Here is a 55,718-nt window from a genome sequence, read left to right as displayed (position 1 = left end):
TGAACCTCCCTTTGGTCCCGTTCCGGGTCCGGGAGGCCAGCGGCCGTCAGCCGCTCCTGCACTTGAGCGGCTGTTGCGGGGTCGCCGTCGACCCCTTGGTAGCCCCACGAGGCGTCCAGGTGCAGGTTGCAGCTGCTCAGCAGCTCGCCGTCGTGGAAGTACTCGAACTGGGGCGGGACCGGCTTGCCGTTCTCCTCCTCGTACTCCAGGAGGCAGACATGAGCGCCGCCGCGCGAAACCGGTGCCGGCGGGCCGAACTCGCCCTGCGACGATGACAGCCTTTTGGCGTGATCGGGCGGCTCTGCCGCCCCGCCCGAACAAGTGGTGAGGTGGTATTCGTGTCCCGTTCGCGGCGGTGAGGCGGTCACCTCTGCTCCGCTCAGGGCGAGGGCATGAAGCCGGTGGACAGGTCGAGATGGAAGGGCGAGCCTGGAGCCGTCGGGGTCCAACCCTCACGTAGGGCACGTTCGATCGCTGAGGCAACGTCGGAGGGCAGTACCGGTTTGGCCTCGCGGCCGATCCAGTTGCTCAGGTGCGGCTGATTGGTGGTAACCACGAGCGTTGTCCCCGAGCTGTCCACATGCTCAACCGCGAACGTGCACGGTGACCAGGCCAGACCCTGGAAGTAGGTCGGCCTGCGTCGCAGCCGCCAGCGAAAGGCCGTGCCGCCGACAACGATGCGCCGTGCGCCCTTACGCCCCAGTGCCATGGCTCCCCCCTCGACGTGCAGAATGCTAGCGGCTTCAGCTCTGCCGCCCGTGGGAATGAGACGTGCCACACCCGTGCCAGATCGTGCGGGGAGCCACGGGAAACACCGGGCACCAGCCCGACAAGCGATCGGACGCCGGCAGCGCTCCCGCCCAGGTCAGCCGAGCAACCGCCCGTGGCGCTCCGGCTCCTTCGTCGAGCGGTTCGCCGCCCGTACGACGGCGATGCGGCGTTGGGGAATCCGACCTCGCCAGGCTTGAGGGAGGAGACGCACCCATCTCCCCGACGGGCGGCTCCTGATCGCCCGCATCGACTCCACCGTCCCCGAGCAACGCAGCTCCTGCAGCGCGCACTCCGCACCGCCGACAGCACCTTCACCACAAGGGGCCGCTAGATGGAGACTCCGCACCGATGCCGACCGCCGCCCTCCGATCACCCCGGCACCCTCGCCCTCAAGGCCCCCGCCTCTACGACACCGCCGTCTGGCAGCAGGTCGCCACCCACTGGGTCACGACCACCCTCGGAACCACACTGCAGACAGCGACCGAAGCGACTGAACCCCAGGAGGAGCGGCGTCGGCAGACGCATGGGCCCACGGGCCCAATTCGCAACCATTAACGGCGACTTACCGCACTGGCCTGCGGGGCCTCACGCCGTAGCCGAAGCCGAAACCGCGCTGACCCCCGCATCCGTGAGCATGTACAGCATGCTGTCGGCGACCAGGGGGACTCCATCCGCACCCGGCTCGCCCTTCACGCGCCATAGTGCCGCTCCCGTACGGGCGTTGTAGGCCCACAACTCCGAGGTGTGGGCCACCAATACGGACTGACTGTTCGGCAACGCCGGTGCGGAGGTGCAGCCGTTGGACGGCGTACGCCACAGTTGCCTGCCATCGGATGCGGTTCTTGCGGTGACGTAGCCGCCGGGCTCCTTCTCCACGTCGGAGAAGGGGTTCTGGAAGCCGGAGTCGACGGAGTGCGCGCCCCGGTAACCGTCACTCGTAGCCAGGAAGATGGCGGACCCGCCCGACGCGGCCTCGGGAGTCACCGGCGAATCGACCGTGGCGCGCCAGCGCCGGTCGCCCGTCGCGGCGTCGTAGGAGTACACGGCCCCGGTCCCGCCCTCGCAGGCGTAGACCGTACGCCCGTCGGCGGAGAGGGTGATCCGCGCACCCGAGCCCTCTGCGCTCTCCTTCGGAGGCGCGGGAGACCTCCAGCGCCGCTCCCCGGTGGAAAGGTCGTACGCGGCCAGTTCATTGGCCTTCCCCGACCCGGTCGCGTACATCAGCTTCGTATCCGTCGCCAGCACCACGCTGTCCTGCTTCGGCAGTGACCAGCGCTCGTGCCCCGTATCCGCGTCGAGTGCGACGATCCGTTCGCCGCCCCGGGTCTCCGCGATCACCTGTCCGCGGGAGGGGTCTCCGAGCAGGAGCCGGTTCCCCTCGGTCCGCCACTTGATGCGCCCCGTGCCCGTAGCCAGCCCGCACAGCACACCCTCGACCAGGGTGCGGGTGGAACCGGCCTCGTCCGCCGTCTTCTCCGTCGACATCAGCACGCACACCGTGGAGCCGATCACCACAGGCGCGGCGGGGGAACCGCCGCCCAGCGGCCCACTCGCCCAGCGCCGGCTGCCGTCGCCGTCCGCGAAGGCGTTGACGTGCCCGCCCCTGGCCGCGGCATAGACGGTTCCGTCGGCGACGGTGACAGGCCCGAGCACCGCGTCCCCCTGCTTGCCGCCGGTCACCTCGGCCACCCACCGCACGCGTCCGCTCCCGGCGTTCACCGCGTGCACGGACATTGGGCCGTCCGAGGTGACGTAGAGAGAGCCGCCCGCAGTGCTCAGCCAAGTCACTCCGGCGGCAGCCCCCTTCATCGGGTACGTCCAGGCGGGCTGGCGCTCGGGCGGCGCCGCAATGCCCGCGTCCTCCTCGCCGCCGAAGACCTTCCACGCCGCAAAGGCCCCGACGCCCACGACCCCGGCCCCGAGCACTGCTCGGCGGCCGACGTGCCGCCTCTGTCGTCCGGCGTGACCCCGTGCGTTCATTGCTTCACCTTTCGCGTCCAGCTGCTTCCGGGCTTCCCCTCGCGGCCGACGGAGACCGGATCGCACCACGATCGACTGAGACAGCGTGAGCGGCCCCGAGGAAGCGAGAGGCACAAGATGTACGGCACGCGCAGCAACCAGGCCGTGCCGCCAGCACATCACATGCACGTACGGGGCAGGGCCGTGTCGAGGTAGTCCTTGCCCGGCTTGAACAGCCCGTACGGCACGTACTGCGGGATTTGTTCCTCGGCGACCCACGCGAGCTCCGTCAGCTCCTCGGTGTCCGCGACATGGGCGGTGCCGCCCACCACCTCGCAGGCCGCGTACGACACCAGCCGGCCCGTCTTCGGGTGGACTTGACGCTCAGGGGCGGTTGGTTGGTGTTTGGGGTGGTGGCTGACCTGGTGGGCTGCTGGTTGGTTGAGAAGGCGATGGTCCTTTCCGCGGCCCACGGCTTCGTGATCGTCCGACGAGCGGCTGGCCCCGTACGAGCAGCGCATGGGCGAGCCCGGCGCCGTTCGGCCCGACAAGCTGCGCGACCAGGCCGGCCGCCTCGGACTCCACCACGTCGCCGAGCTCGTCGCCCTCGGCGGCCGCGCCTACGTCGATCCCGTCGCCGCCCTCCGGCCGGACGGGCACCTTCTGTGCGGCCCCGGCCAACTAGAACGCCCAGGGGCCAAGTACAGCGCTCAGTCACATGTCTGTGTAGCCGAAGCAAGCTTGTTGGCACTGGGGCAGGCTTGTTGTCACCGACTGGGCGGCTGCGCAGTCGGTGCGACGTTTCCGTGACCGGCTACACCTGATCTTGGCGGTTGAGACCACCTGCGTGCCACACGACGCTAGCGTTTGTTCCATGATCGTATGGCTCAACGGCACCCACGGCGCAGGCAAGACGACGACCAGTGCACTCGTGCAGCAGCTGATCCCGGATTCGCGGGTGTTCGATGCCGAAAAGGTCGGTGAGACGCTCATGGACATCAAGCCGGGGCTGCCCTGGACGGGCAACTTCCAGGACTGGTCGCCCTGGCGGCCGCTCGTGGTCGAGACCGCCCGCCACGTACTCGATTACACCGGTGGCACTCTGGTGATGCCCATGACTGTCCTGGTCGAGCAGTACTGGCGCGAGATCAGCTCGGGCCTCGCCCAGCATGCGATTCCGGTACGGCACTTCGTTCTCCATGCTGACCAGGAAACCCTCCGCGGGCGTATCGAGGGGGACACGGACCTTGGTCCTTCCCCGTTCCGTCTCGCATACCTCGAGCCCTACGCCGAGGCGGCCCGCACGTGGCTGCACGGTGAGGCCGAGGTCGTCGACACCACGCACCTCACGCCCGCCCAGGCCGCCCTGCAGATCGCGGAGGCCGTCAAGAGCTGAGGTCCGCCGTCGATCATCGCTACTGGTGACACAAGGGCTGCTGTATGAGCATTTGTGACAAGCGGCGTGCCTCACTGGTGACAACCAGGCTGTTTCGGCCGGTCCCATTCGCCATGTCATCCGGCTCTGCCGGTGACAACTACTGAGCTTCGGCTCATCTGCGACCGCCGCGCCCCGTGTTCGGCGGCACCGACATCCCGTGGTTTTCTGGGCCTCGGTCCGGCGAGGTGTGGTCAGCCCAGGACAGCGCTTGGTTGCGCGGTGGCGTCCCGGGCGTTCAGCGGCGGCTTCTCAGCTCTCGCCGAGGGCACGGTTGAGGGCGTCCCTCACGACAGCGGCTGCTTCCAGCCTGGCGTCTGTTTCCTGACTACTGCCCTGGTGAGGTGTCAGCTTGTCGATCTCTGCCTGGGCAAAGTCCCGCCCAGCCTGGACGTTCGACGCATAGAGCGTACGGTCGCCAGCCAGTCCAGCCAGTCCAGCCAGTCCAGCCAGTCCAGCCAGTCCAGCCAGTCCCAGCCGCACCGCCCCGGGCCGCCCCTTTCGCTGGCGCGTTGACCTGCTTCTCCAGCTCACGGAGCACCCTCATCCGCTCCTCATTGTCCTCGCGCGTGCCCACTGTGGGCCTCCTTTCGCGTTGCGAACGTTTCAATGAGGTGTGGGCACTTATACGGGCTGGGCATCGCATCCGCAGCGCGCTGACTTATCGCTCGCATGGCCGCTCGCGTGCACCTCGACGGTCTTGGCGGGCGCCACCGGGCCACTCCGGGTCCCATCGGCTGACGATGCCTGGCACTCTCGTGTGCGCCACGATGTCCCGCACCGCACCCGTGTGCACCATTCGGCGATGCACAGCTCGCGCGCACCCGGTGCGCCGCACGCGATGCATCGGACCGTAGCTGGGCAGACCACCTGCCGCTCGACCTTCCGGGCTGCCTCGTGCACCCGACTTGATCGGGCACAAGATGTCGGGTCCGGCATGGTAGGCGCTGCCTAGCGTGGTGGTCATCAAGAGGAAGGAGACCGGGCATGCTGGAGCGGCTGAACCAGGCTATGGAGCACATCGAGCGCCATCTCGACCAGGACATCGAGGTGGAAGAGCTGGCACGCATCGCGGCCACCTCGGAGTACCACCTGCGCCGGATGTTCTCCGCGCTCGCGGGCATACCGCTGTCGGAGTACGTCCGGCGCCGTCGGCTCACCCTCGCGGGCGCCGAAGTACTCGTGGGGCGTGAGACGCTGCTGGAGATCGCGGTGCGTTATGGCTACAGCTCCGGCGAGGCGTTCGCGCGGGCGTTCCGTGCCATGCACGGCATCGGACCGGGCGACGCCCGGCGTACCGGTGCCGAGCTCAGCTCCCAGTCCCGGATGGCCTTCCGCCTCACCATTGAAGGGAGTAGCAGTATGCGATACCGCATTGTGGACAAGGCGGACTTCACCGTCGTCGGGCTCAAGACCCGGGTACCGCTGGTGCATGCGGGGCCGAACCAGGCGATCATGGACTTTGTCCGCAGGATCGACCCGGAGACCCTGGAGCGCCTGGAGAAGCTGTCCGACCAGGAGCCGCACGGCATCGTCGCGGTCTGCGACGACCTGGACCCCAGCCGCGCCGAGGGCACCGAACTCGACTATCACCACGGCGTGATCACCTCCGTGGCCGCTCCCGAGGGCACGACCACGTTGGCCGTCCCGGCCGGCACCTGGGCGGTCTTCACCACCTCCGGGCCGGCGCCGCAGGCCATCCAGGAGCTGTGGCGGGACGTCTTCACCGAGTGGTTCCCGTCGAACCCGTACCGCAGCCGCACCGGTCCTGAGATCCTTCGCACCCGCCTGTCGCCGGACAAGACCGAGGCCGACGCCGAACTGTGGCTCCCGGTGGAGCCCGAGCACGGCTGAACAAAGCAGGAAGCCCCCCGGGCAGGCGTGTGTAAGCGCTTCGGTTGGCCGCCTTTCGGGCCAACCGAAGCGCTCAGTCACAGTTGGGGTCACGTTCGCAGACCGCGCCCCTGCGGGGACCCGGTCTGCTGCTGTGGGCGTGTGAGGGCGGAGGCGGTGACCGCGTCGGACGTGTGCGGGCTGCAAGGTGGGTGACGCGTTGAAGTTCGCGGCCGCCCGGAAGGGCCGGCAGGCGGAGTACGTCGACTGTGGCCGTCAGATCCGCACGGCATGGCGCACGACAAGGCCACCCACGCGGTGACGCATCCGGCCATGGCGGTCCCGATGGTGAGATCTCGTTCGCGATCGTCACCAAGGTCTGGGTTCCGCCCGCCTGACAGTGTCGCGACCTGTGCCGCGAACGATTCCAACGTCGTGCCTCTCACCCCAGCTCACACCAGCCGCCGGGATGCCTCCCGGTATGCCGACCCCGCTCTCCCATCCCCAGTGGAGTCAGCGGCATACCTCGGGCGTAGAAGGTGCTCACCTGATGGGCGGAGGGAGCTCGGTCCAGCAGGTGATGTCGCGCCGCTGCGGTCGATGCGACGGTCGGTGCATGGTCGGTGCGACAGGGACGACGAGGGCGCCGTGGCGCATGTGGGGGCAGCGGTGGCGGCGTTGGGTGGGCCGGGCCTCGATGGTGTGGGCGGTGGTGTACGCCGGCTTCGGCCTGGCATGCGCGCTGAGCGGGACGCCGCTGCTCTACCTGGGCAGCGAGCCAGGACCCTCGGCGCTGGGCTGGGGGGTCGCGGGGGTGGGGGCACTGGCGGCCCTGGCCTGTGGCGCGGTGGCGCGGTACGGATTGCGGCCGGAGTTGCGGGTGTTGCTGTGGGTGGTCTGCGTGCTGGTCGTGATCGCGGCATTCGGCCTGTTGATGGACGTCATCACACTGGTATTCGGTCAGGGAGTGGACAGCGGGGTGGCCGCTGCGAACCACGCGCTGGCGGCGGCCGGGGCCCTGCTGCTCGCGGCCACTGCCCGGTCTGTCCGCCGCCCGCCCGCCGCGCCCGTCGTCCAGGCCCCTTCCGCCGCCTCCGGGGCGGTCCAGCTCGCCGCCTGCGCCGGTACGGTGGCTTTCCTGCCGTACGCGGCAATGAAGCTCATCTGGGCGTTCGGTGGCACCTTCGCCGGGATGACCGGTGAGGACATGCGCGCGATCTCCAAGCGCAACGGTGCGTCAGGAATCTGGCTCACCCTGGAGTCCTGGGGTCTGGACGGAACCGTGCTGCTGGCCGCGCTCGGCACCTTCCTGCTGTGGGGTCTGGTCCGGCCGTGGGGCCAGGTCTTCCCGCGCTGGACGCTGTGGCTGCGTGGCCGGCGCGTCCCCCGCTGGCTCCCTCTGGCCCCGGCCTTGACCGGCGCGGCGACGCTGGCTCCGTACGGGATGTTCGGCGTCGGCTACGCGGCGCTGGCCACGGCCGGCGTGGTGACGATGCGGCGAGGCGACTTCCACTCCTCGAGCGATGCACTGTTGGTCGCCTGGATCGGTATGGCTGCGTTCGCCGTCTACGGAGTCGCACTGATTGTCGCTGCCCGCTCGTACTGGCTCCGGACCCATTCCACCCGTCTGACGCGCCTTGACGCGCCTTGACGTGGAGTGACCGCTCGCGGCTGGTCAACTCCCCACCAGTTGGCTGCCCATGGGAGTTTCGCGCGCACGGCGGCGATGTCCGCCGCGCAGCGCACCCCGTGCCCCGTCGTCGTCCGCATCGGGCCGCCGCCGTGTCGTTGCGCCTGGGCAAGGAACTGGAGGGCCTCGTGTGCCCCGTTCCCTTTGTATGATCTTTCTCTGGTGTGACGGGGGAGGGTGGACAGTGGCGGGAAGCGGTGAGCGCCGCCGGAGGAAGAACGCGGACGGCGAGGAGGGCGAGGGCTGCTGTGCGACCACGCTCGACACGCTGACGCACCCGTGCTGTTGCGGCGGCGTGTGGACGCAGGCGGCCCTGCTGCTTGCCATTCTGAGCCCCTCGCTCACGTCTGCCGGCCACGGCGCGGACCCTGCTGCGCCCCCTCCGGGCGGACGGGTGGCCGCCGTGATGTACCGGTCCGTACGCCACTACCGTGTTGTGGTCAGCCCGACCCGGCCGGCGTGCTGCCCGTACACCCCGAGCTGCTCCACCTACGCGGTGCAGGCGCTCCACCGCCACGGCGCCCTCCGCGGCGGCCGGCTGATCCTGGGGCGCCTGCTTCGCTGCCGGCCAGGTGCGGCCCGCCGCCGGGGCTTTCGCGACCCGGTGCCGCCGGGCTGCGGCTGACCGCCCGCACTGCCGCCGCCCCGGCGCCTGCCGTGCCCTGGGGGCCGGCGCTGTCCGGGCCTGCCCGCTCGCGGCCAGCCGCGCGGCTGGTGGCGGCCGGGGACGCCGACGGCGGGCGGGCAGGAGTCGCCGGCTCTCGTGCGAGACCCGTCAATCCCTGACTGCGGGCGTGGAGTTGGCAGAATGATGGCCATGACCGCAAACCGAAGGACCGATGCCGCGTAGGCGGCCTGGCGCCGTGCGCGCCCAGCAACATGGTCCTCGCATTGGGAGGACCCGCCGCCGAGCCGGATCCACGGGCTCTCTGCCCGTACCAGCCTGGCGGTACATCGAGCGGAGCGCCTGTCGGGCGACTATTACGCCTTCCCGGGTGCCACGGCCGGCGCGCTGCGGCGCTACCAGTTCTTGCAACCGCCGGGGCGGCGCCCTTGTATCCCCAGGACGCCCACTGCTCGTGCAGGGGCTGTTCTCGTCCGGTGGGTGTTCGGGCCGCGGGCGGTCAGCCAGGCTGTCGGGGGTGAAGGTTTCCTGGCCGGTCGCTGCTTGCGACTGGTTGTTCAGACGAGCGCCGGTTCGGGAGCGGGCAGGTAGGGGGTGATGTTGCGCCAGGCGCGCTCGATGTATTCCTCCTTCTCGCCGACCGGGGCGACATAGTGCAGCGCGCTTTCGGCGGCGTCGTTGCCCTCGAGGCGGGCGATGATCCAGGCGGCGAGGTAGTGCGAGGCCAGGCAGCCGCCGGCGGTGGCGAGGTTGTCCTTGGCGTAGAAGGGCTGGTTGAGCACCTCAACGCCGGCGGCGACGACCCAGGGCTTCGTGATCAGGTCGGTGCAGGCGGGGACGTCGTTGAGCAGGCCGAGCTTGGCCAACACGAGCGCGCCGGAGCACTGCGCCGCGATGAGTTGGCGCGAGGGGTCCAGTCCGCGCAGGACCTTCATGATCGCCGGGTCTTCGACGACCTCGCGGGTAGCAATGCCACTGCCAACGATGACGGCGTCAGCGGCGCACGCCTCCTCAAGAGTCGACATCTGTTCGATGGTGACCCCGTTCATGGACGTCACCTTGGGGCTTGGGGTGGCGATGGTGACGCGCCAGCCGTCGGTCTTGATGCGGTTGAGCACACCGAGCGCGATCAGAGAGTCGAGCTCGTTGTAGCCCTCGAAGGTGAGGATGGCGATGTGCACGGCGGCTGTCCTTCCGGATGAGTGGGTCTTGACGGTAAGGACTCGCGAACATGACAGTCAAAGAATTGTCATGGATACAATTCGGCGCATGGCAGCCTCGCGGTACAAACAGCTGGTCGACGCGTTCGCATCCGACATCCGGACGGGGCGGCTCGCCGCAGGTGTGCGGTTGCCGACACATCGCGGGCTTGCCGCCCGCGAGGGCATCGCCGTGGTGACCGCAACTCGGGTGTACGCCGAGCTGGATGCGATGGGCCTGGTGAGCCGGGAACAGGGCCGCGGCACGTTCGTGCGTGACATTCAGGTGCCCGCTGGTCACGGCATCGATCAGCAGGTTGTCGCCAGGGATGCGGTCGACCTCAACTTCAACTATCCGTCGCTGCCCGGCCAGACTGATCTCCTGCGGCAGGCCCTGCGGGAGTTGGCCACCTCTGGTGATCTCGACTCGCTGCTGCGCTACCAACCGCATCGAGGGCGTCCCCAGGACAGAGCCTCGATCGCACGGCACCTGAGGTGTCGTGGAATCACCACGGACGCGGATCAGATCCTCATCGCCAACGGTGCCCAGCACGGCCTGGCCATCACCGTCATGGCCGCGCTCAACGCCGGCGACGTCGTCGCGGTCGACGCACTCACCTATCCGGGTTTCAAGGTGCTCGCGCATGCCTTTCATCTCGACCTGGAGCCCATACCCACAACCACCAACGGGCCGAATCTTGATGCTTTGGAGAAGCTGTGCGCGAGCCGCCCTGTGCGCGCGATCTACACCATGCCCACCTTGCACAACCCTCTGGGCTGGGTCATGCCGGCAACTGACCGCATCCGCCTGATCGAGATCGCTCGACAGCACGGTCCGCTCATCATCGAAGACGCCTCGTACGCCTACCTGGTCGAGGACCCTCCGCCGCCTCTGGCTGCAACCGCCCCGGACATCACCGTCTACGTCTCGGGACTCTCCAAGAGCATCGCCACCGGCCTCCGGGTCGGCCTCGTCGTCGCCCCGCCGTCCATGGTGCCGTCGCTCGAACGCGCGATCCGGGCGACTACCTGGAACACCCCGGCCCTCACCACCGCGGTCGCCTGCCGCTGGCTTGAAGACGGCACGGTGGACCACTTGGAAGCGCAGAAGCGAGACGACGCCAAGGCCCGCCAAGCACTCGCCAGACAAGAGCTGGCAGGCCTACCACTCATCAGCCACCCCTCGTCCTACTTCACATGGCTGCCGCTGCCCGACGACGCACGCGCCGATCGCCTGACCGCCACCCTCGCGCGTCAGCACATTTCGGTATCCACGGCGGAGCCGTTCACCACCTCGATGCACACACCACAGGCGCTCCGCCTCGCTCTGGGCTCGACCGACCTGGACCGGCTCCAGTCGGCGCTGCGTACAGTGCGACGAGTCACAATCGAGGACGCCTACGCCTGAACTCCTCTCGACCAGCCGACAGGCGCCGTCACCGGCCCGTCTGGAGAACCCGCGTCAGCGCGGTGACGACGGCGGCGCGCGGGAGGATGGCCCGGGGCATGGTCCGCCGAACAGAGTCGAAACACGGGGTGTGCTCTGAAGGGCCCCATGCCCCGCCTCCGGCGGTCCAGATCCGGCTGTGCAAATCCCTTCCGCGCAGCACCTGCACCCGCCACGGCTCTCGGCGAGCCAGCCGACGGGGCGGCCGTGCCCCCGCCCCCGCACGCCCTTGCCGGGTGCCGCTGACCCTTCTAGGCCACGTCGAACGCATGTGGCCTCAGCCTTGCCGGTCTGGACGTCGATGTGCCTCCGGTTCCTGGTGCGACAGTGACTGTCGGCTCCTCGTCAATGGCGATCATCGTGGACCCCGGGGACGACCCGGCGGTCAGCGGGGTGGAACGACGGCTGCGGCACCGGCCCCGGGGCCGTCTCGATGGCGGGCCGTTGTCGGTGGCGGATGCTCTATGTTCTTCGTCAAGCGTGTGGGCGGCTTCTGCCCGGGGTTCGATCTTCTCTGTGGGGCATGAGAGTGTCTGGTCGTGCCAGAGATGACGAGTGGGTTGGAGGAAGCCTTGGCTGAGGCGGCGTCTCCTTGGTGGGCGCGACGTGTTCGTGCCGGGCGCGACCTTGCTTCCTTCGCTGATGTTCCTGAGGCTGCGGAAACGCTGGTGGGACTGCTGCTGGACGTCGAGGACACGGCGGTGACCCGGCAGACGGCAGAGGCCCTGGCCCGGGTGGGGACGGTGGCCGCCACAAGGCTTATCGCTCTCGCGATTGCCGAGGCTGACGACAACCAGGCCGACTGGCTGCAGACCGGGGTGCATGACGCGCTCGTGGGACTGGGCGGTGTGCCGGACCTCGCAGCGGCCTGCGGGACGCTCGCCCGGGATCCGGAAGAGGCTGTCCGTCGGGGGGCCGCGGATATCTCGGCATGGGCAGACGACACAAGGTGTTGATCTGCATCGACCTGCCTGTGGGCTGGTTCATGCAGCCGTTGCCCGGGGGACGCGGGGTTCGAAGTTCAAAGAAGCGCGCATCAAACGCCCTTCAGAACACGATCAAGTGCCGCCCGGCCTGCAGTCCCCAGTTCGGCTTGCCGCCGGGAAGACCCCGATCTCCGTTCTGCCCCATGAGCATCAGGAAGAGGCTCTTCATCGCGGCCAAGCCGCGGGCGCGCCGGATCGCCGTCGTCTGCATGCACGTACATGTCGAGAACCGTGAGGCCGTCCCCGTGGGTAGCAGCACCCATGCTGCGGCGAGGTCCCACGCCGGATCGCCGGCGAACATGGCACTGAAGTCGACGATGCCCGAGAGCGTTCCGTCCGAGACGACGACGTTCGCGGGATGGAGTCGCCATGCACCCATACCGGCGGGCCCCTCCCACGCCTGGGCCGCAACCGCGTCGTCCCAGACGGCCCGGACGTCGGCAGCGATGTCGTCGGGGGCAACGGCCTGGAAGAAGTTCTCGAAGCCGTCCGTGCAGTCCCTGGGATGGGCACCGCGGTCCGTAGCGATCGGCGTTTCGGCGGGCGCCACCAGTTGGAGCGCCCAGAGAAAGCCCGCCCGCGTATCGGCGCTTGGGCGCCGCGGCTGATCGAGCCGTGGTCCAGCGGCTCGCCGGGAACCACGTCGTCACGGTCCAGTGCTTGAGAAAGTGCTCGGACAGTTCGCCGAACCGCACTGGAGTCGGCACAGGGAGCGGAAGGAGCGGAGCCAGCATGGTAGCCACCGACGCTCCTTGAGCTGGAGCTCCGGGGTGGGGTCCATGCGCTGCATGCGCACGGTCAACTCGTCCCGAGACGCCACATTCGGAGCGGCTCGCGCTCTCCAGAACATCTCGCTGTGATGCCTCTGGCATCACCGAGTCGGTTTCATGAGCTACAGATCAGAGGCCTTGGGACGGACCGGCCTCAAAGTTCAGAAAAGTGACCAGGCCAAAGCTGATGGCGCTGGACCAGATCGGACGAGGCATGCAGCCCTCCAGGAACCCCCTGAGCGGATGATGACCAGAGTAGGACGGCCATTGCGGGGCGGCAGCTCCGCTGAGCAATCAAGAAGCCCCCGTCCATCGTCCCGTCGCTGTCCATCCGAGCTGTACATGGGCGCCGGCATCACTCAGGTGAACCCCACCTGACCCGAGCGCCGCGCGCAGGAGGGCCGTTTCCACGGTAAACGGCCCTCCTACGTTGGTTCAGCGCTGGTGCGGAGGTGAGTTTTCCTGCAGGATCGCCGAAACAGTGAAGAACTTCACGCGCGGATTCGTTAATGCCCCACTCCGCTGCGGGACTTCGACGTGGGGTTACCGCCACATGGTGCCGAGCCATGGATACAACAGCAGCATGATTGCAAACACGGTCGCTCGAGGAAAGCAGAGCTTCGGCTTCTACTATACGAACCTGACCCAGTGCCCCCGATGGCGTTCAAGGTGGTTTTCAATAATGGCCCGCTTGGTGGAAGCGGCGTACGCCCGCAAGGGATTATCACTGCCTACTACCAGCCGGGGCACATTGGATCGGCGGCCCTGCGGCAAAATGAGGCGGCCTGCTAGAGTAGATCCATGAAGGACGAGAGCGGCACATCCGACGGGCTTAGTAGAATGCTCTCAGGGAAGTTCGGTGACCCGGGAGGGGTCGTATTCGAGATTTCCCGAGCCGCTCTCGCGCCAGAGGGTGACGGAGTTCGCCTCGTGGCCATAGTTGACGTAGCTCCAACTGGAATGCGCGAACAGCAGTGGAGTCTCACGCTGCACTTTCCGGTAGAAGATTCTTCCGCTTCGCTGCCCGACGCGTCGCCAGATGCGCACAGCTGGTTCGCATTGATGGTGAAAACCAATATCGTCGAATGGTGGCACACAAGGGTCGTCGGGCCGAACATGCCGCTAGCGCCTCGGCAACTCGAATAATTGCGTGAGGCTGTAATTCGTGAGAGTTCAAGAGCCTTTCTCCCCCGGCTGCCCGTCGGGAACGCTGGTGTCTGCCTTTTGAACAGTGAAAGCTCCTGACCGACGGGGAGCCTGTTCGCGCGCTCTTGCCCAGGCCGGAGCCGTGCGGGGTGCCGTGGCGGGCGATCTTTGGTGTGACCCCAAGGGCCGGGATGAGACGGCGGTATTTGTCGTAGTCGTAGCTGCGGTCGGCGAACAGCCGCCGGGGCCGGTGGCGTGGCGGGGTCGGTGTCCGTGTGCCGAGGGGAAATCGAATTGAATTCGCGCATACCAACGCGTTCGATCGGAACTCTCTGAAGTCGGTGCTGGCGGACGCGCGCTACTCCGCGCCGTCGGACGCCGCTGTCCTGGCTGTCCTGACTCATCCCCGCTGTCCCATTAGATCTCTGGTGCAACGAGGTCCCCGCCTTGCCGTTCGCGGACAAGCTCCGGATGGCCCGTGAATTGGAGCGGCACCTGGTGGCCTTCGTGGAGGTCTCCGGCGTCAAGTCTCTGACGCGTGTGTCAGAACACCGCTACACCCTCGTCCACTTCGACGACCGAGCATCACACGGCGCCCGCTCCGGCCTCGGCCTGAAGATGACCGACGCCTGGACAGGAAAGCACCGTGACACCGACACCCTCTCCGGAGGCGAATCCAGCGCCTTCCTCTTCACTCGGGCTCGGCCAGGCAGGGACACACTCACGACTCGGGACGGCACTGGATCTCCTATCCGGCCCTCTATCGGTTCGGGTTGCGGAAGAGCGCGAGCGTCTTCGTGAGGGTTTTCAGCGGTGAGGTGTCCTGCTGGGCCGCAGTGGGCGTGGGCGTCCGGGACGCGTCATTGCCGCTGGTTGCCTCGGCGAGTGCGGCGAGGGCCGACTCGGCCGCTTCACGGTACAGGTCACAGGATGCGGTCATGGCCTCGAGCGCCTTGGCGTACCTGGTGACCATGGCCCGTGCGTGGACAAGCTCCTCGTCCGGGGTGAGCAGGTGCCAGGCTTGGCGCAGTCGTGTGAGGACCTGTTCGGCGTCGGCCGGCAGCGGTCGCGGCAGTGAGGCGAATTCCGCGATCGTCTGGAGGAGTTCGGTTGGTTCCGTGCCGTTCAGGAAGACATCGCGTACGGTGAAGCGCTCCGCGTCGTAGCCCGGGACCTGCGGCGTCGGGGGCAGGACGACGGCCCCGCCGCGCGGTAGCCCCACGCCCAGCTCACGCTTCATCGCGAAGTCGGCGATCAGCGCCTGCTCCGGCGTGGCCCGGTGCTCGACCACCCGGTGCCGCAGGCTCGGTGGCAGGAACGCGGTGATCGGCTGCCGCCCCCGCGCGTCCGGCGTCATCGCCTCGTGCACGACGACATGGATCAACCAGCTCTGCTGGGTGCAGCCCCGCAGCAGACGCCGCAACTCGCCGTCGTCCTTCGGCAGGTGGTTCGTCGTCCGCAGACGCACGCCCGGCACCCTCTCATGATCCCAGGCGACCTGGTCGCTGTCGGGCCAGAACACGGTGGCGGGTGAGGGCCAGCTCGCTTCCCACGCCCGCTCTGCCTCGGCGGCGAGCACCCAGGTGACGCCCTCGCTCTCGATGCGGCGGGACTCCGGCTCGCACGTGGTCAGTTGAGCGCGCACTGTGACACCGTCGGCCACGCGCCAGCGGGCCTCGAAGAGCCGGCGGGCGGACGGGCCGGCGTCGGCGGATTCGTCCCGAGGGAACAGATCGGTCGAGCGGGCCGCCTCGATCGGGTCGAGGTCCAGGAAATCGTCGATCACTCCGGCAGCCCTGAGGGCGGTCAGGTTGCGCCGGACGTCCCGCTCGGCATCGGGCCCGAGGTGACGCCCACGCCCGAGCCACACGGTGTCGGGGACAGTGGTCGATGAAGAGCTGCTCTTAGCCATGGAACCGTCCAGTGGGTGATCAGGGCTCGACCAGTATGGTCCGCGGCCCGAGCGGTGGAGTCCATCAGGCCGTAATGGCCCGGTCGGGCACGCTTCCTGGCGGCGGCGGACCACCCGGGTTCAGCAGATGAGGGCAGGCGACCGAAGCGCGCGGGATAACCCGTCGCCCGATGACTCCCTCACCAGGCAAGATGCCACCATGAAGGACCTGCCTCACGGCCTGCCGCCAGCAAGCTCGCGGAAGTGGCACAGTCGCCGATGGTGGGACCAACTGGGATATCTGCGGGTGCGATCATTGGCGAACCCGAACTGGCCCCGAGACATACCGCGGCTGGTCAAGTGGTTCCGGCGCGAGCGTTCAACCGCGCTCCCAGAAGACGTCGCCCTCTACGACCAGGCCATCAACGCAGCTCAGGACTATGCGCGAAGGCCCGCCGACTCGGCGGAAGCTGAACGCGCATGGGACCGCGTGCTCGAACCGATCGACGAGTTGCTCACACGGCGGCAGGCGCGACACCTGGACAACGTTCGTCGGGCTCAATCCGGCCAAGACGATCTCAGTACCTGATGCTGTCGCCAGCCTTCAGCGACGGAACGACGAGGTTTTCCGCCACGACCGAGATCCGGCGAAAGGGCCGCTCACAGAGATCCAAAATGGAGTTACTTCCCACATTCAGATCCTGCTCCTGACGCCCCTGAGCGGTGTCAGAGCTGACCTACCACTGGAGTCGGTTGTCACTGACGCAGCCAGCAGCACAAGGCCCGGGGTCACGACCTCCCAGGACCTCCTTGTGTACTTCGCTGACCATCAATTCCAACAACTGGCCGGGCGGCGGCGTCACGCCCATGCCATGCCGAGCCCTCGTAGCGCGTCGAGCTGCTCCGCCGTGAGTTTGTCGCGGCGGGTCTTGGTGTTGGAGACCCATGCGCCGAGCTTCACGACGACCGGCTCCATCTCGTCGACGACCGCGAAATCATCGTTACCGCCGGCCTGGCCGGACGCGGACACCTTCGTGACACAGATGCCCAGCTGGTTCCGCCTGGACCGTACGGCGCGGTGGACCGTGAGCGGATGCCATCGAACCTTGAGTGACCAACTGCAGGCGCCGGTACTCCATCGAGGGGCTTGCCTAAGCATTCCCATACGGCGCCGGTGGGCCGGGGACATCTGTCGCATGGCTACATCGTTCGAGCGACTGGCAGGCATTCTTGCCCTTACTCTCGCCGCCCTTCTCGCGCCCACCGCTCCCGGCGCTCGTTGGGCTTCCCCACTCTCAAGCCGAAGCGGGTCCCTGGGGCCCCCTTCGGAGTGCACTTGGGAACCCCCTTTGGTGCCCGACACCCGGAGCCGGGAAAAGTCCCTGGTCAGGCTGGGAATCGGCGCGAATTCCGCACCGTCACAGCCCTTTTCTCTCCTCCTGATGTCCGTATGGGAGGAGAGCAGCGGGATTCCGGGGGGCCGGACCGCCCTCCCAGGCCGGGCGCGGCCAGCAGCGGCGGCCGGCTGAGCGGGCGGTCGCGAGCGGCGAGGGAGCGGGCCTGGTGGCGGGGAAGCGGATCACGAATCCGGCCGGGTCATAGTGAGCTTCCGGCATACCGACAAGACGACCCCGTCTGAGCAGAGACGGCCCGCACCGCCTCGCACGCCGGAGCGCTCCGGCCGATGACTGACCGGTAGACCCTCGGCATGCCGCTGTTCGATCTCGGCAGCCTTTCGGGCGGCGGTCCGCGCATTTTTCAGCCAGATGCCCACCCGGTAGCCCTGGTAGGTGGCGTCGAGCGGGGCTCAGAGGTGCCCGTTCTCCTCGGCCCATTCGTGGGCGGCGGTCAGGCCTTGTTCCCAGGCGAGGTCGAAGTGGGACCAGATCATGCCGAGCTTCTCCAGCTGGGCGACGCGGTCGGCGTCCATGTTGCCGCGGGTGTAGAAGCGGCGGGCATCGGCGGTCCATCGCCCGAGTGGGAAGGCGGCGAGCGAGGCCGGCCACCCCTTGCCTTCGGCTTTGGCTTCGGCCTCGTGCCCGGCCGGGACGCGGTACTTGAAGCACCCGCAGGTCGCCGTGCTCGCGGGGGTGGATGACGGCGGCCTCGACCCCGCACCGCCAGGGCTTGCGCTCCGGGCTGAGGACCCGCAGGTTGATGAACGCCGCGAGCGCGGCCGGGTCGCGGGGCGTGGAGTACTTCAGCAGGGCCCTGCGGGGGCTCACGCCGCCCCCGGAGCGGGGCCGGGCCCGCTCGCGCTCTTCCCGCTCTTGTCTTTGGCTACGGGCTTGTGCGGCTTTGGGCCTGCTGCTCGGCGAGCTGCTCGATGACGCGTGTGTCGTGCGCCCGCGAGGCTTCCAAGGGCTTGGCGAGTTCGCCGTACGCCCGGCTGGTGAGCATGTTGTTGGCTGTCTCGCCGGGCCCGAGCAGGACCGGCACCACGAGGGAGGCCGTCTTTCCCTCGCCGCGCTGCATGCGCAGTGCCCGCCCCACGGCCTGGACCAGGTCGGGCATGGAGCCGTGGACGTCGGCGAAGTCGACGTGCGTCGTTCGTAGGTGTCAGCCGGGTGCTCTCCAGGCCTTGGTGCAGGGCCCATGAGCCGTTCGAACATGTCGGCTCGCACGGGCGCCGACAGCGTTTCAACGAGGATGGATAGCGCGCGAATGGCGGCGGAGCGCCGGTCGGCCATGCCGTTGAGGTCTTCGGCCCACAGCGGCAGGTGCGCTGCGGCCCGCCGCCGGGGCTTTCACGACCCGGTGGCGACGGGCCGCGCACCCCGCACCCTGCACGTCCGGATCACCCGCGCGCTGTCCACGGCACGCGGGGAGTCTGCGGGGTGATGGGCGCTCGCCCTTTATCAGCCACGCGGGCGGCTCGGGCGGAGGCCGCCGACGTGCTGCGAGCGCCGCCCTTCGGTGGTGATCGTCGTTGCTGAGAGCGTGATGAAGCGGTACATCCTTGCCACTGCCGCCCTGGCTGTCGGCGCGACCCTCATTGCCGCTGTGCCAGCCCACGCTGGAGTCGTTGACGGCACTATGAACAGCCTTCACGTCCTCGACAACATCTCGCTGCTGAACACGGTCCTCAATAGCGACGCGCAGAATTCCCAGAACAACAACGCCAACACGCGCGCCGACGGCCACAAGAACAGCTCCACAGGCTGGCACGAGTAAGACGTCCTGCACCTCTGCTCCCCGTCCGGCCTCCCCGGTGGCACAGCCAGTCGGATGGCCGGACGGCGTGGCCGAAGGATCTGTGTCGTTGCACGGCCGGGGACGACGCCCGCTGCCGGCTCTCGGGGGCGAGTACGTGCGCTGAACCCGAAAGTGCGCTTCAGCCGGTGCGGAATGTCGCTCGTACACGGTCTTCCACGGACCGGAACGCGCAGGCGGATCCGTCGTACGAGTCGGTTCACGCCGCGACACGCCTGTGCTGGTGTCAATGATCATTATCAGTTTCTGATTGTCGTAGTTTCCGGTTGTTTGCTGTTTCTTCCCGGGAATGTTGAGGCTTGTTCTGCCATGCCTGACAGATGGAACCGGACGTGTGTGGTGCGTGACTTTCGCATGTGCACACGGAGGGTCTGCGCTGCTTTCGCGGTCGTGGCGTTGCTCGGTGTGTGTTCTGCCGGCGGCACGTCCCACCGGGGGCGTCTGCCGTCGACGCGAGCGGGTGCGCCGGCTCCCGGGCCGGCGGCGGTGGTGCGCGGGAGGGTGGAGGGGGCTGTGCCGCGGGTGTTGAGGCCGGCCGGGCCCGGTGGGGGGCCGCGGTCGGCGGTGGTGGCGGGGGGCGGGGGGCTGGATGCGGCTCTGGTGCGGGTGCTGGGGCCGCTCGAGCCGGGTGGTGAGGTGCGGCTGGGGGTGGCTGTGTTTGATCTGGACGGTGCGGATCAGCGGATCGGGGCCTACGGGCGGGATGCGACGTTCGAGACGGCGAGCATCGTCAAGGTGGGCATCCTTGCGGCGCTGCTGCTCCAGGCGCAGGACGAGGGCCGCGCCCTGACGGCGGGGGAGCGGCGGGATGCCGGGGCGATGATCCGGGCGAGTGACAACGATGCGGCGAATGTCCTGTGGCGGGCGATCGGCGGGGCGGAAGGGCTGGATGCGGCGAGCGAGCGGCTGGGGCTTTCCTCGACACGGGGCGGCCCAGGCATCAGGTGGGGTCTGACCCGGACCACGGCGGCGGATCAGGTCGCGTTGTTGCGCGCGGTCTTCGCCCGGGGGCCGGTGGCTTCCATCCGCTCCCGTGAGGGGCTCAGCCAGGCGTCGCGTGCCTATATCCGGGACTTGATGGGCGAGATCGCGCAGGGTCAGGACTGGGGGGTGTCCGCGGCCGGTTCCCGGGGCTCCCGGTGGGCTTTGAAGAACGGCTGGCTGCAGCGGAGCACCACTGGCCTGTGGGTCATCAACAGTGTCGGCCAGGTGGTGGTGGACGGGCGCCGGTATCTCATCTCGGTCCTCAGCGGCGGCAACACATCGATGGAGAGCGGGATCTCGCTGGTCGAACGCGCGGCGCGAGCCGCCCTCGGCGCGGCCGGCGCACATGTCCGTCCCCATCCGCAGTGAGCCCTGCGGCGCGGCGCGGGGACTGTTGCCTGCCTGCCTGCCTGGCTGCCTGCCTGCCGTGTCCGTCGTCCGTCCGGGGGACTGTTCTTTCTCTTCCTGCCCAGGGGTCTGTGCGGCCAAAGTGTCGTGTGGGTGCGGCAGTTGTGCCCTGGCCCTGGCCGTGGCCTGCTTTGCCCTGAGGCGTGCTCCCGCCGCAGGGTCCCGCGGCGGGGTGACTGTCCGGAGGCGTGGCCGATGCTGTGAAGGAGCGCCGGCCTGCGAGGGGTGTCACACGCGCTCGCGGGGGTGGGGGCTCTGCTCTGCGGTCTCCGGATGCGTGGGGGCGCACCCCTTTTGCGGGCCTCCGCCCCTGGCCGGCCCGGCGGACGCCCGCGCAGGCGGGGGCCGGAGAGACACCCGCGTACATGGTGAGCCACCGAAAGCTCGGGGCGTCGCGCTCCACGCGTGCTCATGCGCATGCGTGCTCGTGCGCGTCGCGCCGGGCATGCCCCGGGCACCCGCGCCGGCACGCCGCGCCGGGCCGGGCATGCCCAGGCCGGGCGCGGGCGTGTCGTACGGGCCGGGAGACGGGCGCACCCTGTCGTAGGCGTCTGGCGCCGGCCGGGAAGGGTGTGGCCCCGGGCGCCGGAGAGGGGGTGGGGCGGGGGTTCGCAGGGGCGGCTGCCGCCTGGCGCGGACCGGAGGGGGCGTCAATGACGTGGCGGGCCGGGCGCTTGGTGGGAAACCGGCGCTCGTGCTGTGGGAAAACCGGCGCTCTTGTCTTTGGGGAATCCGGTGCTCTTGCTGCTGCACCGGGGCGGGCCGCAGGCGAGGGCTGCTGAACGGGGCCGGCCCCGGGGTGGTCGGCACGGCCGGTGCTCGTGGTGCTCGTGGTGCTCGTGGTGGTTGGTGGTCGGCGGGAGCGGTCCGCGCTGGTGGCGGGCAGGGGCGTGCCCCAGCGGTGGGAGGTGGTGCTGGTGGCGGGTGTGGCCGGGTCCCGGCGGCGTTCGGGCGGGGACTGTTTTGGGGCTGTCGCTCGTTGTCGGGTCGAGCTTCTTCTCTCTTCGAGCGGCCTGCGGCCGGAGTCGTTCGCGTCCTTGTGCGAGCCGTGGGTGCTGGTGAGGCCGGCCCGGGCCCGGTGAGGTGCGTGTTGGTTCTTGACATTAGGTCAGAAGATGCTCCTGAGGGGGTGTCAATGACTGACACGCGTCCGCGTTGTTCCGGCGGGGTGAAGGCGGCCGGTTCATTCACCGCTCTGGTCTAAGCCGCTTTTCAAGCTTCCTGAATCTGCAGCGATTTGACGGTCTTTCAGGAAAGTGGGGAATGTTCCGGGACGTCTTTGTGTGCGTCCGGTTGGCCGCTGCGCGTCACACGTTAGTGATCTTCGGGATGCCGCCGGAAATTTCTCTCAGTAAGTTCGTGCACAGATCGGCAGATCAGCCGATTTACCTGCAAGAAGGAGAACTGAAATGCAGACTCGTACTGTCGCTCTGATCGCTGCGTCTGTCGCGGCCGCGGCCGTGACCGTCACCGGCGTGACCTACGCCTCCGCCTCCTCGCCCGAGGCCGCGCCGTCCGTCCGGGATGTCGCCCGGTCCGCGTCGGCTCCTCTGGGTGGCGACAGCGACTGGAACGACGAGCACAAGAAGGACGGCCACAAGAAGGACGGCTACGACAAGGACGGCTACGGCAAGGACCACGACAAGGACGGCTACGGCAAGGACCGCCGCGGGAACCGTCACGACGACGACATCCAGATCAACGAGCGCACGTACTCGGACGACCCGGGCGCGTGTGTCGCCGTGGTCCGCACCGGCCCCAGCTTCAACATCACCAACAACAGCGACGAGACCGTCCAGTTCTTCTCCGGCCCCGACTGCGACGCCGGCGCTCCGCTCGCCACGGTCGGCCCTGACGGCAGCAGCTTCGGCATCATCGGCACGCCCACGAGCAGCTTCCGCGTCATCGACTAAGAAGGCCGCGGCCGCCACCGGCCCCGAAGAAAGTCACCGCGGGATGTGACAGCCCCGCCCATGCTGGAACCCCGGCCCGCCGTAATCGGGCCGGGGCTCCGGCGCAGGGTGCTTCCCTTTTCGGGGAAACACCCGGCTGGGCTCGTTTTCATACTATGCGCCCGCCCGGTGGTGATCGCAAAGGGACGCGGGCATTCGGCTGATTGGCCGCTCGTAAGGTCTTATCGCCGCCGATACGGCGCGTCGCATCGGATAAGTGCGATTGGCTGACGTCACTGTGGATCACTACCGGACGAGTGCGGGAGTGGCATGGGAGTGCTGTTGACGTTGGTCAGAGGACTGAACAGTCCTGCCGGTGCGCCTGATGGTGCACCGCATTTCGACGGCGCGGCTTTGCGCCGGCTCGACGCCGCCGCCGCACGTGCTCGTTACTGGGTGAAAAGAACCCCGGAAGAAGCGGTACATCTGCTGCACAGGGCCCGCCTGTATCACATTGCCGCGGCCGTGCTCAGTATCGTCACAGGGCTGCTGGCCGGGCCGCTCATCGCCGACGGTTCCCGCCTCACCGCCCAGGTCGTGGTGTCCACGGTGTCCTGCCTCGCGGCGCTGGCCGTCGCCGTGCCCTACGCGACCGGCCTGCACGACCGCACCGAGGAATCGATCAAGCTCTGCGGGGTGTACGGGGCGATCTACGGTGAACTGCTGCGCGCACGAGGCCAGCTGGGCCCGCAAGCCATCACGCAACCGCGTGTCACGGAACTCATGCAGCGGTTCGACGACGTCAACACACGCAAGGACGCCCTCAAACTCGCCGCACCGGCCCCGGACTCCGGCCAGGCGTCCGATGAGCATTCCGGGCCTGGCCGGTGAGCGGCGCTGCAGGAGTGGTCCAGGCGCGGCGAGTGCCGCGGCACAAGGTCCTGGCGGGTGTGCAGTGGCCCGGAGACGCTCCGCCTCTTCCGCACCTTCGCGGGCCTTCCCGTCCCCGGACAGCCGGCCCGCCTCCCCGGGCTGCCCGGCGCTGCCCCTCATGCCGGCGGTCACTGCCGCTTCGCGTGGGCCCTCAGGGTGTTGCGCACCACCGGCGCTGTCCGCAGCCCCGGCGAGTGCGCTCCCCATCGTGCGGATCAGCCCGCTGCCGGCCTCCGCCCGCGTCGGCCCGGAGGGCCCTGGGGCTGCTCGAGGTCACGCTGGTCCGCTGCGCGCGCCTCGTCGAGCTCGCCGGCCTTCCCTCCTGACCCGTGCCGCCCGCTGCCGGCCTCGACCGGACCCGGACGGATGCGGGTGCGGTGCGCCGGCGCCCGTGCCGTGCTGCGCCGCCCGTTCTGGCCCTCAGTACCGCCAACTGCGCGCCGGATTGCGGTGAGCGGATGTGTTCACCGCAACCCCCGGAGCGCCGGCCATCCCGTAACAAGCCGAAAGGCCCGAGATGACGACCACCGACCTGCTGACCGAAGGTGACCTGCTGCGCGCCGAGCTCGCCGCACTGGGCCGGCATGCCTTCCTTGGCCGCGACAGGGGAGTTACCTGCCTGATCATGGCCGTCGACCCGGCCGTCCCGGACGATGAGACCGCCGCCTGCGGTGTCCCGCACATTCTGATCTACGCCGGCGAGCAGGCCGGCAGGTCCGCCTCGGAGCGCTGCGGATCCTGGTCCGCGCACCTGCACGGCGCCGACGGCGACTACGTAGCCACCATCTTCGACGGATCACCGGCACCGCTGGATGCCGCCGCCGCGGCGGCCCTGTGCGCCCGCGCGGTCGTCACATGGCTGCGCAACTACCTCGGCGACTTCCCGCCGCGCCCGGAGCGCTTTTGTACCTCGCGCTGACCGTGCGGCCCGGGCCGGGTGGCAGTGGCGGCCGCCCGGCGCCGAAGTCACCGCCCCTGCTTGCGCCGGCGGCCCCGTCGCAGGGGTGCCGTGCAGCGCTGCCGGGTTCGTCAATATCGGTGAGAACTGACACCGCTGCTGTGCGTCCGGAGTGTCAGTGGCTGCTGAGAACATCGAGTCATGACTGACCGCACTGCTTCGATAACTGCCTACTGGGATGCCGCTGCAGCGGCCTTCGACGACGAGCCCGACCACGGGCTGAGGGCTGACAACACACGCGCAGCGTGGACCCGGCTCCTGAACTCCTTGATGCCAACCAATCCAGTCGACGTTCTCGACATCGGCTGTGGCACCGGGTCGGTTTCCTTGCTGTTGGCCGAGGCTGGGCACCGGCCGACCGGGGTCGACCTGGCGCCGCGCATGGTTGAGCGGGCGCGCACGAAGTTCGAGGCCGCCGGGCTGGCAGGCCGTTTCCTGGTCGGTGACGCCATGATGCCCCCTACCGGGGAACAGCGGTTCGATGTCGTGTTGTCGCGGCATCTGGTGTGGACGCTGCCTGATCCGGAGGCCGCGTTGCGTGAGTGGGTGACACGGTTGCGGCCGGAAGGCCGGCTGGTGCTGGTCGAGGGGCGTTGGCGTGAGGCAGGCCAGAGCGGTGTCCCGTATGTGGCTGGCGCCGAATCGCTGCCATGGAACGGCGGAATCAGCGCCGAGGACCTTGCTGCGGCCGTGCGCCCTCTTGCTGCTGGTGTGCGCATTGAACCGCTCAGCGGCAACCCTGACTTGTGGGGTGGTCCGGTGGACGATGAACGGTATGTCCTGATCGCCGACGTCTGATGTGCTGGGGAAGGTGCAGCCCGCGGCGACTTCATGTTCGGCGGCGGGGGGTGCGGGTGGTGGCGAGGCGGTAGGAGCCGGTGCCAGTCTCGATGAGTTGCCGCCGAAGGTGAGGCGGTCGACGATGGCCGCGCAAGACGCGGTTCGGTGAACGTCTTTGTCCAGCCAGAGAAGGATTCGTTCGAGGCGATAGCCACGCTGTTCTTTTCCTCCCGCTCGGTCAAAACCTGGAAGAGAAGCTCGGCGCCACGGCGGTCGAGTTCCATGTAGCCGAGCTCGTCGATGCACAAAGATCGACGCGGCCGTAGCGGGCGATGGTCTTGTGGCTTTGTTCACGGGTAGCGGCTCTGGCGCAACTTCTGTGATGCGGCCACTCTGAGTGACAGCTAGGCACCTGCGAGCCGTACGCGAAGTCGCCCGAAAATGGTCCGTGGGCAGGGCAGTTGGGCTGACAGTTCGGGGCGGTGGAAGAAGTCGTGCTCCGGCTGAAGGAGCTGTTGTTCCCGTCGATCGCGGACGCGGTGCTGTCGGTAGGCGTGAACATCGAGACAGTGCGCGTTGATGCGCAATGCATCGCGGACGGCGCCGTGTGCCGGTCTGCGGAGTCTGGTCGAACCGGGTGCATGGTTCCTACCTGCGGTTTTCCGCTGATGCGCCGAGCGGTGGCCGAAGCGTTGTTCTCCAGCTGAGGGTCCGTCGGTTCATCTGCGGGAACTCGGGGTGTGCGCGCCGTACTTTCGTCGAGCAGATACCCGGCCTGACACACCGGCACGGTCAGCGGACCGAGCGGTTGCGCTCCACTCTGGCCGCGGTCGGTCTGGCCCTCGCGGGCCGGGCCGGAGCCCGCATCGCCCGCGTTCTCGGGGTACCCGTCAGGCGCAGCACGGTGCTCCGGCTGGTCGACACACTCCCCGATCCCGAGGTCCCAGCGCCGCGGGTGGTTGGCGAATCCGCACGCCCGAAGGCGACCCTCGTTGACCACGGCAACCGACGGGGGAACGACGAGCGGCAGTGGGGAGAATTCGAGATCCGCATCGCCCTGACAGGACAGCTACTCATCGATCTCCGGGTGGCGGCGTACGTCTGCGTACACCCGCGCCCGGACCCAGGCTCCCCGGGCACGCGCCACACCGGGGTTACCCGGAGGTCGCTCACTGCTCCTGGAGGCCCTCCATGACCGCGGCGACGGTGCCTTCGTCCGCGGCGGTGATGTCCAGGAACACGAGACGGGGCTCGGCGATGTACTGCTCGTCGATCTGCATGCTTCCACCGACGGTCCCGCCCGGCCGTCCGGTTCGCCGGCCGTGGGGGAAGCGCCCGCAAGGGGGACTCGATCCGCCGACTCGCCCGGTGCCGGTCGCGCGGAGGGGGTCCCAGCCGTAGACATGGAGGGCAGCTGCGTCCGCCGACAGGACCGGGCGGGCTGCGATCCCCCTTTGTCGGGGAGCCGTGCCGACTCCCCGAGCGGCACGGCTCTCTATCCCGGGGGCGAGGACCTGGTGGTGCTGCGTCCGCCGGTGGAGCCGATGCTTGCCCAGGCCCCGGAGACCGTCCCCCCGGCGCGGGCGTTTTGCTCGGCGGGCTGGCGTTCGAGGCGAAGTTCGACGGTTACCGGGCCCTGCTGTTCACACCAGCCGGCCGGGTGGTCCGGTGCTGCTCCAGTCCCGAATCTCCCAGCAGCTCGGGGTCCACGCGCGGACCGTGCTGCTCCCAGCTGATCGTGACCGTCGTAGTACTGCAGGGCCGTCACGACGATCGCCAGCGGACGGGCGCGGGAACCACTGGCCACACGGATGCGACTGTCTATCAGCTGGTGCCGATGTCGTAGACCATCTTCTTGCCGTACCCGTAGAGGTTGAAGGGTTGGCTGGTGGCACCGACCTGGAACTCCACCGTCTCTCCGCTCTTGCGGGACCCTTCGAAGGTGAGGTGCTGCGGCATGTCATCGCACCAGAATGCTTTGTGCGACCAGCTCTTGGACGAGCCGGCATGGCGGAGGTTGACCGACTGCGAAGTCGCTGCGCCGGCACCGCACCACGCGTTGAGCTCGCCCTCGACGATGTAACCGGTCGCGCCCTTCGGCCTGACGGTGCCGGTGAAGTGGACCTCGTAGTGCGTGTGTCCGTAGTAGACGTCGACCTTGCGGGTGACGGCGTGGGCCGGTGCTGCGCCCGTCATGGGCAGGACGAGGGCGGCGAGAGCGGTCACGGCTGTGGCCAGGCGCCGGCCCCGGGAGCGCATCGGCGCGGTGGCGGCATCAGCAGGTGCTTCGACCATTGAGATCTTGTTCATGCTTGGCTCAACGAGATCGTCACTGACACGCTCGCACGCTGGGAAATTCAGGGGTTGCTGACGCGACGCCGACTCGGTGGCTTGCCCGAGCACGCGGTCACCGACCTGGTCAGGCTGCATCTTGCCGGCCCGGTCGCGGCGTCCGTCCCCGCCAGGTTGATCGAATTGACGAAGGGGCACCCCGTCTTCGTCACGCAGTGTCTGCGGCTGATCGGTCCGGATGGGGTGTTGAGGGGTCCGTTGCCCGAGACGGTCGGGCCACTGGTCCGCGCTCGGCTGGCTGGCCTTGATCCAGCCACGATGGAACTGCTGGTGATCGGTGCGACGCAGGGCGAGACGTTCGAGACCGGCGTGGTGGCACGGGTGGCCGGAGAGCCGGCGGACGAGGTCGTGCGGCGGCTGCACGAGCTGAGCCGACGGCATGGGTTGATCGTCGCGGTACCGGCTCCCGACTGGGCCTTGGACGGCTTGTCCGACCACTACCGTTTCGAGAACGCTCTGCTGCAGATGGCCGTGAGCGCTGAACAGAGCGCCGCCCAGGCCAGGAAGCGGCACCACCTGATCGCCAACTCATTGGCGGGGTCAACGAACGGGAGCGGAACAGGCACCCTTCCGTTGCCGGTACGACTGGACATCGCACGCCACTACTCTTTGGCCGAGCAGTGGGACGACGCCGAGCGGGAGCAGTTCGCACTCGCGCGGGCGCTGGCCGTCGGCGGGCTCTCGTTCTCCGAGGCCGAAGCTTTGTCCCGGCAGGCGGTGGAGAGTGCCCGCAGGCTTCCTTCCACGGCCGATGAGCGCGATGGCCGGTTGGCGCGGGCCATCGAGCTCCTGCTCTCCCTGACCGAGGTCCGCTGGCAGGGCCGTTCAGGTACGGCCGATGGCGAGGGTCTCGATGCCTGGGCGCGCGAGGCCGAGGAGGCCGGCCGACGCAGCGGCGACCTGCCCTTGATCGCGCGCACCGCGTTGCTGCACGGCAAGTGTCTGCTGCGTACACAAGGCCTGCAGCCCGCCCTCGACAAGCTGGAGGAGGCGGTGGGGCTGGCCCAGGAATGCAATGACCCGGCCGCGCTATTCGTGGCCCTGGCCGAGTATGGGAGCCAGCTGCCCAAGCGCGACCTTGCAGCAGGGGTGGGGGTGCTGCGCCAGGCGGAAGAGCTGTACGAGCGTGCGGGTCTCCACAACAGCGGTGACCCCGTGGTCGACCACGTCCGCAACTTCGCCGAGATGCAGTTGGGCGTCAGCCTCTTCGACGCTGGCCACCTCGTCACGGCCAGGGACCGGCTGACCGGCTGCCTGCAGCGGCTGAGAACCGAGCCCGTGCACGCCGAGCTGCCCATCGGCCTCAACTATCTGGCGCAGGTGCAGCGGGCCATGGGATCCGAGAGTGAAGCCCGCGACGCCCTCGAAGAGGCGTTGGAGTTTGAGGAAGCGCGCGGTGGAGCGAGCGGCTGGCACGCCAACAACGTGGCTCTGCTCGCCCTGTTACTCAGCGGCGAGCCGGGTGAGCGTGATCGCTGCAGGGCCATGGTGGAGGCGGCCTGGCAGGAAACCCAACGGACTTGGCTGCTGGATCTGGCCCCCATCGTCAGGAATCTGTATGCCGAGGTCGTGCTGAACCTGGCGGGCAGCGATCCCGCGGAGTGGGCCTTGGCGGACCGGCTTGCCGAGGAGACTGTGCGGGAGACGTCTCGGACGGGAATGGTGCGAAGCGGAGTGGCGGCGTTGATCCTGCGCAGCCGTATCCACCTCGGGCTGACGGACGCCGTCGCGGCGGCCGGGTTCGCGCGCGAGGCGGTGGCCATCCTCGACCGGGTCGGTGACATGCCGGCGCTACGCACGGAAGAGGTGCTGCATCACGCGTCGCTCGCCCTCCGGGCGGCTAACAGTCCTGAGGAGGCAGACGCCCTGGTCCTGCGGGCGCGCACCGAGGTGCTCCGCAAGGCGGAGCTGATGACCAGCCCGGTGGACCAGGACCAATTCCTGCGCGGAGTCGTACTGAATCGGGCGATTCTCGGAACACCGGCACCTCGAGGCTCCGTCCGAGACCACCTGCAGTCGTGATCTTGCATAGGGCCCCGTCGATGAGACAGGTGTGATAGCTCGCATAAACGGCGAACTGGTTGTCTGGGACGAGGGGACCACCTGGGTGACGGCCTGGTCGACGAAGTCGTGCCAGCCCCCGAGAGTCGCTTTCTTGCGGATCAGGCCGGGTTCTCCGCTGCTTCGTGGAGCCGGGTCAGCAGGGTCATCAACTGCTTCCGCTCATCTGCGGCGAGCGGTGCCAGTAGCTGGGCGTTGGCGGCTTCGGCCAGAGCTGCGCAGCGGGTGAGGGTGGCCCTGCCCTCCGGGGTGACGGTGACGGCGTTCTTGCGGCGGTCGGAGGGATCGGGAGCACGCAGGACGAGGCCCTGCTTCTGCAGGTGGTTGAGGACGCCGACCATGTCCTTGGGGTCGACAGCCAATCGACGGCCCAGATCGGCCTGGGCGATAGGCCCGTACTCGGCGGTCGCGGCCAGCACGGCATGGTGCATCAGCTTCAGTCCCTCCGCGGCGATCGCCTCGGCGACCACGCCCCGGCCACGCGCCGCGACACGGCCGATGAGCCAGGTCGGCAGGGACTGGATGCGCTGGAGGTCCGAGGTCATGCGCTCAGCCTACCCGAAATCATTGGACTCCCCAATGATTTTCTGTCTATCGTTGGGGCAGCCAATGAAACCGGATCGGGGAGGTCCTGTGCTGCGCATTCGCCACGAGGTCAACGGAGGACCCGAGGTGCTGTTCACCGAGGAGGTCGACCTGCCGCAGGCGGCAGCCGGGGAGGTGTTGATCCGGGTCGAGGCGGTCGGGGTGACCCTGCCTACCGTGCGCAAGGTGCGAGAGGGTAGCGAGCCGATCTCGTTCGGCGGTGAAGTCGCCGGGGAGATCGTCGCCGCAGGCACAGGAGTTACCGCCTTCGGCGTCGGAGACCGCGTCACCGGGCTGTGCTTCGCCGACGCCTACGCGGAGTTCGCGGTCCTGAATACCACCATGATTTCCCGGATCCCGGACGGCGCGACCGCCGTGGAGGCGGTCGCGCTGGTCCGCAGCGGGCTGGTGGCCCGCGGGGCCTGGGAAGCCGCGCGTGTGGAGCCCGGCGAGTCGGTCCTGGTCACGGCGGCGGCGAGCGCAGTGGGCACGCTCGCCCTCCAGTACGCCAAGGCCGGCGGGGCAGCACGCGTCGTCGCCGCCGTCAGCAGCGCCGACAAGGCCGACTTCGTCCGCGGGCTGGGCGCGGACGAAGTCGTCCTGTACGAGGACACCGACTGGGGCCCACCGTACGACGTGATTCTCGACGGCGTCGGCGGTGACCTTCTCCTCCCCGCCGTACGGGCTCTGGCCACCGGCGGCCGACTGGTCGCCTTCAGCTCCGGCGGTGGCACGGTGGAGGCGTACGAACTCCTGGTCCGCGGCGCCTCGATGATCGGTTTCCAGATGCGGGCCATCGCCGTTGGCAAGCCCAAACTCTACGACCGCTGGCTGCGCGAGCTCTGGCAGATGCGCGACGCCGGCACCCTGCGCACCGCCGTACATGAGGAAATCCCCCTCCGCGAAGCCGCCCGAGCCCACACCCTCATCGAGCAGCGCCGCAACCACGGCAAGGTCGTCCTCGTTCCCTAAACGGTCTCCTTCGAATCATCGAGCGGACCAGAGGAAGACTCGGTGGCGCAGTGGGGACGCTGGCGCATCCGGCCATGATGCGTTTCTGGAGCGGCCACAGCCCAGCGCCGCCGCCGACCTGGGAATGCTTCACCTCGGTGGGCGGGGGGCACGACGCCGGAACAGCAGCCACAACTCATCCGGCGCCGGCAGTGCCCAAGCGATCGCCTTTCCCCAGAGCCCCAGCCAGCAGGAACAGCCACCGCATGAACAGAACGGGGCTACTTGTTCAGGGGCGGCAGGGGAGACGATCATTCGGTCATGAGACCCGAAGTGCAGACGTTCGTCGCCGACGGACCGCTTCCCGACTGGGACGCGAGCGAGGAAGAGATCGACCGGCGTGACCGTCAGCTGACGGCGATCTCGCGCCATGTCACGTCTGAAGAGGCCGCTGCCCTGGCCGCCTGCTTCGGACCCGACGACTGCTACGGCGTCGCCTGGACGCTCGTGCACTTGATCGAGACGGCTCCCGGCCCGGTGCCGCAGCTGGCGGATCCGGGTCCGGAAGCCGGCGACTGGGCCGAGGTTCTGCGGGCACGATGGGGCGGCGAATCACCCACGGCTTGACGGCTTAACTGCATGAGGTGTCTTTCCATGCAGTAGCCGTGGGAAGAGGAGCGCCTCACTACCCGGTCGGCGGCGAGGACGAGACGTTAACGACGCCTGTGGCCTACGTTCCCGCTCGCCCGGTCCCGAGACCGCGTCTCCATCCGGCAGACGGCACGCGCCGGGCAGAGAGGAAGAGCACCATGACGTACATCGAGGACGGCCTGCGCGTATGGAACGGCTTCGCCGAAGGGCGGCTCGCGGATGCGGCGCTGCGCTGTCCGGCGGATCATGCATCGAGGTCGAGAGGCCGGAGGTCGTAGAGGTAGGAGCGGTCGTTCTTGAAACTGCGCCAGACGGTGGCAGGGGGTTCGGGTTCCTCGGCATGACTGTTGAGGGGATGGGCGGTGACGAGGCCGTCAGCGATCTCGCAGTGCCAGCCGTCGGTCGGTGACCAGACACACCACACATTCCCGTCCGTTCGGCGATAGGCGGGGCGGCCGTTGTGCTCGCCGTCGCGTTCGAAGTGGTAGCGGAGCCCGTCGATGTGGCGCACGAAGGTGAAGGATGCAAGTGCTGTCATGCCTTCGGCACTCTATGGGACGACGCTGTTGATGGCTAAGGAGTTCTGGTGCAGCCAAGTGCAGAGCGCATCTCATGGGCGGCGCCAAAGCCGGATCGCTGCGGTGGTGACGGTGCCGTGGTAGACGTAGGCCGCTTGTCGTGGCGGGGGGCGACGGCCAGGGAGTTCTTGAGCCGGTTGATCGTGCGCTCGACCTCGTTGCGGCGTCTGTAGACCTCGCTGTCGAAGCCAGCACCAGGAGCCGGTGCACCGTGGGGCAGAGCAGCAGAGCTTCCAGCGCTCGCCTCACCGTCCCGTCTGCACCGAGTGCGGTGCCTCGTTCACCGACGAACGGTGGAAGGCGACCGAGCGCGTCGGCTGGGGCGCTTCCCCAGAGCCCAATCGAACTCTGTGCGGGGACTGCGACCGGCGGTTCGTCACCGACCTTCAGCAAGCCTGGCCGGACGAGCCCCGGCACGAAGAGCAGGGCCAGGCCGTACCCGAGCAGAAGGCCGGCGGAACCTGGCTCTCCCGCTTCCGCAGGTGACGCGACCGGACCCGGCTGTCAGTGGCGGCTGCAACGCTGAACGGATGGACCGTGATGACGAGCAGCTGCTGCGCGGCCGGGTCTACGGCACCGACCACGACCACCCGGGCCGGCTACTGCACCGCGACTACGCCGAACTGGATGAATGAAGCGAAGGTGTGAGTGGTCGAGATAGATGTCACCTGGTCGCGCGGACTGACACCAGCCGCGTGCACCCACCGCGATCTGCCGCCTGAGCCGGGCCACGATGGGTGGAGCCTGGCCGGGCGGGTGGGAGCTACTGGAGACGTGTCGCAGTCCGGATGAGGTCGGCGACGGCTCTGGACCGGCTGTGCGGTGGCCAGGCGATCACGGTGGTGACTGTCGGCGCGTCCAGCACGGGCACGGCGGCGAGGTCACCGTGCAGTTGGGCTCGGTACGACTCCGGTGAGACCGCACAGGCACGGCCGAGCGCGACGAGCTGCAACAACTGCGCATGGTCGCGGACCTGCGGGCCGGGGCCGGGCGGGTAGGTGCCGTCGGGGTCGGGCCAGCGTGGGAGGGGCAGGCCCGGCAGCCCGGTGATGTCGGCCATGTGCACATGGGCCCGGGCGGTGAGCGGATGCCCGGCCGGCAGGACCACAACCTGACTCTCCGTGCTGAGCTCTTCGGTGTGGAATCCGGCCGTCGAGTCGAACGGCCGGTGCAGCAGCGCCACGTCGGCCCGGCCCTCGCGCAGGAGTCGTTCCTGCTCGGCCGGACCGCACAGGATGACGTCGACGGGGACCGCGCCGGGTTCGGCGGCGTACGCGTCGAGCAGTCTCGCCAGCAGTTCTCTGGACGCGCTGGCCTTCGTGACCAGGACCAGGCCGGGCCGGCCGGTCACGGAAAGGGCGGCGCGGCGGGTCCGACGCTCGGCGGCCTCGACCGCGTCGAGAGCCGCCCGGCCCTCGACCAACAGCACCGAGCCGGCCTCGGTCAGCGTGACAGTGCGACTGGTCCGATCCAACAGCACTGCCCCGAGCCGGCGTTCGAGCCGCTGGATCGCCCGTGACAACGGTGGCTGCGCGATCCCGAGCCGCTGCGCGGCACGCCCGAAGTGCAGCTCTTCAGCGACAGCGACGAAATACCGCAGTTCCCGGGTCTCCATCCGGCCACGCTATCCCGGATCAATACCCTGACGGTATCGTTGCGCACCCGATCGGTCTTGGACCCCCGCCGAGGCCCGAAGGCAGCATCGTCCCTATGACTGAACGGACGATCGCGCTGGTCACCGGCGCGAACAAGGGAATCGGCTACGAGATCGCCGCAGGCCTGGGCACCCTCGGCTGGAGCGTCGGCGTCGGCGCCCGCGACGACCAGCGCCGAAGCGACGCGGTGGAGAAACTGCGCGCCGCTGGCATCGACGCGTTCGCAGTACCGCTGGACGTGACCGACGACGCGAGCGCGACCGCCGCCGCGCGGCTGATCGACGAACAGGCCGGACGTCTCGACGTGCTCGTCAACAACGCCGCCATCGCAGGCGACATGCCACAGGAGCCCACCCGGATCGACACCGCCACCATCCACACGGTCGTGGACACCAACGTGATCGGCGTCATCCGCGTCACCAACGCGATGCTGCCGCTGCTGTGCCGCTCCGCCGCACCACGGATCGTGAACATGTCCAGCAGCGTCGGTTCCCTCACCCGGCAGTCAGGACCCGCCGCCGAGCAGACGGCAGGTCCGGTGTCCGCGGCGTACGCGCCGTCGAAGACGTTCCTGAACGCCGTCACCCTCCAATACGCCCGGGAGCTGAGCGGCACGAACATCCTGATCAACACCGGCTGCCCCGGCTACGTCGCCACCGACCTCAACGGCTTCCGCGGCGTGCGCACCCCCGAACAGGGCGCGGCGATCGCCATCAAACTCGCGACCCTGCCCGACGACGGCCCCACCGGACAGTTCTTCGACGACGCCGGCGTAGTGCCCTGGTGATGTGCACGGCGGCCACCACCCGCCAGGCTGATGCCGCTGCGCCCACGCATCTCGAACAGATCCGTGGTGGCCGTCCCTGCCGACGCTCCGGTGCCCGGGGCAACGCCCCGCACCGCTACCGGCTCCAACAATCGTGACCCGGGGATCCGAATCGCAAGACCTCACTGCTGTTCACCAACCCTCCGACCTGCCGAATCTCCATGCGCTCGGTGACAACTGGGCCGAAAACTCGGAGCAGGTGGCAACAACGGTCGACCATCTGGTGACAAGCGGCGTGACCCCTGCGCCACCGAAGCCCAGGTCGGCCCGCAGAATTGGTGACACCTATCTTGGCAAGTCACAGAAGGGCTCGCTGGCGCGCATTACATAAAGCGAGGGAGTCCAAAGGTCGGGTGTGACGCCAGACCTGGACTCGCTCGCGACCGCGCTCTACGTGAAGACCGACGACCTGCTGAAGGAATCGCCGTACCTGGCGCCGTGGCGCCCCGTCGTCGGGATTTCGCCCCGGCTCACGGATGCCGAGCTGGTCACCCTCGCGGTGATGCAGGCCCTGCTCGGCTTCACCTCCGAGCGCCGCTGGATCCGCCACGCCCAGGCCCACCTGCGGCACCTGTTCCCCTACCTGCCCGGATAGTCCGGCTACAACCGGCGCCTGCGAAAGGCCACCGACCTGATCGCGCAGGTCAACCGCCTCCTCGCAACAGACTTCTCAGGGGATAAGAAGTCAAGAGGATTCGCGAGCCTTGATCGCTGCTGAGCCTGCTGATTGGCTGGCCGACACGATGGATCTCGGAGCCGATGCCTGGCCGCCTGCACCGATCAGAACCGAGAGGCTTGTGTTGCGTGAACCCGAGGCCCGGGACCGTGTGACGTTCATCGAGCTGCATGTCCTCGCCGGAGGTGCACACCTATCTCGGCGGCGCCCGGCCGCGTCAAGAGCTTGAGCGCGAGATGCCTGAGGTGCCCGGGCGGCGGCCCGGGAGTTTCGTCGTTGATCTCAACGGGGGCGATGATCGGCCAGGTTCTGCTCAGGAGGGCAACGGAGCATCGTCGCCCGGCTGCCGTGGGGATACGGGTATGCCGCCGAGGCGTGCGCGGCGGCACTCGACTGGCTCGAAGGCGTCCTTCCCGGCGAGCCGGTGGTGCTCGCCACCCAGACCGCCAACGTCGGCTCGATGCGCCTCGCGGGAAAGCTGGGGTTCATTGAAGTGGAGCGGTTCCAGGCCTGGGACGCCGATCAGTGGCTCGGCCTGCGGTCCCCGGTAGTGCATTCCGATGGAGCCCGACAGCTCGGATCTGTCGATGTGCTGTTGACGGAGCCGGGCGGGGTCGCGGGTCATGCAGGCGCTTGGAGGAGTGGCGCGAAGGCGCGTTGTTCGTCGAAGTGCTGCCGGGTCTTGAGGCAGTGGTGGAGCTGGCCGAGGAAGCGGTTGAGCAGGTTGCGTTGAGCGGCGTTGGCGCCGGTAGTGGGCGTCGGCCCCCGGTGAGGCCTGGAGGGCGGCGAAAGTCCAGAGGAAGCCGGCGTTCATGAGCCGGGTTGTTCTTGACGAAGCGGCGTCCAACGAAGCGTTTCTTCCCGGAGGCTCGCGTGATCGGTGCCGAGCCGGCATAGGACTTGAGGGCTCTGGCGTCAGTGAAACGAGCCCGGTCGTCGCCGATCTCGGCGAGCACCCTGGCGCCGAGGAGGGGGCCGAGGCCAGGGAAGCTGAGCAGGATCTCGCTGTCCGCGTGCAGGTGGAAGCACTCTTCAGCGGCGGCGGCGAGGTCGTCCGCGGCCTGGCAGGCGGCGGTCAGTTGCGTGAGGAGGGCCTGCAGCTGCTGGCCGAAGGCGTCTTCGACCGCTGGTATCTGGCGAGCGTACTCGGCGCGGAAAGCGGCCTGCAGGCGCTCGGCTTCCGCGTCGAAGGAGCGGGTGCGACCACTGCGTTTGAGGGCGGCCCGCAATTGGGCGAGTGTGAGCCGGGCGGCCCCTCGGGTTCAGCTGGCGGAGTCGACGGTGTCAGGCCGGCTCGTCGTCGGCAGGGGCCCACTCTTCGCGGTATCCCGGGCGATCGGAGTAGGCGGTTGCTGCGAGGACCCGCAGCGACCAGTCGATGCTGTGGCTGTCGTGGTCCTGGGTACCGGCGTGTTCCGGGTCGCGCCAGGCGGCGAGCAAGTCGCGGCGCATGGCGATGGTACGGGCCGGTGAGTAGAGCGCGGCAAGCGGGTTGTCGGGGGACAGCCCTTCGGGAAGCCATGACATGGGTGGCTGGTCTGCGGCTGCCACCTCGTCGGCGTCGATCTGCTCGTGCAGCCAGGTGATCAGTTCGGCAGTCATACCCTGCATGATCTCCCATGCCGATTGCGGTGTGTCGCTCAGGTCCCGCCCGCGACGCCGTCGACTCCGCCAGCTGAACCCGAGAGCTGACCAAGCCGGCAAACTTCGTTGAGACGCCGTCAAAGTTCATTGAGACGGGCCAGTGCGGACAGCCGTCAGGTGCTCGGGTTCCTCCACAGATGCCGCCCGTCCAGGGTCAAATCGCACGTCTCCGCGCGCAACGTCGACGAAGATGGGCCAGCAGTCCAGCAGCTGCTCTCACACATCACGCGAGGCGAGGTACTGCACGGAGTTGTAGGGCACGATCAGGAGTCCGTTGTTCTCTCACGGACCCGCTCTGCGCCGATGGCGAGAGGCGGCTCGTCATCGCGCTGGCTGTGCGCGAGAAACGCCACCGCGAGTTGCAGGGCTTCGTCCTGCTCCATCATCCGTCTCAAGTCCGTCGGCTCGGCGAAGGCACCCTAACCGGCCTGGGATGATCTTGGTGTGGCTGGTGTGATCACGGCGTCGGAGCCGTCCTGGATAGCCCCGTTCTCCGGGCTCAGCCCCCCGCGCCTTCGGGAAACTGGTGACGGTTCTGCGACGCGAGGTGGCGACGCGGTCCGCAAAGGCCGGCCGTGGAGTCTTCCGCTGGAGGACCGCGCTCTGCTGGTCGCGGCGTACTGGCGCACGAACCTCACGATGCGGCAGCTCGCGCCGCTGTTCGGGGTGTCGAAGTCGGCGGCGGCCCGCATCATCGATCACCTCGGGCCGATGTTCTCTCTCCAGCCCCGCAAGCGGTTCGCCAAGGACGCCGTCCTCATCGTGGACGGCACCCTGGTCCCCACCCGGGACCACACCATCGCGGAGCGGTCCAAGAACTACCGGTACTCCACCAACCATCAGGTCGTCATCGACGCCGAGACCCGGCTGGTCGTCGTGGTCGGCCGGCCGCTGGCCGGGAACCGCAACGACTGCAAGGCGTGGGACGAGTCCGGCGCCAAGGCCGCCGTCGGCAAGACCCTCACGATCGCCGACGGCGGATACCCGGGCACTGGACTGGTCATCCCGCACCGCCGGCAGCACGGTCAGATTGAACTGCAGGAGTGGAAAGAGGAACACAATCGGTCCCCCAAGCAGGTCCGGGCCCGGGTCGAGCACGTCTTCGCCCGCATGAAGACCTGGAAGATCCTCCGCGACTGCCGCCTCTAGGACGACTGCGTCCACCACGCCATGCACGGCATCGCCCGGATGCACAACCTCGCCCGCGCCGGATAGGGAAGTGGGCCGCACGGCGGCCCACCATGCCTGAGACAACCAGAAGATCATTTACGGGACAGCCCTTACGCGCCGCGTCCCCCCGCATCCCTATAAGGCTTTGGCCGACGAGCGATGCATCTGCGGCCCACGGAAGCGGCCACGGCGCTGGCGTCCGCGTCCGGACCCGCCGACGAGGCCGAGGCCGCCACCGGCATCCGCGTCAGCAACGGACGTGTCGTCGAGGCCAACGGCAACGACTTCGTGATGCGCGGCGTCAGCCATCCTCACGCTTGGTACACCGACCGGACTGGCTCCCTCGCCGACATTAAGACGAAAAACGCCAACACCGTCCGCGTGGTGCTGGCCAGCGGCCAACAGTGGACGATGACCAGCGCCGCTGAGGTCTCTACCATCATCGGCCTGTGCAAGCAGAACCGGCTGATCTGTGTGCTGGAGGTGCACGACACCACCGGTTACGGCGAGGTGGGTGGCGCCGCCACGCTCTCCCAGGCCGCCGAGTACTGGATCAAGGTCAAACGGGCACTGCAGGGCCAGGAGAACTACGTGGTCATCAACATTGGCAACGAGCCGCACGGTAACAAAGGTTACGAGCGCTGGGCTTCCGACACCAGCGCTGCCGTCCGGAAGCTGCGACGCGCCGGCTTCGGCCACGCCATCATGGTCGACGCCCCCAACTGGGGCCAGGATTGGTCGGGTACCATGCGCAACGACGCCCGAACGGCCTTCGAAGACGACCCCAACGGGAACACGATCTTCTCGATCCACATGTACGGGGTCTATGAAACCGCCGCTACGGTGCGAGACTACCTCGACTTCTTCGTCAGTGCCGGATTGCCGATCGTGATAGGTGAGTTCGGCGACTGGCACACCGACGGCAACCCCGACGAGGACGCGATCATGGCCACCGCCGAGCAACTCAGCCTGGGTTACTTGGGCTGGTCCTGGAGCGGCAACACCGGCGGCTACCTGGACATGGCCGACAACTTCAACGCCAACTCCCTGACCGGCTGGGGCCGACGCATTTTCAAGGGCACCGACGGCATCGCCGCCACCGCGAAGGAGGCCACCATCTACGCCGGCGGCGGCACCAGCGGAGGTACGACCGGCGGCACTGGCGGGACCGCCCCGAGGGGCTACCTCTATGCGTGAACGGCAGTCCCGGCCGACCCCCGAAAGGGATGGCCGGACTGGGAACCAGCGGTTCTGTGTCGCGTCCGGCTTCGGCCCGGTGGCGTAGGCGGCGAACAGTCTCCATTGCTGCGCCGGTCTCTGGCGGAACCGGCCGTGCGGGCTTTCCTCGCAGGTCATGGCTCTTCGCGCAATGGCACTACCAGATAGGGATCGCAATGATGGATGAACTGACCTTCGTCACCCGCAGCACACTCGTGATGAAGGACCCCGGAATGTACGGAATCGAGAGCGTCCTCATCAAGAAGCATGTGTTCGATGCTTCCAATCCGATTCTGCGAGGTGCTCTGCTGTATGACGCTGAAAGCGGGCCAGAACTACTTCGTGACGAACGAGGACCTTGCTCGGTACGAGCAGTCACCGCCGGAATGAGCGTGCCATCGACAGCACACCTCAGAGGGCGTTAATTAACGCCCTCTGAGATAGCCGGGGACGGCAAGGAGCTCGTTCCCAGCCTCTTCCTCTTCCTGATGCCGATGTGCGCAGGTCAGCCCGCCTTGGCCAGATCTTCAGCTCGAGTCGGTGCCGGCGAGACGGCAGGAGCCGGTTGCTGGTGCTCGCACACCTCCCCCGGCACTTGCCAGCACGCCCCCAGTGACGGCCGTCGCCCTGTCGTCGCGGCCGTACGGGCGGTTCGCCGGGCGGACCAGGTCGACGCCAGAGACCTGGGTTTGCCCCGCATCTCAGACCGTCGCGCCAACTCGTATCCCACCCACCGAAATAGGCGGACTTTACTCGTTTTGTCTCTGGTGGTGCGGGCCGCCCCTGTTGAGATCACCTTTGTCCGACCGATGCTCGGGAGGCCCCGGCCTCCTGCGCGAAGCCGCCGCCCAGACTTTCACCGCCCTCGCTCTGGGCGACAACCCCGCCACCTCCCCGGTCAAGGACCTGGTCGGGTCGTCGACGTACCGCGGGGGATCCCGGCAGTGGAACTTGGTGTGCTGTTGCTGCGCTGGGGCGGGCGTGTCTGTGTGCGGCTTCTCGGCCGGCTGGGGAGTGACCCCACCGACGAGGGCTAACTGTTGCGGGACATGAGGTTGTTGACGCCTGAGCAGGTCTCCAACTCGTCGTAGGTGAGCGCCGGAAGATCGCGGTGCTCTTGAGCGTTGCCTCCGGGTATGAAGATCAGTGAGGCTTCCAGGATCAGTGGTGTGAGTGCGAGATCGTTGCGGCACTACGAGGATGAGGGCTTGATCGTCCCCGGCCGTTTCAGCAACGGGTTCCGTGACTACTGCCAGTCCACGATCGACCGGGTCCTCGTCATCCGCACACTGCTGGAGTCCGGGCTGCCCGTGCGCTTGATCAGGGAACTCCTGCCCCGCCTCACTGACGGCTCTGATGCCGGCATCGACGCGGTGTGCACGGAGTTCCTGCGGGAGGTGCAGAGCTATCGCGATCGGCTCGCCGCACGCATCGCCGTTCTCAGCGATCAGCAGGCGGCACTCGACACCTACCTTCGCGAGGCCCACCGTGCTGATCTCTGACCGCCGCTTGACCTTGACATAAGTGTCAGACTCCTACGGTCGCTGCATGGAGATCAACGAGCAGAAGAACACCGCTGAGCAGACGATACGAGCACTCATCCAGCGGTCGCACCGGGGTCCGCAGGACCTGACCCTCGCGACCGATCAGCGCCGCCCCACCCCGGGACCCGGCGAGTACCTGATCCGGGTGGGCGCCGCTGGGGTCAACTTCGCTGACGTCATGCAGACCCATGGAACATACGAGGGAGGCCCTCGGGCCCCCTATGCGGCGGGCTTCGAGGCTGCCGGGGAGATCGTGGGTGTCGGACCGGACGTGGAGAGTCCGCTGCCGCTCGGCACCCACGTTGTCGGAGCCGGCCCGGGGGCCTTCGCGCAGTACATGACGATGTCGGCCGCGGGTGTGCTTCCGGTGCCGGCCGGCTGGAGCGACGCCGCAGCCCTCGGCATGGTGTTGAACTGGGCCACCGCCTTGGCGGCACTGAAGCCGCTGGGCGAGATCAAGGCAGGTGAGGCAGTCCTCGTCCACGCCGCCGCCGGAGGCGTGGGGCAGGCTGCCGTCCGCCTCGCCCGCCACTACGGTGCGCGCGTGATCGCCACGGCGTCACCGGCGAAGCACGACACCGTCAAAGCCCTCGGCGCCGACGAGGTCCTGGACAGCCGACGCCCCGATCTGGCTGAGGAGATCACCCGCCTGACCGGCGGTGTCGACCTGGTCCTGGAATCAGTGGGACAGGCCACGTTCAAGACCAGCCTGTCCGTCACCAAACCCTTCACCGGACGCATCGTCGTCTTCGGCGCCGCGTCCGGCGACGCCACCCTGACCACGCACGACCTGGTCTTCACCCATCAGGTCCAGGTCAAGGGTCTGCACATCGGCGCCCTGGCGACCGCGGCCCCGTCGCTCTACCAGTCGTTGCTCGTCGAAATCGAGGCCCTCATCGACCACGGCGTGTACACGCCCGGCACCCCCCAGGTTCACCCCCTGGCCGAGGGGGCGGTGGTGCTGAAGCAACTCGAAGCGGGCCAGACCCGGGGCAAGCTCGCCCTCGATCCGTGGCGCTAGGAACGATCGTGCTTCACCGCAATGCTCCGCTGTCCCCCGAAGGGCGGCTGCGACTCGTGCAGCGTTCCCAACACCGCCCGATCGCCCACGTGGCGGCCGAGACGGGCATCTCCCGTGCGTGCGCGTCGAAATGGGTCAACCGCTTCCGTCAGCACGGTGAACTCGGCCTGCTGGACCCTTCCTCAACACCCCGACACCAGCCAACGACGACGACTTCTGACGTCGTGGCCAGGATCGAGGCACTCCGTCGAGCCGAAAAGTGGTCAGCCACCCGAATCGCATTCGAGCTCCAGGCCGAGGGGATCTCGCTCAGCCGCCGCACCGTGTCACGGCATCTGAACGCCCTCGGCCTGAACCGGCGCCGGTTCATCGATCCCAGCGGTGACACAAACCGGGAACCGCGGAAGATCACCGCTCGCCGACCCGGACACATGGTCCACATCGACGTGAAGAAGGTCGGCCGGATCCCAGACGGCGGTGGCTGGCCGAGTCCACGGGCGCGGAAGTCACCAGGCCAAAGACGGTCGAGCGCAGCAAGAACAAGGGCGCACGCGGCGGCTACGTCTACCTCCACTCCGCCGTCGACGGCTTCAGCCGACTTGCCTACACCGAATCCCTGCCCGACGAGAAGGCCACTACCGCCATCGGGTTCCTGCACCGGGCCAGAGCCTGGTTTGCAGCCCCGGCATCACCCACATCGAACGCATCGTCACGGACAACGGCGCCTATCGCGCCGACGCATTCGCCCAGGCCCTACTCGGCGCGCGTCACCAGCGCATCACGCCATACACGCCTCGCCACAACGGCAAGGTGGAACGCTACAACCGGATCATCGCCGAAGAGTTCCTCTATGCCCGCAGCTGGTTCTCCGAAGAACGCCACGACGCCCTCGGCGTCTGGAACATCCTCTACAACTACCACCGACCCCACGGTGCAGCAGGAGGCCAACCGCCAGCCTGGCGACTACGCGCAGGCGTAACCAACGTCCTGGCCTCATACACCTAGGGCTTTCTTTCGGTATCCGCGACGATGGCCAGTCGGCAGGCAAGTCGGTGGCACGCGTGTGCGAGTTCGGGCGGGCGGAGATCGGTGAGTTCGGCATCGAAGGTGGCGAGGATCCCGGCGATGCCGGCCCAGGACCAGGCGCCGAGGGTGAGGCGGCAGTGCTCAGAGTCGAGGTGTTCGACGACCGAGCCGCTCGGTGCCCAGCGGGCGACGACGCCGGCCGGCAGGTTGAGTCGGGCCTCGCCGGTGCACTCCCAGGCGGCGAGGGTGTCGCCGCGATCGTGACTGCTCATGACGAAGTGAGCGAGGTCGTCGTAGGGAGGCTGGCGCGGACTGAAGCGGTGTGTCGTGGGGCGGGGGCGGAGCCGGTCGACGCGGTGCACTCGCCACTGGTGGTCTCCAAGGTCGTAGGCGACCAGGTACCACCGGCCGGCCCAGACGACCAGATGGTGGGGCTCAACGCGGCGGGCGGGCAGGAAGTCGTCGTCGCCGGTTTCGGGGCGTGAGCCGTCGGGGCGCAGCGTTTCGGTGACGAGTACGTGGCGGTGGCGCACCGCGGCCCCCACGGCGGTGAGCGCGGTCGAGTCGATGGGGGGTGCGGGGAACTCCCAGTAGTTCTGCAACCTGGTCAGGCGCAGGGATTTCATCGCTTCCCGCAGCGCAGCGGGCATGGCCTGTTCCAGGGTGACCAGCGCCCGCGCCGCGTCGTCTCTCAAGCCGAACACCGTGCTGGGCGCGGTTTGTAGGGCCACCGCGACCGCAAGGGCCTGATCGTGGTCGAACACCAGCGGAGGGAGGGTGTGCCCTGCGCCGAGCTGATAGCCGCCATCGGGCCCGTGGACGGTGGTGATCGGGTATCCGAGCTGGCGCAGGGTCTCGATGTCACGGCGAACGGTGCGCTCACTGACCCCAAGCGCGGTGGCGAGCTCGCGCAGTGGCCACAGGCGGCGCGATCCGAACAGGGACAGTAGCCGCAATGCCCGTCGTGAGGTGCTCGCCATCGTCCCATCATGCCCGGTAGTGGCCACTCGGTGTCCACTACCGGTGTCACTGTTGAGTGGCCGTGCAGGCAAGCAGTGGTGGAAAAGGACGGACAGGTATGCGTGTTGTCGTGGTCGGTGGCGGGATCGGTGGACTCGCATTGGGGGCGGGGTTGCGCCGCAGGGGGTTCGAGGTGGCGGTGTTCGACCGCGACACCGACGTGGCGGCGACAGGCGGTTACCACATCACCCTGGACGAGCGGGCCCAGTCGGCACTGCGGGAGCTCGTGGCGCCGCAGATCATGCAGCGGCTGCTGGCGTCGGCTTCGGCGCTGCGGCTGCGCGACCGCGACGCGTTATGGGACCGTCGCGGCCGACTGCTCGGCCGCGGGCCGGATCTCAGCGGCGATTCCAGCATCGATGTCGATCGCATCACTCTGCGCATGCTGCTGGCCGAGGAGGTCGGCGATGATCTGCATCTGGGGCGGACGGTATCCGACGTCGGCCGGGGCGACGACGGCGCACCCCGAGTGCTGTTCACGGACGCCGCACCTGTCTCGGCGGATCTGGTGGTGGGCGCGGACGGCACCCACTCCCTGGTTGCCCAGCACCTGGCGGGAGGCCGGACCAACAGCCCGGCGGGCATCATCGGGTTCTCCGGCCGTACCCTGCGCACTGACTTGAGTCCCGTTGAACAGCAACGGCTCGGACCACGATCAGGGCTGGCGATCGGCCCCCGGGGTGCAGCGTTGTACGTCGGCTTCCTTGACCCAGTCGGCAACGCCGCGCTAGACGCCCCCGAGCTGCGGATGTCCGTCACCACCGGTCCCACCTACATCTGGGGCGCCATGTTCCCCGAATCCCCCGCGACCGACTCCCTACGCGCATTGCGCGACGGCGAGTTGCAGGCCGCGCTGTTGGGACGGTTCCGCGAGCAGGGCTGGGCCGAGCACACGCTTGAAGTCATCGCCCGCGCCGACCCGCACAGCGTGGCCGCGTACCGCTTCAACGCCGCCTCGACCCGCGCCACTGAGCTCGCGCCATGGCCTGCGGGCCGCATCACCGCGCTTGGTGATGCCGTCCACGCGACACCGCCCACCGCCGGAATGGGGGCCGGCGCGGCAATCCGCGATGCTGCCGCCCTGCTCCAGCACCTGGGCGACGTCAATGACGGCGATACGACGACGGCCGAGGCCATGAACCAATTCGAGGCGGGCATGCGCCAGCGCGGCAGCGAGATCCTCACCCTTGCAATGAGAACGGTCCGCTTGATCCTGGCCACCGACACCACACTCGGCGCCGCCGCTACCGCCGTGACCACCCCGATCCTGGCCGCTGCCGCCCGGCTGCGTCATCGCCGATCAATGTCGGCGTAAGCCGCGCTCAGTCCTCGGGTCCGCTGTCATCGTCGTCCAGTTCTACCGCGTCCGGGTCACGCAGAGGCCGCAGTCCCTCACGCGGGAGGGAGGCGGTGAGGCTGTACCGGCCCTGCGCGTTCACCGGGAGACTCCACAACCCTTCACGGGATGTCCATGCTCCGGCAGCCACGTTTCAGCAGGTCAGCGAATTCCGTCCGTTGGCCCCGCTTCGGGGCGTTCCTCGAGGGCCTGGCCTCAGCCGCGGCCCTCCCTGACGAACAGGCACAGTGCCGCTTCGTCGACCTAGCCAACCGGCATCTGCACCCCGTGGGCGCCAAGCTGAGCCAGGACGGAGAAGCAGACGGCTGCCCCAGTTCTACCTCGCCCACCACGGCCGCGGCACCGCGCGTCGGCCGCGCGATCTCATCTTCGCCACCTTGGGCAAGCCAGACATCCGGTTCACCAGCGCCCTCGACACCGACATCGAGGTCGCCGAACGCGTAGACCAGGTACTGGTCGTCGCCGAACGCGTAGACCAGGTACTGGTCTACGACCGCCCGGCCGACAAAGAAGGACTGCTCTGGTGACGCTCGGAGGGAGGCTTGTTGGTGTACCAAGTGGTGGTTGACCTGGTGTGTTGTTGGTTCGTTGATAGGTGGGGTGAGTGGTTCGGATGGCGAGGTCAAGAGCTGACGCTCGGAGGGGGTTTGTTGGTGTAGTGGGCGGTGGCTGACCTGGTGTGTGGCGGGTTTGTTGAGAGGCGGGGTGAGCGGTTCGGGTGGTGAGGCCGGTGTGTGTGAGCTGGGGTTATGTGGTCTGTGCTGAGCATGGCTGTGTTCGTTGTAGGTAGCTCTAGCGTGAAAAGGCCCGGTTGGCGTTTGTGCTGGTCAGGCTGTTCTGCCTGCCCGATGGGTGGGGCTAGCGGGCTCGGGTGCGGGGATGGTGGTGGGTTTCGCGAGGTGGTCGAGTTGTACCGCGCATGCCATCTCCCTAGCCGCCGATCGTGCCGTCGAGCATCTCGCGCAGGATGTCCAGGTGGCCGTTGTGGCGGGCTGTCTCCTCTGTGAGGTGGAGGATGATCCAGCGCAGGTCGACGTGGAGGCCGTTGCGGACGGCTCGCTTGGCCTGATCGTCCAGTCCGCTCCCGGCGACCAGTTCGCGGTAGTGGGCGCTCTGTTCGGCGTATTCGTCGAGCAACTGCGTGAGCGAGAAGTCGACGGCGATACGCATCTCGCGATCGGGGTCGTCCTCGGTCCAGGGGCCCTGGTCTTCCTCGCCGAGGAAGACCACCTGGAACCAGTAGTACTCGACCCAGCGGAGGTGGTTGATCACTCCGCTCATGGTCATCAGCGGTGAGCCCGGCAGGAGCGCCTTGCGAGCGTTCTCCGCAGAGACGCCCTCGCACTTGGCACGGGCGGTGTCACGTGTGTAGTCGAGAAACGTGGTGAGCTGGGTGCGCTCGTCCCACGCGGGCGGCGTGTCGTCGATTCTGGTCATCGCGCGAAGCGTCCCCGATCACCGCGACTGATGTCGAGGTGTTTATCGACGGGCCCAACCTGCGTGTGAATCCGGCCACCTGGGTGTGCACCTGCGGCGCTCCGGCCGCCACCGGCCTGCACGAGCTCGTAGTCGTTGTACAGGCCGCCTGCGTCCGGCTGCTCAACCGACCCGGGTCCGCGCCTCACGCCAGCGCGGTGCGATCGCTGCAACCAAAGCGTTACTTGAGGACCTGTCAGGTCTATTCGGGGTTCGCGCGGTTTGGGGTCAGCGAGGTTGCTGTATGCGCCACCGGTGTCGCCTTTTCGGCCTTGCCTTCGATGACCACGGAACCGTACTGCCCGCATGCGGTCCGTGAATGGACCGTGTGTTCTATTGCGGGTCTGGGGAGGCCCGGGGGGTGGGGGAGTCATGTTCGTGCGCCCGCGCGCATTCAGACCGGTGGCAGTGGCACTGCTGGCGGGGGCACTCGGAGCGGCGGCGTTGCCGAGTCCGGCGTTCGCCGACGTCGGTTCACAGATGCCGGAGTCCCTTGCGCTGTCGGGAGCGTCCGCTCAGGCGGCCGAGAGCGGCGAGCCGGTGGAAGTGGTCGCGGAGCGCAGCGAGTACACGCAGACGATGGCGAACCCGGATGGGACATTCACGCTGACGCAGTCGACGACTCCGCAGCGGGTGCGGGGAGCGGACGGTGCATGGCGGGCGGTCGACGCCTCCCTGGAACACCGCGCGGACGGTTCCGTGGGGCCGAAGGCCGCCGTGGTGCAGTTGTCCTTCTCCGGGGGCGGCAGCGGTGAGGGGATGATCCGCCTAGGCAGCGAGCGCGGTGCGCTCACCTTCGGCTGGCCCGGCAAGCTGCCCGAGCCGGTACTCGCCGGCGCCACTGCCACCTACCCCGAGGTGTTCAAGGGGGTCGACCTTCAGCTGACCGCGACCTCCGAGGGTTACCGCGAGGTCCTGGTCGTGAAGTCCGCCGAGGCGGCGGCGAATCCGCAGCTCGGACAGATCAAGCTGTCCGCCAAGGGCCAGGGCCTCGCTCTGCGACCGAGTCCGGGTGGTGGCCTGCGGGCCATCGACGAGGACGGCAATGTGGTCTTCAAGGGGCCGGCCGGCCAGATGTGGGACTCGGCGGGGACGCCTCCTCCGGTCCTCAGGCGCAGATGGCTCGCACGCAAGCCTTCGAGGCGCCGGCCGAAGACACCGCTGGTGAGGACAGCCCCGGTGCGCCGGCAGCGGAGCCCGAGGACCCATCCCAGCTGGGAAGGGCGACGCGAGCGCTCTTCTGCCGGTGCAGGTCGCGGATGGCGCGGTCACGCTGACGCCGGACCTTGGCATCCTGGGCGAGGACACCGTCTACCCGGTCTACATCGATCCGCCGATGGGCGTGGGGTACTCCGAGCGCACGGTGCTCTCTTCGGACGGGGACCGGTTCTGGAACTTCGAGGGCGACTACGGCGTCGGCCACTGCAGCCGGTCAGGACCGTACTACTGCACCACAGGTGCCTCGTACACGAACCGCATGTACTACGAGTTCGCCAACACCAAGCTCGTCGGCAAGCAGGTCATCGACGCCACCTTCCGCGCCTATGAGACCTGGTCGTTCGACTGCGAACCGCATTGGGTGGACCTCAAGCGCACCGACAACATCTCCGAGGCCACCCGCTGGCCAGGCCCCAGAGAACTGGACCACCTGGGTGATCGCGACGTGTCGGCGGGGCGAGGCACCAACTGCTCGCCCGATCAACCGGACTCGTGGATCGAGTTCCATGACAACAGCGCCGAGACGGACGAGAACCTGCGGGCGACGGTCCGCGCGCTGGCGGACGGATCGATCTCCCGCCTGATGCTGATGCTGCGGGCCAAGGACGAGGGCGAGGCCTCGGCCTGGAAGCGGTTCAACCGGAACGCCGAGCTGCAGGTCACCTATGTGCCCAAGCCGGGCGTGCCCACCAGCGTCGGTCTCATCCCCGGCAACGGGACGGTGCAGTACTGCTCCACGAATGCCGCCGCGCCGACCATCTCGACGCGGTCGGATCCCATGATGCAGGCGATGGTGCAGACGCTCGTGGCTCCCAAGTCGGGCGAATACGCCGGCTCGCTGCGCGCCTACATGGAAAACGAGCTCACGGTTGCCACCGACCGCGGTCGCGAAAAAATCACAGCCACTCACGAGCATCGGTTCTGGTCGCCATCCGAGGCTCGCTGGGTTGCCGCCGGGAAGCTCAAGCCGCGGATGACTCTGCTCACCGCTGAGGGAAAGCGTGTCTCGGTGCAGGCCAACCGCGCATACAGCGCGCGAGCTCGCACGTGTACAACCTCACCGTGGACGACCTCCACACGTACTATGTGCTGGCTGGGCAGACTCCGGTCCTGGTTCACAATGCAAACTGCTTTACGGCGCCTGGGAGCTACCTGAACCGTCATGGGGAGCTTACGAACGGCACATACACCGTCAGTTACCCGGCAATGCTGAAGCACCTCCCGGGTTCGTCCGGTCCGACAAAGAGCGTCTTCCTGAAGGGCGTAGATGCGGAAAAGGCCACTCTGGACGCTGCCGCCTATGCTGACGCCAATGGACTATGGGTCGGAAACAAGGCCAAGGTGTACGTCACGAATGGTCCTGTTGGGGTTGTCGGAAGGGCTGGGGAATTGACTCACTACATAAATGCCTACCGGAATGCTCGGGGTGCTATTCATGGGAGTCCCGGGGGTGCACCGTGATCGATGTCTCGGATGCGCTGGCGCGGTTGGGTGATCCGCCGGTCACCTGGTGCGAAGAGGTCGCAGTCGAGATCGCCGACTATCTGGCCCGATCGGTCGGAGGGGTTGTCGACTGGGATAAAGAAGCCGACGAGGAATGGCTGAGTGTCCTGGCCCGGGACGCTCGCGTGGCAATGGTGTCCACAACGCTGCGACTGATCGTCGCCGAGGAACGCACTTCAGGAGATTTGCAGGTCCTCGCCCAGGACGGAACGGTGATTCTTGTTCCGTCATTCGACGCTCCAGTCATGCACTGCGATATCACCGTGCTCGGGCGGGCGTTCGGCGAGGAGGAGAAGCTCCGAGAGCTGGAAATGGAGACCTTCTCGGCGAACGATCTGTGGTTCGCCACGGTGTGAGGGCTGCCGGCTGCGACTGTCACGGACTACGGCTGCGACTCAGTCGGAGTCCGTGAACAGTCTGCCGCGTGGTGCAGACGGGCTAGCGATTCGCCGCATGGAACAAACGATGATGGAAGGGGTATAGGAGAGGGGTTGGACTCTCTTGAACCGGAGAGATCCAGAGATTCAAGTTCATTCGGCGGGTACCTTCCGTAAGTCTCGACTGGAATTTGTGATGGGAACCTGGGGATCAGGCTCGCTCGACAGCGACTCGGCTGAGGACTTCCTCGATGAGCTGGAAGAACAGTCTGTATCGCAGCCACTGGCGGTCGTCGGTGTCGACGGCTTGGCGCTGCAGGCGGAGTCGGAGGTGGGCGTAGACGTCGGTGGTGACGCCGATGTGGACGTGGCCCTACAGCAAATCGCCGTGCGCGTTGAAGCGCTGGCCGAATCATCCCAGCGTGGCAGGCCAGCCGGCGCTGATCTGAGCAGCCACTGAGCTCTTTCAGCGTTGCCGCTCGAGGGTGAGGACGGCTGCAGCGATTGACCTCATTCGATTCGGGCTGCACCTGGCTTTGCGGAAGGTGCGCCACGATTTGAGCCGTGCGACGCCGCGCTCGACCGGTGCCCGGACAGCGCGCGGTTGACGCTTCGCTGGGTTGGTGTGAGGTCGCGCCCCGGTGGGCGTCTGAGGGGTGTGGTCACCCACCGGCCGGCTCCTATGTAGGCGCGGTCGGCGAGAACCGGGACGCTCTGGCGTTCGCAGATCAGGATGATTCGGTGGGTGCGGGCCGCGGTGAGGTCTTGGGCACGGCCGGGCAGCGTGGGCGAGATCCACAGCAGTTGTCGGCTGGATCGGTCACCACCTGCACGTTCACTCCGTGTCGACAGTGTTTGTGGGAGTAGTCGGCGCGGCTGTCGCCGACCCGGTCGCACTCCGCGAGCTTACCGTCGAGCAGGACGTGATCGGGATCGGTCTCCCTCAGGACGCGGCAGGCCGGGTGCGCGCTGGGAGAGGTGATCGATGACGGCGGTGGCATAGGCGTGAGCAGTGCCGACGCAGATGCCGAAGCCAGGGGCGATCTGCGCGAGGGTGTCGTGCCTGCGGAGGTAGACCAGGCCGACGAGGGCCCGCTGGTGTGGCGGGAGTTTGCAGCGGCGGTCACCCCCACGGGTGACGATGAGCATGGTTACCCACTCGACCAGCGCGTGAGGCAGGTCGAGTGCGGCAGGATACGGAACTAACGAGGCTCCTGAGCCGATGAGTTGAGACGTCGAACACCTCTCTCAACGGCACGGGAGCCTCGTGCGTTGCGGACGTCGACGGCGTCACCCGATTAGTGGCCGCACTGAAATGGCTCAGTCTCCGCACTCTACTCAGCTCACCCAGGCTCCCTCGGGCGAGCTGCGGTCCAACCTGCTGATTGAAGTGGACAGGCCTTCTCGGCGAGGGGAGCCGAAGTCGGAGCAATGCTCATGACCTGTGGATCGGCCTCGGGTTGGACGCGAAGGGCGTACCTTCCCGAGTGATCGACTTCTGGTCATCGAGTAGGCCGACGTTGCACCGTCGGTTGGGAAGGCACGCCCGTGCTGAGCGTAGTGAATGCCGATGGAACGACCGAGACCGGTTCTCTGATCGACGACATCGTCCGCGAGGCGGATGCTGGCCGCCGCCCTGGAGGCTGAAGTCAACTTCTAGATCGCCGAGTTGGCCGACCAGCGAGAAGAGAGCGGGCGTCGCCTGGTGGTCCGCAACGGCCATCACCAGCCCAGGAAGGTCGCGACCGCAGCCGGGGTGATCGAGGTGAAGGCCCCACGCATCAACGACAAGCGCATCAACGAGGCAACCGGCGAGCGCAAGCGGTTCTCCTCGGTGATTCTGCCGCCGTGGTGCCGCAAGTCCCCGAAGATCAGCGAGGTGCTGCCGCTCCTCCATCTCCACGGCCTGTCCAGCGGGGACTTCGTGCCCGCGCTCGAGCAGTTCCTCGGCTCCTCGGCCGGCCTGTCGCCGGCCACCATCACTAGGCTGGCCGCCCAGTGGCAGGCCGACCACAAGGCGTTCAGCGAGCGCGACCTGTCCGCCACGGACTACGTCTACGTCTGGGCCGACGGTATCCACCTGCGCATACGGCTGGAGGAGGCGAAGGCCGCGGTCCTGGTCGTCATGGGCGTGCGCGCGGACGGAACCAAGGAGCTGTCGCGATGGCCGACGGTTACCGTGAGTCCTCGGAGCCCTGGGCGAGCCTGCTGCGGGACTGCCAGCGGGCGGCATGCGCGCTCCCGTCCTCGCCGTCGGCGACGGAGCCCTGGGCTTCTGGAACGCGTTGAACGAGGTCTTCCCCGAAACCCGCCACCAAAGGTGCTGGGGTTCACAAAACGGCCAACTGTCTCGACAGCCTCCCGAAGTCAGCTCAGCCCGCGCGAAGAAGGCCATCCAGGACACTACAACGCCGAGGACAAGGAGCACGCGGCCGCCGCGGTCAAGGCGTTCGTCAAGCAGTACGGCGCGAAGTTCCCCAAGGCCGTCAAGAAGATCGTCGATGACGAGGATGAGCTGCTGGCGTTCTACGACTTCCCCGCCGAGCACTGGATCCACCTGCGGACAACCAACCCCATCGAGTCGACCTTCGCGACCGTCCGTCTGCGGACCAAGGTCACCAAGGGCGCCGGATCCCGGGCCGCCGCCATGGCGATGGTCTTCAAGCTCGTCGAGTCCGCCCAGGCCCGCTGGCGCGCCGTGAATGCACCCCACCTCGTTGCCCTCGTCCGCGCCGGGGCCCGCTTTGAACGCGGCCAGCTCGTTGAACGGCCGAAGACGACCGCAGCGTGAATAGGGTGGCGGACCTGCCTCGAAGTTCGAGAACATCCGGTCATGTTGGATGGCACGGCAGGACAGGACCTTCCAGTCGGCTTCGGGTTCCGGCCGTATCGCGGCGACGAAGACCACGGCGCCATGGCCGCGGTGCGGCTGGGGTGTGTTGAACGGGACCGGGTCGATGTCCATTCGGTTGTGGAAGGGCTCCCGACAGCGGCCGAGATCGCCGAAGCTTCTGCCAAGTTGGAGGAGCCGTCCAGGAACCAGATCCTAGTGGTGCTCGACGGGAGCGTCGTCGGCTACTCGACGATCCGGTGGTGGCAAGAGCGGGACGATACGTGGCTGTACCTGCACCGCGGCTACCTCTTGCCCGAGCATCGCGGCCAGGGCATCGGCTCAGCCATGCTGAGCTGGGCCGAAGCGCGGATCCGCCAGCTCGTCAAACAGCACGGAACGGCGCGGACGGCAGTGATCGGCGCGAACGCCATGGCCTCCGAGCAGGACGCCACGGCACTTCTGCGCGCAGCCGGCTACCGACGATTCTTCAGCCTGGTCGAGCTGGAACTAGGCGATCTGCAGCAGGTGCCCGAGGGCAGCGAACTGCCAGCCGGGATACGGACAGGGCCGATCGGGACAAGCCACTACCGTGCAGCCTGGAGGACGGTCGTCGACTCGTACGCGGACACCGGTTTCACTCAGAGATGGCCTTTCCAGGACTTCGTCGACACCGCCGACCCGGCATGCTGGAGGGCTGCCTGGAACGGGAAGGACATGGTCGGCGTCGCCCTCTGCTCCATCCGCCGTCACGACCACGCCGTGGGCGAGGTGGAAGAGCTGAGTGTCCGGAGGGACCAGCGACGCCTCGGAATCGGCCGGGTTCTGCTGCTGGACGGGCTGCGGAGCCTTCGCGAGCAGGGTGCAACGACCGCCCGGCTGTTCACGGGCACGGCAAATCCGCACCGGTCCTACGACCTTTACGAGAGTGTGGGGTTCCGGCAGCAGAACGAGTACGTCCGTTACCGAAAGCCGCTTGCTTGATCGATCGGCCATTGGGCTGTCGGGTCAGTCCACAGGATTTGATAATGCCTCTGATACGGAGGGATCCCACCCTGGTCGCTTGTACTCAAGGGGAGGCGAGGCTCGCGCGTGCTGCGGTCATGAAGGCGGTCTTGTGTTCCTCAAGGTGCTCGTTGACCTCGACGTCGCCGATCTCGCGCCACACAGCCTGGTTGAGTGCTCGACCGTATGCGTACACAGGGGCGTGCAGGTCTTCGTCGCTGAGCAGCACGAGGTGCCGTTCAGCGATCCAGAGCCTGGTCATGGCGGCCGAAGCGGCACTGTTCCAGTCTTCGTCATCGCCCCATGCCTCGGGGCGGCTGTAGGCCGCCCGTTCGGCATCTTGGGCGCAGGCGATGAAGTCCTTGATCGCCTGCATCTGTTCTGCCCGGCGCGCCTCGCTGGTGGCCGCTGTGCGGCGGCGTTCCTCCAGCCGTTCAGCGGAGCGCTGAGTAGCGCGTTGGGAGAGCGCGGTCAGGCCGCCGCCGAGGGCGACGCCTGCGAGTGAAAAGAGCGGCCCCCACACTTCCATCGCCACGCGGTGTCCCCCTACGACAAGTCCTTGCGCATCAGCGTGCACATGGTCTCGTACCTGTGCAGTGAGCCGTCCGGCGCCTGTACGTCCCAGCCATCCGGCCGTCGGCCGTGGGCCAGATAGCCCAGTCGCTCATACAGGGACCGGGCTCGTGGATTGCTCTCCTCCACGCCGAGCTCGGCACGCCGCAGGCCGCGTGACCTGATGCGGTCCTCCGCGGCCCGGATGAGGACAGTGCCCAGCCCACACGACTGCAGGGCCGGGAGCACCCCGAGCTGCCACAGTGTGCCCGCGTCGGGTGTGACCTGGTAGTCGATGCCTCCGATCGCCACCGGAACATCAGCCGGGGTGCACACCGCCAGATAGTCCACTTCACCCATTGCCGCGCGCTCCAGCTCCCGTTCCACCTGCACCAGATGGGCGGTTGAGCCGGACCACCTACATGCCGGCAGATCAGCGGGCGTCAGGTCACGGACGAGGACTGGTACGACAACCTCGGCCGCCTCGTTACGAAGAAGGCTCATGCGCCTATCCGATCATCCCAACGAACTTGAGGGCCAGAGAATTTCACGTGAAGGCCCCCGCCACGTGGTGATTTCGCGGCTGCCGCAACCTCTCACTGTCCTCGTCCACGTGGGGCATCAGGGCGAGCAACTCTGGGGCCGGTCCAAGCGGGGGGCGGCCGTTTTCACAGAGCGCCATCACCGGCGGCCGCCTGCTCCTGCCGACCCGGCGCGGCTCCCTGGTCCAGGACCGATTCCCCGACTTGGTCTCGGCCGCCGAGCAGCTGCCGGACGGCCTGGTCCTCGATGGCGAGCTCGTCGTCTGGGACACCGCAGCCGGCCGGTTGTCCTTCGAAGCCCTCCAGCGCCGGGCCGCCGCCCGTGGCCGCACCGCCGCGCTCGCCGCGAAGAGCCCGGCGTTCTTCATTGCCTTCGGCGCCTTGCAGATCGACGGCATCGAGCTGCTGGCGCTGGCCTACGCCGAGCGCCGCCGACGCCTGGAGGCATGCGCACTGACCGCCCCGTGGACCCTGTGCCCGATGACCACCGACCCGCACAAGGCCAGGGAGTGGCTGGAGGACTGGACGGACGTCTCCGGCGTCGAAGCGATCATCGGCGCTATCACCGGCACCCTCGCACGCCCCCAACTCCTCATCCTCGGCCGTCACGACCCGACCGGACGCCTCCGCCCCCATCGGCCGCACGGTCCCGCTGCTGCGATCTCTCGGTTTCGTGTCAGTGGGGCGAGTGGCAGTGGCGTATGTGCTCATGGCGGGACTCAGGTGCAGGTCAGCGTGGGGTTCCGATGTTCGTTCTCCCTGTCGAGGAAGTGAGAGAACGAGGCCTGTCCACTGTCATCTGGTGAGAGATGTGCAGGTCGCGCACTGACACGAAAGCGAGGGATCGCAGGCGGCGAAGCGTGTAAGAGTCTGTCTCATTTGGTGCTGGGCAGGTTCCTTGACACGAGCACAGCGAGCTGTCGCAACCGCTGGCAGTACTTGGCTGCTGCGGGGTCATTG

The 55,718-nt window shown here is 67.9% G+C and carries 48 protein-coding genes and 12 pseudogenes (1 of these 60 running past the window's edge); 36 read left to right on the top strand and 24 right to left on the bottom strand.

What is annotated here, in order from left to right:
* From ACZ5VC_RS32570 to ACZ5VC_RS32555, 4 genes and pseudogenes are all read right to left on the bottom strand, one after another.
* A protein-coding gene (locus ACZ5VC_RS32570; RefSeq protein ID WP_469123565.1) for a hypothetical protein crosses the window boundary here: on the bottom strand, positions 1-368 show its 5' portion. It extends 103 nt beyond the left edge of the window; 368 of the gene's 471 nt are visible here — the first part of the coding sequence; the start codon lies at positions 366-368; its stop codon lies off the left edge, out of view.
* A gap of 11 nt (positions 369-379) precedes the next feature.
* The gene (locus ACZ5VC_RS32565; RefSeq protein WP_469123564.1) at positions 380-709 is read right to left on the bottom strand and encodes a hypothetical protein; all 330 of its coding nucleotides are present in this window, start codon (positions 707-709) and stop codon (positions 380-382) included.
* 647 nt (positions 710-1,356) lie between these two features.
* Positions 1,357-2,751 (bottom strand): outer membrane protein assembly factor BamB family protein, encoded by a 1,395-nt coding sequence (locus tag ACZ5VC_RS32560; RefSeq protein ID WP_469123563.1) that lies wholly within the window; start codon positions 2,749-2,751, stop codon positions 1,357-1,359.
* Between the two features lie 158 nt (positions 2,752-2,909).
* A pseudogene (locus ACZ5VC_RS32555) lies at positions 2,910-3,110 on the bottom strand (NUDIX hydrolase); the annotation flags it as partial.
* A gap of 494 nt (positions 3,111-3,604) precedes the next feature.
* On the opposite strand from ACZ5VC_RS32555, the gene ACZ5VC_RS32550 reads away from it, so the two are divergent.
* The 4 genes from ACZ5VC_RS32550 to yidD all read left to right on the top strand — a co-directional run bounded on the left by ACZ5VC_RS32550 (position 3,605) and on the right by yidD (position 8,313).
* Positions 3,605-4,126, top strand: a complete 522-nt coding sequence (locus tag ACZ5VC_RS32550) for a P-loop nucleotide/nucleoside kinase family protein (RefSeq protein ID WP_469123562.1) — start codon at positions 3,605-3,607, stop codon at positions 4,124-4,126.
* Positions 4,127-5,152: 1,026 nt separating this feature from the next.
* Positions 5,153-6,019, top strand: coding sequence for an AraC family transcriptional regulator (locus ACZ5VC_RS32545; protein ID WP_469123561.1), 867 nt, complete (start codon positions 5,153-5,155; stop codon positions 6,017-6,019).
* A 595-nt stretch (positions 6,020-6,614) separates the two neighbouring features.
* Entirely contained in the window at positions 6,615-7,649 is a 1,035-nt protein-coding gene (locus ACZ5VC_RS32540; protein WP_469123560.1) for a hypothetical protein, read from the top strand.
* A gap of 49 nt (positions 7,650-7,698) precedes the next feature.
* Complete coding sequence (gene yidD / locus ACZ5VC_RS32535) at positions 7,699-8,313, top strand: membrane protein insertion efficiency factor YidD (RefSeq protein ID WP_469123559.1); 615 nt, start codon at positions 7,699-7,701, stop codon at positions 8,311-8,313.
* 557 nt (positions 8,314-8,870) lie between these two features.
* Here yidD and ACZ5VC_RS32530 read toward each other — a convergent pair.
* On the bottom strand, positions 8,871-9,494 hold the full coding sequence (locus tag ACZ5VC_RS32530) for a DJ-1/PfpI family protein (RefSeq protein WP_469123558.1): 624 nt from the start codon (positions 9,492-9,494) through the stop codon (positions 8,871-8,873).
* An 88-nt stretch (positions 9,495-9,582) separates the two neighbouring features.
* Between ACZ5VC_RS32530 and ACZ5VC_RS32525 the strand changes: the two genes are divergently transcribed.
* A complete protein-coding gene (locus tag ACZ5VC_RS32525; RefSeq protein ID WP_469123557.1) occupies positions 9,583-10,920 on the top strand; it encodes an aminotransferase-like domain-containing protein in 1,338 nt (445 codons plus the stop codon).
* A gap of 587 nt (positions 10,921-11,507) precedes the next feature.
* Positions 11,508-11,915 carry a HEAT repeat domain-containing protein gene (locus ACZ5VC_RS32520; RefSeq protein ID WP_469123611.1) on the top strand — a complete coding sequence of 136 codons (408 nt, stop codon included), beginning with the start codon at positions 11,508-11,510 and terminating at the stop codon, positions 11,913-11,915.
* Positions 11,916-11,995: 80 nt separating this feature from the next.
* On the opposite strand, the pseudogene ACZ5VC_RS32515 reads toward ACZ5VC_RS32520, so the two are convergent.
* From ACZ5VC_RS32515 to ACZ5VC_RS32505, 3 genes and pseudogenes are all read right to left on the bottom strand, one after another.
* Positions 11,996-12,770: pseudogene (locus ACZ5VC_RS32515) on the bottom strand (phosphotransferase); the annotation flags it as partial.
* Positions 12,771-13,561: 791 nt separating this feature from the next.
* Positions 13,562-13,708: a hypothetical protein gene (locus tag ACZ5VC_RS32510; protein ID WP_469123556.1), complete on the bottom strand. Its 147-nt coding sequence runs from the start codon at positions 13,706-13,708 to the stop codon at positions 13,562-13,564.
* A 913-nt stretch (positions 13,709-14,621) separates the two neighbouring features.
* Positions 14,622-15,773 (bottom strand): hypothetical protein, encoded by a 1,152-nt coding sequence (locus tag ACZ5VC_RS32505; RefSeq protein ID WP_469123555.1) that lies wholly within the window; start codon positions 15,771-15,773, stop codon positions 14,622-14,624.
* Between the two features lie 199 nt (positions 15,774-15,972).
* Between ACZ5VC_RS32505 and ACZ5VC_RS32500 the strand changes: the two genes are divergently transcribed.
* Positions 15,973-16,341 carry a hypothetical protein gene (locus ACZ5VC_RS32500; RefSeq protein ID WP_469123554.1) on the top strand — a complete coding sequence of 123 codons (369 nt, stop codon included), beginning with the start codon at positions 15,973-15,975 and terminating at the stop codon, positions 16,339-16,341.
* Between the two features lie 270 nt (positions 16,342-16,611).
* Here the strand turns inward: ACZ5VC_RS32500 and ACZ5VC_RS32495 are convergent, their stop codons facing one another.
* From ACZ5VC_RS32495 to ACZ5VC_RS32485, 3 genes are all read right to left on the bottom strand, one after another.
* Positions 16,612-16,782 (bottom strand): helicase associated domain-containing protein, encoded by a 171-nt coding sequence (locus tag ACZ5VC_RS32495; protein WP_469123553.1) that lies wholly within the window; start codon positions 16,780-16,782, stop codon positions 16,612-16,614.
* Between the two features lie 777 nt (positions 16,783-17,559).
* Complete coding sequence (locus ACZ5VC_RS32490) at positions 17,560-17,682, bottom strand: hypothetical protein (RefSeq protein WP_469123552.1); 123 nt, start codon at positions 17,680-17,682, stop codon at positions 17,560-17,562.
* Between the two features lie 350 nt (positions 17,683-18,032).
* Complete coding sequence (locus tag ACZ5VC_RS32485; protein WP_469123551.1) at positions 18,033-18,266, bottom strand: hypothetical protein; 234 nt, start codon at positions 18,264-18,266, stop codon at positions 18,033-18,035.
* A gap of 522 nt (positions 18,267-18,788) precedes the next feature.
* Here ACZ5VC_RS32485 and ACZ5VC_RS32480 point away from each other — a divergent pair.
* The 6 genes from ACZ5VC_RS32480 to ACZ5VC_RS32455 all read left to right on the top strand — a co-directional run bounded on the left by ACZ5VC_RS32480 (position 18,789) and on the right by ACZ5VC_RS32455 (position 24,938).
* Entirely contained in the window at positions 18,789-18,926 is a 138-nt protein-coding gene (locus tag ACZ5VC_RS32480; protein ID WP_469123550.1) for a hypothetical protein, read from the top strand.
* A gap of 639 nt (positions 18,927-19,565) precedes the next feature.
* Positions 19,566-20,318, top strand: a complete 753-nt coding sequence (locus tag ACZ5VC_RS32475) for a serine hydrolase (protein ID WP_469123549.1) — start codon at positions 19,566-19,568, stop codon at positions 20,316-20,318.
* A 1,448-nt stretch (positions 20,319-21,766) separates the two neighbouring features.
* Positions 21,767-22,270 carry a hypothetical protein gene (locus ACZ5VC_RS32470; RefSeq protein WP_469123548.1) on the top strand — a complete coding sequence of 168 codons (504 nt, stop codon included), beginning with the start codon at positions 21,767-21,769 and terminating at the stop codon, positions 22,268-22,270.
* A 309-nt stretch (positions 22,271-22,579) separates the two neighbouring features.
* Positions 22,580-23,140, top strand: a complete 561-nt coding sequence (locus ACZ5VC_RS32465; protein WP_469123547.1) for a hypothetical protein — start codon at positions 22,580-22,582, stop codon at positions 23,138-23,140.
* A 559-nt stretch (positions 23,141-23,699) separates the two neighbouring features.
* Entirely contained in the window at positions 23,700-24,101 is a 402-nt protein-coding gene (locus ACZ5VC_RS32460; protein ID WP_469123546.1) for a hypothetical protein, read from the top strand.
* 180 nt (positions 24,102-24,281) lie between these two features.
* Entirely contained in the window at positions 24,282-24,938 is a 657-nt protein-coding gene (locus ACZ5VC_RS32455) for a class I SAM-dependent methyltransferase (RefSeq protein ID WP_469123545.1), read from the top strand.
* A 31-nt stretch (positions 24,939-24,969) separates the two neighbouring features.
* Here the strand turns inward: ACZ5VC_RS32455 and ACZ5VC_RS32450 are convergent.
* Positions 24,970-25,269, bottom strand: a pseudogene (locus ACZ5VC_RS32450) (ATP-binding protein); the annotation flags it as partial.
* 133 nt (positions 25,270-25,402) lie between these two features.
* Between ACZ5VC_RS32450 and ACZ5VC_RS32445 the strand changes: the two are divergent.
* Positions 25,403-25,627, top strand: coding sequence for a hypothetical protein (locus ACZ5VC_RS32445; RefSeq protein ID WP_469123544.1), 225 nt, complete (start codon positions 25,403-25,405; stop codon positions 25,625-25,627).
* Positions 25,628-26,744: 1,117 nt separating this feature from the next.
* Here ACZ5VC_RS32445 and ACZ5VC_RS32440 read toward each other — a convergent pair.
* A complete protein-coding gene (locus ACZ5VC_RS32440) occupies positions 26,745-27,230 on the bottom strand; it encodes a hypothetical protein (protein ID WP_469123543.1) in 486 nt (161 codons plus the stop codon).
* Between the two features lie 81 nt (positions 27,231-27,311).
* On the opposite strand from ACZ5VC_RS32440, the gene ACZ5VC_RS32435 reads away from it, so the two are divergent.
* Positions 27,312-29,294 (top strand): ATP-binding protein, encoded by a 1,983-nt coding sequence (locus tag ACZ5VC_RS32435; protein ID WP_469123542.1) that lies wholly within the window; start codon positions 27,312-27,314, stop codon positions 29,292-29,294.
* 140 nt (positions 29,295-29,434) lie between these two features.
* Here the strand turns inward: ACZ5VC_RS32435 and ACZ5VC_RS32430 are convergent, their stop codons facing one another.
* On the bottom strand, positions 29,435-29,878 hold the full coding sequence (locus ACZ5VC_RS32430; RefSeq protein ID WP_469123541.1) for a MarR family winged helix-turn-helix transcriptional regulator: 444 nt from the start codon (positions 29,876-29,878) through the stop codon (positions 29,435-29,437).
* Positions 29,879-29,966: 88 nt separating this feature from the next.
* On the opposite strand from ACZ5VC_RS32430, the gene ACZ5VC_RS32425 reads away from it, so the two are divergent.
* Together ACZ5VC_RS32425 and ACZ5VC_RS32420 are read left to right on the top strand one after the other, a co-directional pair.
* On the top strand, positions 29,967-30,890 hold the full coding sequence (locus ACZ5VC_RS32425) for a quinone oxidoreductase family protein (RefSeq protein WP_469123540.1): 924 nt from the start codon (positions 29,967-29,969) through the stop codon (positions 30,888-30,890).
* A gap of 300 nt (positions 30,891-31,190) precedes the next feature.
* Positions 31,191-31,496 carry a hypothetical protein gene (locus tag ACZ5VC_RS32420; RefSeq protein ID WP_469123539.1) on the top strand — a complete coding sequence of 102 codons (306 nt, stop codon included), beginning with the start codon at positions 31,191-31,193 and terminating at the stop codon, positions 31,494-31,496.
* Positions 31,497-31,764: 268 nt separating this feature from the next.
* Here the strand turns inward: ACZ5VC_RS32420 and ACZ5VC_RS32415 are convergent, their stop codons facing one another.
* Together ACZ5VC_RS32415 and ACZ5VC_RS32410 are read right to left on the bottom strand one after the other, a co-directional pair.
* The gene (locus ACZ5VC_RS32415) at positions 31,765-32,058 is read right to left on the bottom strand and encodes a hypothetical protein (RefSeq protein ID WP_469123538.1); all 294 of its coding nucleotides are present in this window, start codon (positions 32,056-32,058) and stop codon (positions 31,765-31,767) included.
* A gap of 72 nt (positions 32,059-32,130) precedes the next feature.
* Positions 32,131-32,288, bottom strand: a pseudogene (locus tag ACZ5VC_RS32410) (IS5/IS1182 family transposase); the annotation flags it as partial.
* 14 nt (positions 32,289-32,302) lie between these two features.
* On the opposite strand from ACZ5VC_RS32410, the gene ACZ5VC_RS32405 reads away from it, so the two are divergent.
* Complete coding sequence (locus tag ACZ5VC_RS32405) at positions 32,303-32,584, top strand: hypothetical protein (RefSeq protein WP_469123537.1); 282 nt, start codon at positions 32,303-32,305, stop codon at positions 32,582-32,584.
* Between the two features lie 277 nt (positions 32,585-32,861).
* Here the strand turns inward: ACZ5VC_RS32405 and ACZ5VC_RS32400 are convergent, their stop codons facing one another.
* Positions 32,862-33,713: a LysR family transcriptional regulator gene (locus ACZ5VC_RS32400; RefSeq protein ID WP_469123536.1), complete on the bottom strand. Its 852-nt coding sequence runs from the start codon at positions 33,711-33,713 to the stop codon at positions 32,862-32,864.
* Positions 33,714-33,808: 95 nt separating this feature from the next.
* On the opposite strand from ACZ5VC_RS32400, the gene ACZ5VC_RS32395 reads away from it, so the two are divergent.
* The 3 genes and pseudogenes from ACZ5VC_RS32395 to ACZ5VC_RS32385 form a co-directional block, all read left to right on the top strand.
* Complete coding sequence (locus ACZ5VC_RS32395) at positions 33,809-34,540, top strand: SDR family NAD(P)-dependent oxidoreductase (protein WP_469123535.1); 732 nt, start codon at positions 33,809-33,811, stop codon at positions 34,538-34,540.
* 394 nt (positions 34,541-34,934) lie between these two features.
* Positions 34,935-35,252 (top strand): annotated as a pseudogene (locus ACZ5VC_RS32390) (IS982 family transposase); the annotation flags it as partial.
* A 70-nt stretch (positions 35,253-35,322) separates the two neighbouring features.
* Positions 35,323-35,805 (top strand): annotated as a pseudogene (locus ACZ5VC_RS32385) (GNAT family N-acetyltransferase); the annotation flags it as partial.
* A 71-nt stretch (positions 35,806-35,876) separates the two neighbouring features.
* Here ACZ5VC_RS32385 and ACZ5VC_RS32380 read toward each other — a convergent pair.
* Positions 35,877-36,508: pseudogene (locus ACZ5VC_RS32380) on the bottom strand (IS110 family transposase); the annotation flags it as partial.
* Positions 36,509-36,539: 31 nt separating this feature from the next.
* Positions 36,540-36,857, bottom strand: coding sequence for a DUF6221 family protein (locus ACZ5VC_RS32375; RefSeq protein ID WP_326623941.1), 318 nt, complete (start codon positions 36,855-36,857; stop codon positions 36,540-36,542).
* Between the two features lie 486 nt (positions 36,858-37,343).
* Between ACZ5VC_RS32375 and ACZ5VC_RS32370 the strand changes: the two are divergent.
* From ACZ5VC_RS32370 to ACZ5VC_RS32350, 5 genes and pseudogenes are all read left to right on the top strand, one after another.
* A pseudogene (locus ACZ5VC_RS32370) lies at positions 37,344-38,114 on the top strand (transposase).
* 114 nt (positions 38,115-38,228) lie between these two features.
* Positions 38,229-39,266, top strand: a complete 1,038-nt coding sequence (locus ACZ5VC_RS32365) for a glycoside hydrolase family 5 protein (protein ID WP_469123534.1) — start codon at positions 38,229-38,231, stop codon at positions 39,264-39,266.
* Between the two features lie 1,157 nt (positions 39,267-40,423).
* Positions 40,424-40,789: a MerR family transcriptional regulator gene (locus tag ACZ5VC_RS32360; RefSeq protein ID WP_469123533.1), complete on the top strand. Its 366-nt coding sequence runs from the start codon at positions 40,424-40,426 to the stop codon at positions 40,787-40,789.
* Between the two features lie 46 nt (positions 40,790-40,835).
* Positions 40,836-41,852 (top strand): NADPH:quinone oxidoreductase family protein, encoded by a 1,017-nt coding sequence (locus ACZ5VC_RS32355; protein WP_469123532.1) that lies wholly within the window; start codon positions 40,836-40,838, stop codon positions 41,850-41,852.
* 8 nt (positions 41,853-41,860) lie between these two features.
* Positions 41,861-42,857 (top strand): annotated as a pseudogene (locus ACZ5VC_RS32350) (IS481 family transposase).
* Here ACZ5VC_RS32350 and ACZ5VC_RS32345 read toward each other — a convergent pair.
* Positions 42,854-43,858, bottom strand: coding sequence for a helix-turn-helix transcriptional regulator (locus ACZ5VC_RS32345; RefSeq protein ID WP_469123531.1), 1,005 nt, complete (start codon positions 43,856-43,858; stop codon positions 42,854-42,856). The pseudogene ACZ5VC_RS32350 and the gene ACZ5VC_RS32345 sit on opposite strands and share 4 nt — an antisense overlap.
* A gap of 98 nt (positions 43,859-43,956) precedes the next feature.
* On the opposite strand from ACZ5VC_RS32345, the gene ACZ5VC_RS32340 reads away from it, so the two are divergent.
* The 3 genes from ACZ5VC_RS32340 (at position 43,957) to ACZ5VC_RS32330 (ending at position 45,782) form a co-directional block, all read left to right on the top strand.
* The gene (locus ACZ5VC_RS32340) at positions 43,957-45,213 is read left to right on the top strand and encodes an FAD-dependent oxidoreductase (RefSeq protein ID WP_469123530.1); all 1,257 of its coding nucleotides are present in this window, start codon (positions 43,957-43,959) and stop codon (positions 45,211-45,213) included.
* A gap of 150 nt (positions 45,214-45,363) precedes the next feature.
* Positions 45,364-45,699, top strand: coding sequence for an AbiJ-related protein (locus ACZ5VC_RS32335; RefSeq protein ID WP_469123529.1), 336 nt, complete (start codon positions 45,364-45,366; stop codon positions 45,697-45,699).
* The gene (locus ACZ5VC_RS32330) at positions 45,633-45,782 is read left to right on the top strand and encodes a hypothetical protein (RefSeq protein ID WP_469123613.1); all 150 of its coding nucleotides are present in this window, start codon (positions 45,633-45,635) and stop codon (positions 45,780-45,782) included. The genes ACZ5VC_RS32335 and ACZ5VC_RS32330 overlap by 67 nt, the downstream gene beginning before the upstream one ends.
* 403 nt (positions 45,783-46,185) lie before the next feature.
* Here ACZ5VC_RS32330 and ACZ5VC_RS32325 read toward each other — a convergent pair whose 3' ends face one another.
* Positions 46,186-46,692, bottom strand: coding sequence for a DinB family protein (locus tag ACZ5VC_RS32325; RefSeq protein ID WP_469123528.1), 507 nt, complete (start codon positions 46,690-46,692; stop codon positions 46,186-46,188).
* Between the two features lie 1,285 nt (positions 46,693-47,977).
* On the opposite strand from ACZ5VC_RS32325, the gene ACZ5VC_RS32320 reads away from it, so the two are divergent.
* The 4 genes and pseudogenes from ACZ5VC_RS32320 to ACZ5VC_RS32305 form a co-directional block, all read left to right on the top strand.
* On the top strand, positions 47,978-49,105 hold the full coding sequence (locus ACZ5VC_RS32320; RefSeq protein WP_469123527.1) for a hypothetical protein: 1,128 nt from the start codon (positions 47,978-47,980) through the stop codon (positions 49,103-49,105).
* Positions 48,997-49,410 carry a hypothetical protein gene (locus ACZ5VC_RS32315; RefSeq protein WP_469123526.1) on the top strand — a complete coding sequence of 138 codons (414 nt, stop codon included), beginning with the start codon at positions 48,997-48,999 and terminating at the stop codon, positions 49,408-49,410. The genes ACZ5VC_RS32320 and ACZ5VC_RS32315 overlap by 109 nt, the downstream gene beginning before the upstream one ends.
* Entirely contained in the window at positions 49,407-49,808 is a 402-nt protein-coding gene (locus tag ACZ5VC_RS32310; protein WP_469123525.1) for a hypothetical protein, read from the top strand. Before ACZ5VC_RS32315 ends, ACZ5VC_RS32310 begins: the two co-directional genes overlap by 4 nt.
* A 217-nt stretch (positions 49,809-50,025) precedes the next feature.
* A pseudogene (locus tag ACZ5VC_RS32305) lies at positions 50,026-50,103 on the top strand (DUF4259 domain-containing protein); the annotation flags it as partial.
* A 192-nt stretch (positions 50,104-50,295) separates the two neighbouring features.
* Here the strand turns inward: ACZ5VC_RS32305 and ACZ5VC_RS32300 are convergent.
* Positions 50,296-50,978 (bottom strand): annotated as a pseudogene (locus tag ACZ5VC_RS32300) (transposase).
* A gap of 463 nt (positions 50,979-51,441) precedes the next feature.
* Between ACZ5VC_RS32300 and ACZ5VC_RS32295 the strand changes: the two are divergent.
* Both ACZ5VC_RS32295 and ACZ5VC_RS32290 read left to right on the top strand, forming a co-directional pair.
* Positions 51,442-52,620, top strand: a pseudogene (locus ACZ5VC_RS32295) (IS256 family transposase); the annotation flags it as partial.
* A gap of 42 nt (positions 52,621-52,662) precedes the next feature.
* A complete protein-coding gene (locus tag ACZ5VC_RS32290) occupies positions 52,663-53,643 on the top strand; it encodes a GNAT family N-acetyltransferase (RefSeq protein ID WP_469123524.1) in 981 nt (326 codons plus the stop codon).
* Between the two features lie 85 nt (positions 53,644-53,728).
* On the opposite strand, the gene ACZ5VC_RS32285 is transcribed toward ACZ5VC_RS32290, so the two are convergent.
* On the bottom strand, positions 53,729-54,193 hold the full coding sequence (locus ACZ5VC_RS32285) for a hypothetical protein (protein WP_469123610.1): 465 nt from the start codon (positions 54,191-54,193) through the stop codon (positions 53,729-53,731).
* A 17-nt stretch (positions 54,194-54,210) separates the two neighbouring features.
* Positions 54,211-54,720: a GNAT family N-acetyltransferase gene (locus ACZ5VC_RS32280; protein WP_469123523.1), complete on the bottom strand. Its 510-nt coding sequence runs from the start codon at positions 54,718-54,720 to the stop codon at positions 54,211-54,213.
* A gap of 95 nt (positions 54,721-54,815) precedes the next feature.
* Here ACZ5VC_RS32280 and ACZ5VC_RS32275 point away from each other — a divergent pair, with 95 nt between their 5' ends.
* On the top strand, positions 54,816-55,532 hold the full coding sequence (locus ACZ5VC_RS32275) for an ATP-dependent DNA ligase (protein WP_469123609.1): 717 nt from the start codon (positions 54,816-54,818) through the stop codon (positions 55,530-55,532).
* Positions 55,533-55,718 lie beyond the last annotated feature (186 nt).

It is taken from the genome of Streptomyces sp. NPDC033174 (assembly GCF_055577795.1).
Note: the sequence above shows the minus strand (reverse complement) of the source record. Positions and strands in the feature narration are given on the sequence as shown.

Coding starts and splice junctions, on each gene's coding strand:
- ACZ5VC_RS32565 (WP_469123564.1), bottom strand. CDS start 709: ATGGCACTGGGGCGTAAGGGCGCACGGCGCATCGTTGTCGGCGGCACG.
- ACZ5VC_RS32560 (WP_469123563.1), bottom strand. CDS start 2,751: ATGAACGCACGGGGTCACGCCGGACGACAGAGGCGGCACGTCGGCCGC.
- ACZ5VC_RS32550 (WP_469123562.1), top strand. CDS start 3,605: ATGATCGTATGGCTCAACGGCACCCACGGCGCAGGCAAGACGACGACC.
- ACZ5VC_RS32545 (WP_469123561.1), top strand. CDS start 5,153: ATGCTGGAGCGGCTGAACCAGGCTATGGAGCACATCGAGCGCCATCTC.
- ACZ5VC_RS32540 (WP_469123560.1), top strand. CDS start 6,615: ATGGTCGGTGCGACAGGGACGACGAGGGCGCCGTGGCGCATGTGGGGG.
- yidD (WP_469123559.1), top strand. CDS start 7,699: ATGGGAGTTTCGCGCGCACGGCGGCGATGTCCGCCGCGCAGCGCACCC.
- ACZ5VC_RS32525 (WP_469123557.1), top strand. CDS start 9,583: ATGGCAGCCTCGCGGTACAAACAGCTGGTCGACGCGTTCGCATCCGAC.
- ACZ5VC_RS32520 (WP_469123611.1), top strand. CDS start 11,508: ATGACGAGTGGGTTGGAGGAAGCCTTGGCTGAGGCGGCGTCTCCTTGG.
- ACZ5VC_RS32505 (WP_469123555.1), bottom strand. CDS start 15,773: ATGGCTAAGAGCAGCTCTTCATCGACCACTGTCCCCGACACCGTGTGG.
- ACZ5VC_RS32500 (WP_469123554.1), top strand. CDS start 15,973: ATGAAGGACCTGCCTCACGGCCTGCCGCCAGCAAGCTCGCGGAAGTGG.
- ACZ5VC_RS32490 (WP_469123552.1), bottom strand. CDS start 17,682: ATGGACGCCGACCGCGTCGCCCAGCTGGAGAAGCTCGGCATGATCTGG.
- ACZ5VC_RS32485 (WP_469123551.1), bottom strand. CDS start 18,266: ATGCCCGACCTGGTCCAGGCCGTGGGGCGGGCACTGCGCATGCAGCGC.
- ACZ5VC_RS32480 (WP_469123550.1), top strand. CDS start 18,789: ATGAACAGCCTTCACGTCCTCGACAACATCTCGCTGCTGAACACGGTC.
- ACZ5VC_RS32470 (WP_469123548.1), top strand. CDS start 21,767: ATGCAGACTCGTACTGTCGCTCTGATCGCTGCGTCTGTCGCGGCCGCG.
- ACZ5VC_RS32465 (WP_469123547.1), top strand. CDS start 22,580: ATGGGAGTGCTGTTGACGTTGGTCAGAGGACTGAACAGTCCTGCCGGT.
- ACZ5VC_RS32460 (WP_469123546.1), top strand. CDS start 23,700: ATGACGACCACCGACCTGCTGACCGAAGGTGACCTGCTGCGCGCCGAG.
- ACZ5VC_RS32455 (WP_469123545.1), top strand. CDS start 24,282: ATGACTGACCGCACTGCTTCGATAACTGCCTACTGGGATGCCGCTGCA.
- ACZ5VC_RS32440 (WP_469123543.1), bottom strand. CDS start 27,230: ATGAACAAGATCTCAATGGTCGAAGCACCTGCTGATGCCGCCACCGCG.
- ACZ5VC_RS32430 (WP_469123541.1), bottom strand. CDS start 29,878: ATGACCTCGGACCTCCAGCGCATCCAGTCCCTGCCGACCTGGCTCATC.
- ACZ5VC_RS32420 (WP_469123539.1), top strand. CDS start 31,191: ATGAGACCCGAAGTGCAGACGTTCGTCGCCGACGGACCGCTTCCCGAC.
- ACZ5VC_RS32415 (WP_469123538.1), bottom strand. CDS start 32,058: ATGACAGCACTTGCATCCTTCACCTTCGTGCGCCACATCGACGGGCTC.
- ACZ5VC_RS32400 (WP_469123536.1), bottom strand. CDS start 33,713: ATGGAGACCCGGGAACTGCGGTATTTCGTCGCTGTCGCTGAAGAGCTG.
- ACZ5VC_RS32395 (WP_469123535.1), top strand. CDS start 33,809: ATGACTGAACGGACGATCGCGCTGGTCACCGGCGCGAACAAGGGAATC.
- ACZ5VC_RS32375 (WP_326623941.1), bottom strand. CDS start 36,857: ATGACTGCCGAACTGATCACCTGGCTGCACGAGCAGATCGACGCCGAC.
- ACZ5VC_RS32365 (WP_469123534.1), top strand. CDS start 38,229: ATGCATCTGCGGCCCACGGAAGCGGCCACGGCGCTGGCGTCCGCGTCC.
- ACZ5VC_RS32360 (WP_469123533.1), top strand. CDS start 40,424: ATGAAGATCAGTGAGGCTTCCAGGATCAGTGGTGTGAGTGCGAGATCG.
- ACZ5VC_RS32355 (WP_469123532.1), top strand. CDS start 40,836: ATGGAGATCAACGAGCAGAAGAACACCGCTGAGCAGACGATACGAGCA.
- ACZ5VC_RS32345 (WP_469123531.1), bottom strand. CDS start 43,858: ATGGCGAGCACCTCACGACGGGCATTGCGGCTACTGTCCCTGTTCGGA.
- ACZ5VC_RS32340 (WP_469123530.1), top strand. CDS start 43,957: ATGCGTGTTGTCGTGGTCGGTGGCGGGATCGGTGGACTCGCATTGGGG.
- ACZ5VC_RS32335 (WP_469123529.1), top strand. CDS start 45,364: ATGTCCATGCTCCGGCAGCCACGTTTCAGCAGGTCAGCGAATTCCGTC.
- ACZ5VC_RS32325 (WP_469123528.1), bottom strand. CDS start 46,692: ATGACCAGAATCGACGACACGCCGCCCGCGTGGGACGAGCGCACCCAG.
- ACZ5VC_RS32290 (WP_469123524.1), top strand. CDS start 52,663: ATGTTGGATGGCACGGCAGGACAGGACCTTCCAGTCGGCTTCGGGTTC.
- ACZ5VC_RS32285 (WP_469123610.1), bottom strand. CDS start 54,193: ATGGAAGTGTGGGGGCCGCTCTTTTCACTCGCAGGCGTCGCCCTCGGC.
- ACZ5VC_RS32280 (WP_469123523.1), bottom strand. CDS start 54,720: ATGAGCCTTCTTCGTAACGAGGCGGCCGAGGTTGTCGTACCAGTCCTC.